The following is a 56,446-nucleotide window of genomic DNA, read 5'->3' as shown; positions in this document are numbered from 1 at the left end:
GATGGGCAAACGAAAACCGCTGTGGCGGCATCCTCACAGGAGATCGAATAGCTCTGGATCAACTGAATGAAGCATGGACGGAAATGTATGAAATCGTGCACGCGCCATGGTCACCTACTGGGTCGCGCGCGACACTCCTCGCTGAATTCCGCCCCATGATCCAGAAAGAACTGGATCGGTCCCGAAGCGTATTCGTCGTCAGGAATGACCGGATTGCTGCGGCGTGCTTTGTCTTCGGTACTGACCGGGATCCGGAAGTGGAGGCAATATGCGAATCCCTGGACCAGGCCAACCGCTTGGCGCGTCTCGACGTCGCCGCATGCATGGCAGAAGTTCTGGTGAGCGCCGGCGGTACGCCAGTCCTGTTTGACGGACACATCACCGACCCACACTTCTTTCCGATTCTCCAACTAATTCCGGGTGTTTCGGGCCGGGCACTGGAACTCCTCGAAATTCCAAGGAATCGGGTCTCGCCGCAGGAGTCGATTCGTGCTGTGATGTCTGCCAAGAGTTCCACGGGCTAGCTCATTTACGGAGATGCGGAGGAGGGGTCGTGGAGGAAACGCCCCGGCCCGGCCGGCGTCCGATGTGGCCCTGGGTGTGTGCCATCCTGTTAGTGATCGCCGTCGACGCCTTGCTTCTCGGCTTTCGGACAGGCGAGTGCATCGACTACACGGCGGAATCCGGCGCCGCCAGCACCTGCACGAGCGGCCCGGCCCTTGGATCCGCGGGCACGTGGCTCCTCGCCGCAGCCAGCGTCCTCGTCATCTGCTACCTTGCCCGCCGCCTCGCGCGCGCCGCCCGGCACCGGTGACCGCAGTTAATAGATTCTGGACCATGACCACTCCGGACATCAGTGTCAGGGCAGCAACCGTGCACGACGCCGCACGGCTGGCCGAGATCCACATCGCGGCCTGGCGGGCCACTTACCGCGGCGTCATGACCGATGAGTACCTGGACGGTCTCGACGTCGACCGCGCGGCATCCGCCTGGCGCCGAAACATCCTTGAACCCAGGCAAGGGACCATTCACCTCGTCGTCCAAAGCGCCGATGCGGTTGCCGGGTTCGCCATCCTCGGCCCTGCTGCCGGCGACCCGGACCCGGGAACCGGTCAGCTCCACGCGATCAACGTGCATCCGGACTGCTGGGCGCAGGGCGTAGGTTCCGTCCTGTTCGCGGCCGCGGAACAACAGCTGATCGAACTCGGCTATGACCGGGCATTTCTCTGGGTTGAGAAAGGCAACGATCGGGCTATCAGCTTCTACACCAACCGCCGTTGGCTCGACGACGGAGGGACCCTGGAAGATACGAGATTCGATCCGGCTGTGGCCGAGAAGCGCCACAGCCGGGTCCTCCCGCCCGGAACGGTCCCGTCTGCCACGCAGTGAGCTCTTCGGCTCCCGGGCGGCTGCCCGCAGCGGTGACTGCCGCCATCATGCGAAGAGACCTTCGCCGATGAAGCCTCCCGCCCGGATGCCCGGCGGAACCGCGAACAGGCCCGAGCCGGTGTGCTTGAGGTATTCCAGGGCCAGTGCGTCCTCCTTCGCCATGGCCAGCTGCATGGGCACATAGTGGGTCCTGGGGTCCGTGACGAACGCGATGAAGAACAGTCCGGCGTCGAGGTGCCCCAGGCCGTCCGAGCCGTCGGTGTAGTTGTAGCCGCGCCGGAGCATCTTGACGCCGTCGTTCTGGCTCGAGTGCGCGAGCCTGACGTGGGCGTCCAGCGGGATCAGTGGTTCCCCGCCGCGCCCCTGGAGCTCGAAGTCGGGGGCGGTGAATTCCTCGCCGCCGGAGAGCGGGGCCCCGGCGCCCTTGGTGCGCCCGATCAGCGCTTCCTGTTCCCGCAGCGACGTGCGGTCCCAGATTTCGATGTGCATCCGGATCCGGCGCGCCACGAGGTACGTGCCGCCGGCCATCCAGCCCTCTTCCGGGCGCGTTCCCTGGCCTGCCCACACGTGCTCCCCAAGCAGGGCGGTGTCCTCGGCTTTGAGGTTGTTGGTGCCGTCCTTGAAGCCGAAGAGGTTCCGCGGGGTGGCCTGTGACCTCGACGTGGAGGACGTCCGCCCGAAGCCGAGTTGGGACCAGCGGACGCGCGACTGCCCGAAGCCGATGCGGGCAAGGTTGTGGATCGCGTGGACGGCCACCTGGGGGTCGTCGGCGCAGGCCTGCACCACGATGTCGCCGCCGGTGCGTCCCGGCTGGAGGTCGTCGCCTGGGAAGTGCGGCAGGTCGATCAGTGCGTCCGGGCGGCGCCCCTCGAGTCCGAAGCGGGCCTTGCCGTCCTTCTCGAACAGGCCGGGGCCGAACCCGAAGGTGAGGGTGAGTCTGCCGGCGCCGAGGTCCAGGGCCTCACCCGTGTCCTCGGGCGGGGCGTCGTAGGGGCCATCGACGGCCCCGCTGCTGCCCGTGCTGCGCCCCTCGGTCATCGCCACGGCGGCGGCCGTCCAGTTTTTCAGAAGCCGGATGAGCTCTGCACGGTCCTCCGTGACGAGGTCGAAGGCTGCAATGTGAAGGCGGTCCTGGGCCGGCGTGACGATGCCGGCCTGCCGGTCACCGTGGAAGGCGATGATGTCGCCGGGCTCTGCCACGGGGGCGGCCGCGGCCTCGACGGCGTCGTGACTGAGGAAGCCAACCGCCAGGCCGGCGACGGCGCCCGCGCCGCCGGCTCCTGCCAGGGACAGGAGCCCGCGGCGGGACAGCCGGCCCTTTCCCGAACCGGGGGCTGCGGGCGGCGCGGGCATGGCGGCGGCTCCCGGTGGCTTGGCTGGTTCCGGTGCGCTAGCTGATTCGGAGGCGCCGCCGTCGGGGGTCTGGCGGGGGCTGCCGCCGAAGGGGCAGCCGGTCACGGGGCTATTGCCGAAGCGAGCTTGGCCAGGGGCTCGCCCAGGGCATCAACCAGGGAGGCGAGTTGCTGCACCTGGGCCTGGCTGAGGTCGTTGTAGTAGACGAAGCCTGCGCCGGTGGAATGCTGCTTGAGCCCGGCCTGCAAGGCGGCGAACTTGGCCTCGAGCGCTTCGGCCAGGGCCGGGTCCTTCTGCTGCAGCGCAGGCAACAGGCTCTCGAAAGCGGTCCGGGCTCCGTCAACGTTGGCCTGGAAGTCCCAGAGATCGGTGTGGGACCAGATTTCTTCCTCCCCGGTAACTTTGCCGGTGGCCACCTCGTCCAGGAGTTCCTTGGCGCCGTTGCCGATCTTGTCCGCGGAGAGTTCCACGGTGCGGGTCCGCTGGGCCAGGTCCTCGGTGTCGGCAACAAGCTGCGTGGCGATGGCGGCACGCTCCGCCGGTGCGAGGGGAGTGTAGCCGGCCGGCGGGAACAAGTCCTTCTCGGCCCGGTGCCAGCCGGTCCATTCCTGGCCGGGTGCGAGGTCGGCTTCACGGGCATCGAGCTTGGGGTCCAGGTCCCCGAACGACTCGGCGACCGGCTCGATACGCTCCCAGTGCATGCGCGTGGCGGCATAGAGTCCGCGGGCCTTCGTCGCATCCCCGGCGGCGTAAGCCGCCGCGAATGACCTCGTGCCGGTAACCAGCTGATCGGTCTGATCCACGACGAAAGCGGAGTATTGCCGGGTGCCGGTGTCCAACAGGCCCTGAAGATGGGCGTCGACGCCGGTACTGCTCGTGACCTGGATGGGTCCGGCGGCGCCCGGGTCCTTTGGGTTGCCCATACAGCCGGCCAGGGCCAACGGAACTGCGGTTGCCGCGGCCAACAGGGCAAGCGTCTTCCGGAACCGGGGGGCATTTTTGGGCAGGGGGATGCTGGGCATGGTGTTTCCTTGGATCGGTGGGGTGGAGCAGTGCGGTGCGGTGCGGTGCGGGGGAGTGGAGGCAGGGGTACGGGACCGAGTGGGCTTCCCCGGCAACATTGCCGATGCAATCCCGACTTAGGTACACCTAAGTAAGGAGGATACCGATTCGCGGCGATTACGCAAACCTTTCGTACCCTAATTTGGATTAGGTAAGCCTAATCTAATAACATCGTCCGGGTGACCACGCAGCTTGACTTCATGCGGGTGCCCTTTGCCGCCGATCTTGCGAGCTACGGGGACAGCCCAGCCATCCTTACCGACACCCTGGCAATGACGTACCGGGAGCTGGCGGAGCGGGTCGATGCCTTCGCCCTCCGGCTTGGCACCACACGGCGCCTCGTGGCGCTCGCCGCAGCCAACGACCTCGACTCTCTGGTGGTCTATCTGGCGGCCCTGGCCGGCGGCCACCCGCTGATCCTCCTGCCGGAGGACAAGCCGGCCGCCCTGGAATCCCTCGTCGCGGCCTACGACCCCGACGTCGTTGTCCAACCCGGCAACGGGCAGCTCCTGCTGGACGAACGCCGGACCGGCACCCGCCACGAGCTTCACCCGGACCTCGCGCTCCTGCTCAGCACCTCCGGATCCACCGGCTCGCCCAAGCTCGTGCGGCTCTCGCATGCGAACCTGCAGTCCAACGCCGAGTCGATTTCCGAGTACCTGAACATCGGGCCCGACGACCGCGCGGCCACGACGCTGCCCATGTCCTACTGCTACGGGCTGTCCGTGATCAACAGCCACCTGCTCCGCGGCGCCGGACTGGTCCTGACCGATCTTTCCGTGGTCGATCCGTGCTTCTGGGACCTCTTCCGAGGCCGCGGGGCGACGTCTTTCGCGGCCGTTCCGTACACCTTTGAACTGCTGGAACGGGTCGGGTTCGCGGACATGGATCTGCCCGGCCTGCGCTACGTCACCCAGGCCGGGGGCCGACTGGGGCCGGACTCGGTGCGGAACTACGCCGAACTTGGCCGCAGCAGCGGCTGGGAATTTTTCGTGATGTACGGCCAGACCGAGGCGACGGCCCGGATGGCATACCTGCCTCCTGAACTGGCGGCCGAGGTGCCGGGCGCGGTGGGCGTCCCGGTGCCCGGCGGCTCGTTCCGGATCGACCCCGTGCCGGGGCTGGAACACGGCGAACTGGTCTACAGCGGCGCCAACGTCATGCTTGGCTACGCCGAATGCCCGGCGGATCTCGCCGCGGGCCGGACCGTTGCGGAGCTCCGCACCGGCGACCTCGCCAGGCTGCACCCGGCGGGCGTCTACGAAGTGGTGGGCCGGCGCAGCCGGTTCGTCAAGATCGTGGGGCTGCGCGTTGACCTGGGGCAGGTGGAGCGGCTCCTGGCTGACCTCGGTGTGCAGGCGGCCAGCGCCGGGACGGACGACGGCGTCGTCGTCGCCGTCGAAGGCGACCACGACGCGCACCTGCTGGGCAAGGTCCTCGCCCAGGGCATGGGGCTGCCGCGAGCCGCCCTAGAGGTCCACGCCGTCGACCATCTCCCGCGCCTGGCAACGGGCAAGCTCGACTACAGGGGCGTCCTGGCCCTGTCCGGGCCGAAACCCGGGCCGGCACCCGCCCCTGCAGCGGAAACCGGCGCGCCGGACAACAATGCTCCGGACAGCGTCCGGAAGATTTTCCAGGACGTGCTGGAGTGCGCCGACATCGCGGACAGCGACACGTTCGTGTCCCTGGGCGGGGACTCATTGTCCTATGTGGCCGCGTCGGTGCGGCTGGAACAGGCGCTGGGCCATCTCCCGCGGGACTGGCACGTGACGCCGGTCCGGGATCTGGAGCCCCGGCCGCGCACTGCACCGGGCCGTAAGCGGAGGAGATTCTTTGCGCCGGTGGAAACGAGCATCGTGCTGCGGGCCGTCGGGATCGTCCTGATCGTCAGCACGCACGTTGGGCTGTTTAGCTGGCAGGGTGCGGCCCACGTGCTCATGGCGGTGGCAGGCTACAACTTCGCACGCTTCCAGCTCTCCGGGAAGCGGATCCCGCGGCTGCGGAGGCAGCTGTCCAGCTCGGCACGAATCATCGTGCCGAGCATGGCGTTCATCGCGGTGGCGTACCTGATCACCGACAACTACTCACCCGCCAATATCGTGCTGCTCAATGCCGTCCTCGGGCCGGAGGGGGTGAGCACCCAGTGGCATTTCTGGTTCATCGAAGTTCTTGTTTACCTGCTTGTGGGGTCCGTGGCTCTGCTTGCCGTTCCGTGGGCGGACCGCGCCGAGCGGCGCTTCCCCCTGCTCTTTCCGCTGGCGCTGACCGGCGTGGGGCTCCTGACCCGGTATGAGCTGGTCAACCCGGGAGTGCCGCACACGGCGCCTGCGCTCTGGCTCTTCGCGCTGGGTTGGGCTATCGCACGGTCCCGGACCGTCGCCCAGCGTTGCCTGGTCTCGGTCATTGCAGCAGTGACCGTTCCGGGATTCTTCGAGAATCCGGGTCGGGAGGCCACGCTGCTCGCCGGGATCCTGCTGCTCATCTGGCTGCCCAGCATTCCGGTGCCGCAGGTCCTCCGCCGCCTCATGGTGGTACTCGCCAGCGCCTCCCTCTACGCATACCTTGTCCACTGGGTGGTCTATCCGCCGCTGGCCGGGATCAGCCCCGCCTTGGCCGTGGCAGGCTCGCTGGCCGCGGGGGTAGCCTACTGGGCGCTCTGCCTGCGCTTGATGGGGGCGGTCAACCGCCGGCGGGCAGGCGCAGGCAACGATCCGGGTACGAATTCAGCACAACAGTAGGCGCCGACTGCTGTACCAGCGACACTGACGGCATGGTTCTCTGTCTGAAAGACAGCGGGCGGCGCTCCGCGATCCGTGCCACGGTTGGCGCATTGGTGCTGGCTGCCTCGGTCTCGGGGTGCTCGTCCTCCACCGGTGGGGAACCGCCGTGTTTCCCGCCCGCCTATTCGCTGACCCCGTCGGAAGCCAAACCGGGGCAGAGCGTGACGGTGGCAGCGCCGGACGCTGACTGCAATCCCCGCTACGGCAAGAACGCCCGTATCCAGGTGAGCGTCACCGACGCCACAGGCGTGGAGGTCGTCAACACCACCACCGCCATGAACGACGCCGGGGGGTTCACCTATACGTTTGTCGTTCCCGCCCGGACAGCTGTGGGGGATGCCGCCGTAACCGCGGTGCCCTACAACATTGACTGGTGCGATGACACCGGCAGGAACAACCGCGTGGCGGGCCCTGGCGACCTACGACTGGAACGGGTGTCCTGTGTGTTGCCCATGAAACCTCTAACCGTCACCCGCTGAAGTGCATTTTCCGGGCGACTGCCGGCAAGGGCTTACCCGGGGCGAGGACGCCGTCGATGTCTACCGGGAGGTGGGACGGGCCGCGCAGGAACGGGCTCGGCCGGTACGGCGGTGGGTCCGAGACCAGCCGCGGGTTCTCCAGCCTGGTGGCGAATTCAGTGAGCGCGATCTGCGCTTCCAGCCGGGCCAGGGGCGCCCCGAAGCAAAGATGAACCCCGCCCCCAAAACCGAGGTGCTGGTTGTTGGCCCGGTCAGGGATGAAGAGCCCGGGGTCAGCCACGTGGGCGGGGTCGCGGTTGCCCGCAGCAAGGACCAGGGTGAGGGAGGCGCCGGCCGGGATGGTGGTGCCGGCGATGTCGATGTCGTCGAGAGCGGTGCGGAACGGGACGAAATGCACGGGCGGCTCGTAGCGGAGCAGCTCCTCGACCATCGGGATGGCCAGGCCGGGGTCAGCGCGCAGCCTCTGGAGCTCGGCCGGGTGGCGGAGCAACGTCAGTACGCCGTTGGAGATGAGGTTCACGGTGGTTTCATGTCCGGCGATGAGCAGGAGAAGCCCGGTGCTCACCAGTTGTTCGTCCGGCATGCGGCCCTCCGGGCCATCATCGGTGGCCATCGCTGAAAGCAGGTCATTCCCCGGGGCCAGCCGGTGGGCGTCGACCAGCTCTTGCATGAACGCGCGCAGTTCCGTGCCGGCCTCAATCCTCTTCTTTTGCTGGGTTTCGGGATCGAGTCCGGGATCGGTCGATTGCAGGGCCAGGTCCACCCAGACCCGGAAGCGCTGTTCATCTCCCGGGGGCACACCGAGAAGTTCGCAGATCACCGTGACGGGCAGGGGATACGCCAGATCATCGACGACGTCGATCCGGCCGCGGTCCGCCATATTGTCGACCAGATCGGTGACAATTTCCGCCATCCGCGCCTCCATCCCGGCCACCCTGCCAGGCGTCGTGGGCGGCCCGAAATGCCGCATGGTGATCCGCCGGAACTTGTCGTGATCAGGGGGATCCATGCTGAGGAAAGTCGGCGTCATGCCGGCGCCGTCCCCGTCCCCGTCCTCACCGACGGCGGCGCCCGCCGCGGCGGCAGCCGGGTTGCGGGTTATGTCGGAGCTGACCCGTGGATCGTGCAACAGGGCGGCGATCTCCGCGTAGGTGCTCACGAGATAGCTGCCGTCCGGAAGTCGTCTCACGGGGGTTTTGCGGAGTTCGTCGTAGAACGGGTAGGGGTTAGCCCGGTTGGTGTAGTCGAGGATCTGCTCCCAGGTGCTGGGCTCGGCCATGGCGAAGGCTCCTTGGGTCGTGGGCCGGTGGCTGCCGGTCTCCGGTGCGGCGCATTACGGGAGGCGGCGGTCAGTCAATCTGGCGCGCCGCTCATTGGGATAGTGACCGGTCACGACGACGGTCGCATCCTGGGTGGGGCTGGCGGCGGGCTGGAACCCGGCCGGCACGGGCTGCGCATCCTCGGGCTCGTCAATATGGTGGAACGACGGCGGGAAGGGCGCCGCCTGGTCAATCAGCGGTTCATAGAAGTCAAGCCATTTGTTCTGGTTGAACGCCACTGCAGCCACGATCCGGCCCTTGTAGCCGTAAACGGCCAGGAACCGCCGAGATCCGACCGATCCTTGCACGATGGCGACCTCATCGGCGACCGAGGGCACGCCCACGCTCTTGATTTCGGTGCCGAACTGGACGGACCAGAATTTGGGCACAGCCAGGTGCGGCCACCGTTCGGTTTCGCCGCTGACCATATTGTGCGCTGCAACCTCGGCCTGGGAGATTGCGTTGCCCCAGTGTTCGACGGCGAGGAACTGGTAGCCGAACATCGGCTGAGGGGCGCGGGATACGTCGCCGGCGACGAAGACGTCATCGGTGACCAGCCCGTTGACGTCGAAAGCCCGGCAGCCGGCGTCGCACGCGACACCCCACACGCCGCTCGCCAATCCGGAGCCTGCGAGCCAATCACCGTTACGAACGGTCCCCAGCGCGGCGACCGCGATGTCCACGTCAAGTGTTGTGCCATCGGAGAGGCGGGCGCGGCGCAGCTGTCCGCCGGCATCGCCTTCCAGTGCAACGACCCTGACGCCGCAGCGCAGATCCACGCCGTTCTCGATCTGAAGCTCTCCGGCAATTGCACCGATCACGCTGCCGAGCGCCGCGCCGAGCGGTGCCGGGCCCGCCTCGGCCACGGTGACCGGCAGGCCTAGTTCGCGGCACACCGAAGCGACTTCGCAGCCGATGAACCCGGCGCCAATGACCAGGACCCGGCGAGGGCGCGCGGCCAGGAGCTGCCGAAGCGTTGCCGCGTCTTCCCGGGTCCGCAAGGTCAGCACGCCTGCCAGCGCCGCCTCCGCCGCGTTTGGCCAGGACCGGGCCCGCACGCCAGTGGCGATCAACAACTTGTCGAATCCGATCCGGCCACCGTCGGCGAGATGCACCTGCCTGGCGGCGAGATCCAGACCCGTGGCCGCGACGCCCAGACGCCAGTCGGCGTCGATTGCCCGGCGGCGCGGCAGCGACGTGTCATCGGACGGCACCGACCCGGCCAGGACCTGTTTCGACAGCGGCGGCCGGTCATACGGCTCGTGCGTTTCCTCACCAATGAGAGTCAGCGAGCCCGTGAACCCTTCCTCGCGCAGCCGCTCCGCCGCGCGCAGCCCGGTCAGTGACGTGCCCACGATGACAATCCTGCCAGATCGAAGGAACGCGCCCCCGTTGCCCCTTGCGGCAGCGGCCGTTCCCGGGGCTTCTTCGGGAGGCCGCGGCCTGTGCGGCTCCTCAAGCTGGTCGAGCCGGATGGCCTGGACGGGGCAGGCCGCGGCTGCCCGCCGGATCCTCGTGCGCTGCGCCTCGTCAGGGTCCGGGTCGTAGGTAAGTGCCTCGTCCCCCTGGATCGTGAAGACCTCCGGGGCGAGGAAGGCGCATTGTGCGTAACCCTGACACTTAGTGAGATCGACGACGAGCCTCATGCCGAACTTCTCTCTGTTTGCTCAAGCCAATCGAGTCTAAGCCTCGCGGGCTGGCCGCGGAAGGGGCCTGCGGCCGGGTACGACGAGGCTGCGGAGGCCCTCCAGAGCGGGGCGTGGGGGATCTTGCGGCGGAGGCGGACCTTCGCCACGTGGCCGCGCTGGGGGCGGCGGCAGGAGTGCAGGTGACACTTAGCCATCGCTCCGGCCGGGTTGCCCTCGGTGAGGGAACTTGAGCACCGGGTGTCCTATGTCCTGTATCCGGCGTCCGGCGTGGCTGTAGGGTGGACGCCGATGACTCTTTCTGAAGACCTTCTTGTGGCGTACGACCAGCAACTCCGGACAGCTGCAGAGACGCCCGGTGCCAGCGGCGTGGAACGGCTGGGTCCGCTGCGGCTGGTGACCTTCGCAGGCGGCAGGGGCTTCGTGACCTATCAGAACCTCGATGGGGCCAACGCCCTGACGATCGCGCAGTGGGTAGCCGAAGCGCTCGCGTTTTACCGCAGCGATCCCGCAATCGTGCGGGTCGAGTGGAAAACCCGTGGTCACGATCATGCGCCCGGACTCCACGGGGCACTGCTCGACAACGGATTCGAGCCTGATGAGACCGAGTCGATCATGATCGGACCGGCAAACGCCTTGACGGTGGACGTCCAGCTCCCGCCCGGCGTCAGCCTGCGGCCGGTGAGCGCAGAACGGGACATCCGCGCCATGAGCGCGATGCAGGACGAGGTTTTCGGCGTTGACGTTTCCGACGGCAACGCCGACGCAATCCTGAAACGCATGGCGCGCGACGACGGCATGGAACTGTGGGTAGCCGAACACGAAGGACTGATCGTGAGCGCTGGCCGCCTCGAGCCGGTGCCGGATTCGGAATTCGGAATTCGCGGGCATCTGGGGCGGGGCGACGCGACCAGAATGGCGTGGTCAGGGTATCTACCGGGCCCTCACCGCCGCCCGGGCCCGGGCCGCGCTGGCGCTCGGCAAGAGACTCATCCACAGTGACTCGACTGAATATTCGCGACCGATCCTGGAACGCTATGGATTGCTGCGAGTCTCAACGACCACCCCGTACCGCTGGCGGCGCTGAGGGCCCAAGCGCACTGGCGCGGTACGTCCTAGCCCCCGGGATGGAAGGCCGCCGGCGGTCAGGGGAACGGTCCGCCCATGCCCTCAGAGCCGTCTCCGGTGCCGCTGCCGAGGAGGCTTCGGGTGAGCGCGGCGCTGTCGGCCATCAGGTCATCCACAGCCTTCTGAAGATGATGGTCCGCCACCGGCACGCCGTCCAATGCGCCGGCAACGACCGCACGGCGGACGAGTTCGCGTGCGAACGAAGCGGTGGTTCCTTCGGTGCGGGCGGCGGCGTCTTCAATCGAGTTCGGACTGAGGGGAATACCGCGGGCATACAGTTTGATCAGTGCAACCCGCTCCGCCTGGGCAGGCATGGGAATTTCCACGGCCAGGTCCACACGGCCGGGACGCTGCGCCAGGGCGCGTTCCAGCATGTCCACGCGGTTGGTGGTGAGGACGAACGCCACGTCGGCGTCGCTGGCCAAACCGTCCATGGCGTCCAGCACCTCGAATAGCAGCGGCTGGGGTCCGTGCCCGAAGCTGCGGTCCTCGGCGATGAGGTCACAGTCCTCAAGGACCACGATGGAGGGCTGCAGCGCCCTGGCCATGGTGGCGGCTTCTGAGATCCTGGCGAGCGATCCTCCCGAAAGAAGGATTGCTGTGACACCTTCGCTCCGGCTCAACAAATACCGCACCGTATGGGTCTTGCCCGTCCCCGGCCTGCCGTAGAGCAGGACGCCGCGTTTGAGGTGCTGGCCGTACCTGATCAGAGACTCGCGGTGCTCGGCGATACCTAAGGCGTGGTCCGACACTTTCTCCAGCAGGCCATCCGGCAGGATGACATCCGACGCGGCAAGGACTGGCCGTGCATGGAACGTCACCCCGGCCGCGCTGGGACCATACTCACCCATCACCAGGGAAATGACCTGTCCCTTGAGCACGCTGCGGTGCTGCATCCGACGGCGGAACTCCGAGAGGAAGCGTGCGGCCTTATCTGTAGCGCCGGCCAAAACCTCAAGGGACGCTGACTGCCGGCCGTACCGGGGGTTGGCGTCCCGCTGCAGCACGGCGACGGGACTGCCTCCATGGCTGAACAGCCAGAGCCCCAGTGCCACGGCCTGCCGTTGTTCGTCCGGCCCGACAGCTAAGTTGGCGTAGTCCGGCTGGGACAGGGGGAACTGCGGATATAGCTGGGACTGCTGCAGCATGTCGCTCAGCGAGTGATGGTGGCGTTGGTCGCCGCCGCCGATGCCCACCAGCCGGAACTCAGGATCCTCGGCGGCGAGCTCTTCCATGAGGATGTCTGCGTCCACGAATCGGTGCGGCGGAATCTCCTCAACCACTACCGACACTGATTCGGCCCGGACCGCCAAATGCTCGGTGAGCGTAGTCAGCAGCTGGGTTCCCGGTTGCCCCCGACGCTGCCCGGACTGCGCGAGCTCCACGAGCCGCGCGAAATCGTCGATGAACTTCCCCAAAATTTCATCCATGGGCTGACCCTACCAGCGCCGCCAATCGGTGTGGCGCTCATGCTCTCCAGCAAGCGTCAGTCGGTGGTTGCGCTGACCGCGATGGTGCCGCCCTGGGGGTCCCTGATCACGGCGCTGCGAAATCCCGGAGTGTCCATGGGCGCCATCAAGATGCTGCCACCCAGTGTTACGACCTGCCGGGCAATGACGTCCGCGTCGCGGACGGCGAAATTGACGCTCCAATGCGGGGGGACCGCGACGCCGTCCGTGGCTGCCACCACCGCCACTACCCGGCCGGAGCGGAGCCACCGCGAGAAGGGGGCGTCCGGGACGGGTTCGAGTTCCCAGTCGAACATTGCACCGTAGAACGCCTGGGCCCGCCCGACATCTGTGGTGTGCAGCGAGCTCATGGCCCAGGAATTCGGCTCATTGGCCAGCTGGGCGCCGTCGTTCCCTCCTGCCTGCCGCAGGCAGAACGGGACGCCGGTGGCATCGGCGAGCACAGCAATGCGGTCATCCGGGCCGGCACCAAACGGCGCCAGGCGCTTGCCCCCCGCCCGCACGGCACGAGCCAAGGCTTCCCCGACGTTTACGACACGCACGTGGGTTATCCACCCCGGCGGCGATTGCGGCGGCGCCTGTCCGATTCCGGCAACCAGCTGACCGCGGAGGCGGGCGGCGTAGTAGAAGCCGTCGAGCCCGGGCGGCATCGGAATGGGGTCGTCGAAAGTCCAGCAGAAGAGCGGACCGTAGAAGTCCTTGGCCGCCTGGGGGTCGGGCTGCCAGGTGTCGACCCAGCACGGAGCGCCGACTGAGGAGGTATCCCGCGCTGTCATTGAAACCCTTTCTCCGGGGCCCGTTACGCCGCGAACATTGTTTCCCAAGACCGCGAGTGGATCAAGACCCAACTGCGATTCCGGCGAGGCAAACTGCCGAATCCTCCATGACCGAGGGGAAAACACCGTCGCTCGGGAAACCTGGCACCTGTGCGGTAGGCTCGCCAACATATTTCTGGCCAATTGGGGGAACCATGAATAAAGGAATGAAAACTGGAATTGCAGCCGTGGCGCTCACGCCACTTCTCGCGCTGGGGCTGCCCGCCGCATTCGGAGCTTTGAAATCCGGTCCTGCTGGCACGGCAGTTGATGCCTCGGATCATCCCGAGTGCTACAACGAGGCCAGGCTGAACGATCCGAATGACTTCTGCTACCGAACGATGGGACCGTGGAACAGCACCCGGTCCTCGGACGAGGAAGTCCGGAGCATGATGTCCGTTGAGCGAATGGTGAGGGCCGGCAAGACCGTTCAAGAGATCCAGCGTTACTACCCGGAATACGCCCCGTCCACGAAATGACGGCCAGCGCATCGGCCGGTTGACCTCATCCGCATCCCACATCTTTCCGGACTGTAGAGACGGTGAGCCGCGGATTACGGGGATGCCGGCCCAAAAAGCCGCAGGTTAATTGTTACTCTCTTTTCCTTTTGTGCGGCAAATGCAATTGATATTCTGATTTTGGTCATGCAGAGGCTGCTAACTTCGTTGCGGGAGTTCCTATCTCATGGCCATCAAAGTCGTTGTCGCCGGCAGTGCCGCCGCCCCGTTCACGGCGTTCGCCTTGAGATCGGACACGACATCCGGCCGGCCCGGTTCCTTGCGCGCCCCCGCTTTGCTGTCTGAGCTGGCCGGGGCGCGATTACGCCGCCGGCACGCGGAACCAGAGCCGGAACCCGGGCTTCCCTAGACCAGCGCGGATGCGGCCCTGTGAAAACCAATCGGGGGTGGCCGCATCCGCGCTCACCCGCACCCATGGTGCAATGCGGGTCTTCTGGTTTAGAACCTTGACCCGGGCGGCCGGTGCCGTCAGGTGCGCGCAGCGAGGATCTGCTCGCGCAGAATATCCGCGTGGCCGCAGTGCTGGGCGAGTTCCCTGAGCATGTGCAGGTAGACCAACCGCAGCGGTAGCGGGCCGCGCCGGTTGCCTCTGACAAGGTCGTCAAGGCCGAGCGAAGCGGCCCGACGCCGTGAGTCCCCGCAGGCCTGGAGATAAGCGGCCTGGAGGCCCGCGATGGTGTCGTCGTCCGCCAGGATGAACGATTCGTCGGGGGTGGCCGGAATGCCGATCACCGCCCGGGGCCGGCACGTGATGGCCTCGTCAAACCAGACCTTCTCCACGAAGGCGGCGTGCTTGACCAGCCCCAGAAGGGTGGTCCGCGACGGCACCAGCGAGGCCCGGGCCTCCTCTTCGGTGAGCCCGTCCAGGCAGGCGTGCAGGTCCGCACGATGCTCGTCGAGGAATGCATCGAACTGGGTACGCAGGTCCGCGGCCAGTGTTGCCGGATCCATGCTGGGGTGAGAGCTCATGGCCCCACATCCTATGGCGGAAAAGCCCGGTCCGGAAGCAGTGGACCGGGCCTTTCCGCGGACGCGGTCAGTGGCCGCGGGCGATCCATTCCTCAAGGTGCGGCGCTTCGGCGCCGATCGTTGTGGGTTCCCCGTGGCCGGTCCGGACCGTCGTGTCGGCCGGGAGCGGCAGGAGCCGGGTCCGGATGGACTCGATGATGGTCGGGAAATCGCTGAAGGATCGGCCCGTCGCCCCGGGGCCACCCTGGAACAGCGTGTCCCCGCTGAACACTGTTTTTTCGCTAAGCAAGGTGCCTTCGCTTTCGAGAAGGAAGCACACGGACCCGGGCGAGTGGCCGGGGGTGTGCCGTGCCACGAGTCTTGCCCCTGCGACGTCGAACGTGTCGCCGTCGGCAATGGCGTGGTCCGGCTTGGTGCCGGGGAACACCCGCTCCCACAGCATCCAGTCGTCCCGGTGCAGGTACACCGGCGCGTTCACGAGAGTCCGGACCTCGCCCACGGCGCTGATGTGGTCATCGTGGCCGTGCGTGAGCAGGATTGCGGTGACCTTCCGGCCCGAGACGGCCGCGGCCACGGCAGCGGGATCGTGGGCCGGGTCGATGATGACGCATTCGGCGTCGTCCCCGAGGATCCAGACGTTGTTCTCAACATCCCAGGTGCCGCCGTCGAGGGAAAACGTCCCGGAGGTGACCAGCCGGTCGATCCGGATGCTCACAGGGCCGGCGTTCACAGCTCCACCACCGAGCGCAGCACAGCGCCGGCATGCATCTTCGTGAAGGCCTCCTCGATCTGGTCGATCGTGATCCGCTCCGTCACGAAGGCGTCCAGGTCCAGCTTGCCCTGCCGGTAGAGGCTGATGAGTGTGGGGAAGTCGCGCGAAGGCAGGCAGTCGCCGTACCAGGAGGACTTCAGGGAGCCGCCGCGCCCGAACACATCCAGCAGCGGCAGTTCCAGGGTCATCTCGGGGCTCGGCACACCCACCAGGACCACCGTGCCGGCGAGGTCCCGGGCGTAGAAGGCCTGCTTGTATGTTTCCGGGCGGCCGACGGCGTCGATCACCACATCGGCGCCGAAACCACCGGTCAGTTCGCGGATTGCTTCGACGGGGTCGACGGCGGAGGAGTCCACCGTGTGGGTGGCGCCGAGGTCCTTGGCGCGCTGGAGCTTTTTGGCGTCGATGTCGACGGCGATCACGGTGGTGGCGCCGGCGAGCGCCGCGCCGGCGACGGCCGCCGTGCCGACTCCGCCGCAGCCGATCACGGCGACCGAATCGCCGCGCTGGACGTTTCCGGTGTTGATCGCCGCGCCGATGCCTGCCATGACGCCGCAGCCGAGCAGGCCGACGGCGGCGGGATCGGCGTCGTCGTCCACCTTGGTGCACTGGCCGGCCGCTACGAGGGTCTTTTCGGCGAAGGCACCGATGCCCAGCGCGGCCGTCAGCTCGGTGCCGTCCTCCAGCGTCATTTTCTGGGTGGCGTTGTGGGTATTGAAGCAGTACTGCGGCTGGCCCCGGCGGCAGGCGCGGCACTCGCCGCAGACTGCCCGCCAGTTCAGCACCACGCGGTCCCCGGGGGCGACCTCGGTGACGTCCGGTCCCACGGCACTGACAACGCCGGTGGCCTCGTGGCCGAGCAGGAAGGGGAAGTCGTCGTTGATGGCGCCCTGCTTGTAGTGCAGATCGGTGTGGCAGACACCGCAGGTGAGGATGTCCACGAGGGCCTCGCCGGGGCCCGGGTCCGGCACCAGGATCGTCTCCAGGGTGACGTCGGCATTCTTGGAACGGACAACTGCGGCTTTGACTTTATGGACCATGAAACAAGCTCCTCTGTTCTGGAACGCGGATTGCTGGCACAACTTACTGGTTACTGGCACAACGGGCGGCGGCGCGGCCCTTGGGAGGCCGCGCCGTCGTGGTTTGGTGGTGTCCTGGGATGCAGGAAGGGCCTAGGCGGCGAGCCGGCTCTTGACCTCAGCTGCGGAGGGGTTGGTGGCGGCGGTGCCGTCGGGGAACAGCACGGTGGGGACGGTGCGGTTGCCTCCGTTGAGCTGCTCGACGAGATCGGCCGTGCCTTCGACTTCCTCGATGTTGATCTCGGTGTACCCGATGCCCTGTGCGTCCAGCTGCTTCTTCAGCCGGTTGCAGTAGCCGCACCACGTGGTCGAAAACATAGTGATGGTGCCGGATTCGGGGGTGAAGTCCACGAAGTTCTCCTCAAGTAAGTGGATGGGGCCGGCGTATCAGGCCGGGCGCCCACTGAAGTCGTACGTCACTGCCAACAACCGTACCCTGCAGCCCGCTATTCCCGCAGAGAGCGCTGCCCCCTACGCCGTCCGACGCGACTTCGCGGTAAAGATGCGAAATCGCCGGAAAGTTCCGGCGACTTCGCACGTTTCCGGCGACCTCGGCGGGCTCAGGCGGCTCGGCGGATGACATGGGATGGGTGCGGTGGCATGCTGATGCCATGTGTGGACGCTACGTGATGGCCCGGGCCGTCGGAGACCTGCTGGCCGAATTCGATGCCGGGCTGGAGGATGAGATCGCGATTCCGCCGTCGTGGAACGTGGCCCCGACGGCTGATGTGCCGATCCTGCTCGAACGGCTTGTGGAGGGAGAACCGGTCCGCCAACTGCACATTGCGCGCTGGGGCCTGGTGCCGTCCTGGGCCAAGGACCCGGGCATCGGGTCCAAGATGATCAATGCCCGCAGCGAGACCGTGCTGGAGAAGCCCGCCTTCCGGAAAGCGACCCGCGCCCGTCGCTGCGCCGTCCCGGCGGATGGCTACTACGAGTGGAAGGGCGAGGGCCGCACCAAGCAGCCCTACTACGTCCATCCCAAGGACGGACGCCCCATTGTCTTCGCGGGACTCTATGAATGGTGGCGGGACCCGTCCAAGGCAGAGGGTGACCCGGAGCGCTGGATGCTCTCGACCTCGATCATGACCACCGACTCGCCGCCGGAGGGCTACGCCGGGGGAATGCTGGCCGAGCTGACCGCGCTGCATGACAGGGTTCCGCTGCCCATGAACCGCGAGACCATGCAGACGTGGCTGGACCCGCAGGCCGATGATGCGGCCGGGCTCGTGGATCTGGTCCGGGCCGGGGCGCACGACGTCGCGGAAGGCTGGACGATCGACGCCGTCGGCACCGCCGTCGGGAACGTCAGGAATGACTCACCGGAACTCATCCAGCCGGTGGGGAGCCTGTTCTAGCGGTACGCCGGCCTGTCTGGCGGCTGCCCGGCGGCTGCCAAGGCACGGGGCGGCACTGGTTACCTGAGTCAGAGCGTTACTTTGCCGCCGCCGTCGACCGACCAGTCGGGGTTGAAGGCGACCTCCCAGCGGTAGCCGTCGGGATCGGCGAAGTAGCCGGTGTAGCCGCCCCAGGGCTGGGTCTTCGGTGCCGCAACGATGCGGGCTCCCGCGGTCCCGGCTTCGGCCATCACCCGGTCGACGTCCACCGTGCCGGCCAGGTTGTGGCTGAGCGTGATGCACGCAATGCCGGCAGGGGGATCGGTGGCCGCCTCGGACTGCATTTGACCCGCGTCCCAGAGCGAAAGGATGAGGCCGTGGTTGACCTGGATGAAGAGCACCTCCCCGGGGACTTCCCGGTGGACCGGCCATCCGAGGCCATCGACGTAGAAGCGGCGTGAGGCGTCAACACTGCGGACACCTAGCGATATGAAGTCGACTCGTGGCTGCATCTTTCGATACTGTCATGCACATGCCCACAAATCACGCAGACGACAAGGCCGCCCAGGCCGACCGCGAACAGCTCGCCGCCGTGCGGGTGGCTGTTGACGAGGTGGACGAGCAGATCGTGTCCTTGATCGGGCGCCGGGAACGGCTGATCCGGATCGCCGGGACCCTCAAGGCGGACAGCGCCGAGGTCCGTGCGCCCGGGCGTGTGGAGCGGGTCATCGAACACGTCCGCGCCACGGCGGAAAAGAAGGACATCGACGTCGAACTTGTCGAGAAGACCTACCGGGCGATGATCGATGCCTTCATCACGCTCGAGCTGGAAGTGTACAAGTCCAGCTCCTAGAAGATGCCTAGAGGGCTTCTTCGACAGGCACGTTGGCCTGGTAGTCCCGGCCGTCACAATCGCTGAAGGCCGTCATGAGATGGCCCTTGGGCAGGCCAAGCACAGTCGTAAGCGGGAAATGGCCGGTAATGGTGTTGCCCGAGTGTTCGACCCCCTTGAGGTCGAAATTTTCCTCGGTGCCGTCGTGGCTGAAGCAGTAGAAGGACACGGCTTCGCCGTTCATGAACTCGATCCCCATCCTGCGCTGGTGGGAATAGTCCGGGGTGGCTGCCAAGAGCCCCACCACGTAGGCGCCCTGGCCGGGGATGTTTCCGTCTATATCAAAAGTCGCCACCAAGGTTGGATCCTTGGCGGCGATGCTTACGTGCTTCAGGAGTGCGTTATGGGAGCTCATGGCTCAATCCTGCTACCTGTACCTGCGTGAGTCCACCCCCGATCTGGGTTTTGTCGCCTCTCCGACGTAGACTGATTTTATTCGAAGATATGTTCGAATAAATTCATGGGGCCTGGAACTGGGGGCGCCGGAAGCGGAATGGACGTAGGAAGTCGAAGCGGGGACTGGGCCGGCTCCAGCCCGGACTGGGTCGGGAGGCAACGTGGGTATTTTCAGCGAGTCCGTGGATGTCGTCTGCACGCCCTCGGGCCAGCCCCTGCGCCTCGACTGGGCCGGCCGGCGCTACACGGTCTGCGCGGACCCCGTCCGCTGGTACGAACGCCGCCAATGGTGGGCCGAGGAACGCCGGGCGCCACTCGGAAGCGGGCCGGGCCTGGTGGACCATGAGATCTGGCGGGTCCAGGTGCGTGCGGCCGGGGATCACGCCGCGGATTCCACCCTCACCCTTGACCTGACCCGGCATGTCGGCAGCGGCCGGTGGCGGCTCCTGAAGATCCACGACGCCCTGCAGCCCCTCCGGAAGCCCGAATCAGCATGAGTTTCACCCATCTGCACGTCTCCACCGCGTTCAGCGCCCACTATGGCGTCTCCTGGCCGGAGGAACTTGCCGCCGCGGCCGCCGCTGACGGCGCCACCGCGCTGGCCTGCACGGACCGCGACGGCCTGTACGGAACCGTCAAGCACCTGAAGGCGTGCATGGCAGCCGGGCTGGATGCAATCGTCGGGGTGGACCTTGCAGTCTTTGACGACGACGGCGACCACCGTACCCAGCTCGGGGGACGCGTCGTCGTGCTGGCGCACGGACACAACAACGGTGCCGGCTACCGGGCGCTGTGCCGGCTGATCTCCGACGCCCACGCCCGCACCACGGGCAAGGCCGGGGGAATAGTGCCGGTGGCCGTCACCCGGGCGGAACTGGCCTCCCGCACCCTGCACCCGGAAACCCTGAAGCCGGTCCTGACAGTGCTGATCGGCCCGGACTCCGACGTCGGCCGGGCCATGGGCGGCCGGCGCTACCTGCGGCCCCGCACCCTGTTCAAACGATGGCTGGACGCCATGCCCCCCGGAACGTTGGCGGCAGAGGTTGTGTCCCAGCTCAGCCCGCCCGGGGAACCGCTGAGCACCGCCCACGCGGTGCGCATGCTCAAACTCGCCGCAGAACACGGGGTGCCCGCCGTGCTGAGCAACGCTGTGCGGTACGTGGCTGAGGACGGCGCGGCCACCGCCGATGTGCTGGACTCGGCCCGGACACTGAAATCCCTCCCCGAGCTCTCGGCTGCCCCGCTGCTGCAGCCCAACGGGCAGGGCTGGCTCAAATCGGCGGCCCGGATGCTGCAGCTGGGCAAGGAGATCATCCACGCCGCCGGCTACGGCACGGCGGACCTCAAGCGGCTCCTGGCCCAGACCGAGGCGCTCGCGGACCGCTGCCGCATGGATCCGGAAGCCGACATGGGCTGGAAACGGCCCGTGGTCCCGGAGGCATCCGTGATCGGGATCGACGGCGACGCGCTCGCCGAACTGACCCTGCGGTGTGAGGCCGGCATCGGCCGCCGCTTCCCGGGCATTTCCGGGCAGCGGGAAAAGCAGCTGCGGGCCAGGCTGGAGCATGAGCTTCGGATCATCGACTCGCTGGGTTTCGCCTCGTACTTCCTGACCGTCGCAGAGGTCTCCCGGATGATCCTGGCCCTGGGCATCCGGGCGGCCGCGCGCGGTTCGGGCGCCTCCAGCCTGGTCAACTACCTGATCGACATCAGCCAGGTGAACCCGCTCGAGCACGACCTCATCTTTGAACGCTTCCTCTCCCGCGACCGTGCCACGCTGCCGGACATAGACATCGACGTCGAAAGCGCCGAACGGCACAACGTCTACCGGAAGATCTTTGAGCGCTTCGGCGCCGAACGCGTCACGCTGATGAGCATGCAGAACGGGTACCGCGCTCGCGGTGCCGTGCGCGATGCCGGCCTGGCCCTGGGCATGGACGACGGCGAGGTCGGGGAAATCGCCAAGCAGCTGTGGCGGTTCTCGGCCCGGCACTTCCGCGAAGCCCTCGTGGAGAAACCCGAGCTGAAGGAATTCGCGGACCGGGTGGAGCAGCGAGGCTTCTCCGAGAACCAGCAGCTGGACCTGCTGGTGGACCTCACGGAGCGGCTGGACCGGCTGCCCCGCCACATCTCCATGCACCCGTGCGGCGTCATCCTCGGCGATGCCACCCTGCTGGACCGCACCCCCGTCCAGCCCAGCGGCCTGGGCCTGCCCATGAGCCAGTTCGACAAGCACGACATGGACCCCATGGGCATGCTGAAACTCGATGTACTTGGCGTCCGGATGCAGAGCGCCATGGCCTTCGCCGTCCGGGAAGTGATCCGGCTCCACCCGTCCAAGGCCGAGGTGGTGGCCGCCGGCGCGCATCCGGCCGGGCCGGACGGGGCGGGCCCGGACTACATCGCCGAGGACGGGCGCATCGACCTCAACGCCGTCCCGCTCGATGACGAGCCAACCTTTGAACTGATCCGCAGCACCCACACCCTGGGCTGCTTCCAGATCGAGTCCCCTGGCCAGCGCGAACTGATCGGCAAGTTGGCCCCCCGGGAGTTCAACGATCTCATTATCGACATTTCCCTGTTCCGCCCGGGTCCGATGAAATCCGACATGGTCCGGCCCTTCCTGGAGCACCGGCATGGATTCGCCCCCGAGGTCTACCCGCACCCGGACCTCAAACCTGTCCTGAAAGAGACCCACGGGGTCACGGTCTTCCACGAGCAGATCCTCAAGACCTTCGACGTCATGACCGGGTGCGGGCTGGCGCGGGCCGACGAGTTCCGCCGTGCGCTGGGCAACGACGTGTTGGAAGCCAGGGTGGAGGAGTTTTTCCGGAAGGAGGCGCGGGCCCGGAACTACAGTCCCGAGGTGGTGGACAAGGTCTGGGGCACGCTGAAGGCCTTTGGCAGCTTCGGGTTCTGCAAGGCCCACGGAGCCGCCTTCGCAGTGCCCACCTATCAGTCGGCCTGGCTTAAGGCACACCACCCGGAGGCGTTCCTCGCCGGGCTCTGGGAACACGACCCCGGAATGTACCCCAAACGCCTGCTCGTGGCCGAGGCCCGCCGGCTGGGGATCCCCATCCTTCCCCTCGACATCAACCGGAGCCAGGCCGAGTACCGGGTGGAGCGGGTGCAAACCGGGCCGGACCGGGGCAGGCTGGGCATCCGGCTGAGCCTGAACGGTATCTTCGGGCTCTCCGGCGCCGAGCTGAAACGGATTGTGGCCGGCCAGCCCTACGACTCCCTGGCGGACCTGCGGGCCAGGTCGCGGCTCAGCCGGCCCAGCATCCAGCGACTGGCCCAGCTGGGCGCCTTCGATTCGCTGCACCGGGCGTCCGGGGGAGAAGCCAACCGGGCGGATCTGGTCCAGCACCTGCAAAAACTCCAGGCCCGCCCCCTCCGGAAGGGCGTGGAAGTCATTGAGGGCCAGCTGGCGTTGCCGCTGGGGGACGTGGAGTTGACGAACCTGGTGGCGGCACTGCCCGCACCCAGCATGGTGGATAACGTCCGAGCGGAACTGGACCTGATGGCTGTGGACGTCAGCGAGCACCTCATGACCAGCCACCGCCCGCTGCTGGACCGGCTGGGCGTCACCACCGCGGACAAGCTGCTGGGACTGCGCAACGGCACGGAGGTGCTGGTGGCCGGGGTCCGGGTGGCCACCCAGACCCCGCCCATGAGGGGCGGCCGGCGTGTGGTGTTCATCAGCGTCGACGACGGCACGGGCTGTGTGGATTCGGTGTTCTTCCACGAGGCGCAGGAGCAGTCCGGACCCTTGCTGTTCGGCACCCGCCTGCTCCTGATCCGCGGCACCACCCGCCGGACCGGGCCGCGGGGGATCAGCATCAGCGCCTCCATGGCCTGGGACCTCAGCCGCCCGGAGACCCTCCCGTTCCCGGCATCGGCTCCCGGCGCCGCCGGCCGGCAGGAGCCTTACCTGTCCGGCCCCCTGTCCAGCCCCCTGGACGGGATCAGCAGGAACCTCGCCATCACCGGGCTGGGCGGCTGACCGGCCGGCGGTGCGGCTCGCTCGTGGCGCGTTGGTTGGCCTCTGGAGAAACCGATAGCATGGACGAGGCTGGCTGTGGTCCCCGTACGCCACAAGCTACGAAGCCTTAACTTTGAATAGGAGACACCCGTGTCAGATGCCCAGCAGATCACCCTTCTCGTCGACGGCGAAGAGACCAAGGTGACTACCGGGACCACCGGCGCGGAACTCTTCTTTGAGCGCCGCGACGTCGTTGTGGCCCGCGTTAACGGCGAGTTGAAGGACCTGGACCAGCCCCTTCCCGAGGACGCCGCCGTCGAGGCCGTCACCATTGATTCCCCGGACGGGCTCAACGTCCTGCGCCACTCCACGGCCCACGTCATGGCCCAGGCCGTGCAGCAGCTGCGCCCCGACGCAAAGCTCGGCATCGGCCCCTACATCACGGACGGCTTCTACTTCGACTTCGACGTCGCGGAACCGTTCACCCCGGAAGACCTCCGCCAGCTCGAAAAGATGATGCAGAAGATCATCAACCAGAACCAGAAGTTCGTGCGCCGCGTGGTGTCCGAGGACGAGGCCCGCGAGGCGATGAAGGACGAGCCCTACAAGCTCGAACTCCTGGGCAGGAAGAATGACGCCGCCGAGGCCGGAGAGGGCGTCAACGTCGAGGTCGGCGCCGGCGACATCACCATCTACGACAACGTGGACCGCAAGAGCGGGGACAGCATCTGGTGCGATCTGTGCCGCGGCCCGCACCTGCCGAACACCAAACTCATCTCCAACGCCTTCGCACTGACCCGGTCCTCGGCCGCCTACTGGCTGGGAAACCAGAGCAACCAGCAGCTGCAGCGCATCTACGGCACCGCCTGGCCCACCAAGGACGCGCTCAAGGCCTACCAGGAGCGCATTGCCGAGGCAGAGCGCCGCGACCACCGCAAACTCGGCGCGGAGCTGGACCTGTTCTCCTTCCCGGATGAGCTCGGCTCAGGCCTGCCGGTCTTCCACCCCAAGGGCGGCATTATCCGCAAGGCCATGGAGGACTACTCCCGCCAGCGTCACGTCGATGCCGGCTACGATTTCGTCTACACCCCGCACATCACCAAGGGCCACCTCTACGAAGTCTCAGGCCACCTGGACTGGTACAAGGAGGGCATGTTCCCGGCGATGCACATCGACGCGGAGCTGAACGAGGACGGCACGGTCCGCAAGCCCGGCCAGGACTACTACCTCAAGCCGATGAACTGCCCCATGCACAACCTGATCTTCCGGTCCCGCGGCCGCTCCTACCGCGAACTGCCGCTGCGGCTCTTCGAGTTCGGCTCGGTTTACCGCTACGAGAAGTCCGGCGTGGTGCACGGCCTGACCCGCGTCCGGGGCATGACCCAGGACGACGCCCACATCTACTGCACCCGCGAGCAGATGAAGGACGAGCTCACCACCACGCTGAACTTCGTCCTCGGCCTGCTCAAGGACTACGGCCTGGACGACTTCTACCTCGAGCTCTCCACCAAAAACGAAGACAAGTTCGTGGGCGACGACGCTACCTGGGACGAAGCCACCCGCACCCTCGCCGAAGTAGCCGAAGCCTCCGGGCTCGAGCTCATCCCGGATCCGGGCGGAGCCGCGTTCTACGGCCCCAAGATTTCCGTCCAGACCAAGGACGCGCTCGGCCGCACCTGGCAGATGTCCACCATCCAGCTGGACTTCAACCTGCCCGAACGCTTCGAGCTTGAGTTCCAGGCCGCCGACGGCACCCGGCAGCGGCCCGTGATGATCCACCGTGCCTTGTTCGGCTCGGTGGAGCGCTTCATGGGCGTGCTTACCGAGCACTACGCCGGTGCCTTCCCCGCCTGGCTGGCACCGGTGCAGGTGGTGGGCATCCCGGTGGCGGAAGCCTTCAACGACTACATGTTCGACGTCGTGGACCAGCTCAAGGCGGCCGGCATCCGCGCCGAGGTGGACATCTCCTCGGACCGTTTCCCGAAGAAGATCCGCACGGCCAGCAAGGACAAGATCCCGTTCGTGCTGATCGCCGGCGGGGACGATGCCGAGGCGGGTGCCGTGTCCTTCCGCTTCCGCGACGGCAGCCAGGACAACGGCGTGCCCGTGTCCGAGGCCGTACAGCGGATCGTCGACGCTGTCCGAAACCGGACCAGCTAGGCAGACGGAAGGGCAGCGCGTGCAGGAAACCACAGGGGCCGGGCCGGAGTATCCGGGCGACCACGCCGTGACGGACGACTTCAGCCTGGCCGGGGTCCCGGACGCTTTCCAGCGCCTGTGGACCCCGCACCGGATGGCGTACATCAAGGGCGGCCAGCATCAGTTCAAGAACCCGGACGACTGCCCGTTCTGCGCCGCGCCCGAGCGTGGCGATGAGGACTCCCTGATCGTCTACCGGGGAAGGACGAGCTACGTGGTGCTGAATCTCTTTCCGTACAACCCGGGCCACCTGCTGGTCTGCCCCTACCGGCACATCCCGGACTACACGGACCTCACGGTCGAGGAAACGGCGGAATTCGCCGAACTGACCCAGACGGCCATGCGGGTGCTGCGCAAAGTCGCCAACCCTTCCGGTTTCAACCTGGGCATGAACCAGGGCGTCACCGGCGGGGCGGGCATCGCCGGCCATCTGCACCAGCACGTGGTGCCGCGCTGGGGCGGTGACGGAAATTTCTTCCCCATCATTGCCCAGACAAAGGCGGTCACGCAGACCCTCGGTGAGGTCCGTCAGCAGGTCGCCGACGCATGGCCGCAGGAAATGCCCGCGCCGCAGGACACAGCGGGGGAGAAGGATGCTTAACAGGCACGCCCGGGGCTTCTTCACCGCCCTGTTTTCCCCGGTTGCCCGCTGGCTGCTGAGGATCGGGGTCTCTCCCGACGCCGTGACCGTGGTCGGCACGCTCGGCGTCGTGATCGGCGCTCTCGTGTTCTACCCGCTCGGGCAGCTCTTCTGGGGGACCGTGTTCATCACGGCGTTCATTTTCTCCGACGTTATTGACGGCATCATGGCCCGGATGCAGCACCGCGGCGGCCGGTGGGGCAATTTCCTGGACTCCACCCTTGACCGCGTGGCCGACGGCGCCCTGTTCGCCGGCGTCGCCGTCTGGTTCTTCACCGGCGGCGCCAACCCGGCCGTCGCCGTCGCCGCGATTCTCTGCCTGGTGCTCGGCATGGTGGTCTCCTATGCGCGGGCCAAAGCCGAGGCCCTGGGCTTCCACGCCAACGTGGGCATCGCCGAGCGCGCCGAGCGCCTCGTGTCCGTGCTGGTGGTCACAGGGCTCACCGGACTGGGCCTGACCCCGGTGGTGCTCTTCGTGACGCTGTGCCTTCTCGCTACAGCGAGCCTGGTGACGGTGATCCAGCGCATCGTGACAGTGCACCGCCAGTCGCTGGCGGAACCCGAAGGTACCGCCACGGAACGTCCCGCCTGACAGCGCCAGGCGGCACCCCGGCGGCCGCGCCGAATCCCTGTCCCCGCGCGAGATTCGACTGCTGTAACCCGAATTCTGCCGCGCCCCGGCCGGGGGATAGTATTAGCTTTACCGGCCAATGGATCCGGTAATCCGGTGTGTGCGAGACACGGCATGAACGTGCCGTCCGCGCCCCGGCGAGGTCATCTATCTACCCATAGGGGTTTTTGTGTCTACACCTGATGTAAGCAGCGAAGCCGGCGCGTCCGCGAAGAACGTCACGGGCAGCAGCCGCGTCAAGCGCGGCATGGCTGAGATGCTCAAGGGCGGCGTCATCATGGACGTCGTCAACGCCGAGCAGGCCCGCATCGCCGAAGACGCCGGTGCCGTGGCCGTGATGGCGCTGGAACGTGTTCCGGCCGATATCCGCGCCCAGGGCGGCGTGTCCCGCATGTCCGATCCCGACATGATCGACAAGATCATTGCGGCCGTGTCCGTGCCCGTTATGGCCAAGGCCCGGATCGGGCACTTCGTCGAGGCGCAGGTGCTGCAGTCCCTCGGCGTGGACTACATTGACGAGTCCGAGGTCCTGACCCCGGCGGACTACACCAACCACATCGACAAGTGGAACTTCACCGTTCCGTTCGTCTGCGGTGCGACCAACCTGGGCGAGGCCCTGCGCCGGATCAACGAGGGCGCGGCGATGATCCGGTCCAAGGGCGAGGCCGGCACCGGGGACGTCTCCAACGCCACCACGCACATGCGCCAGATCCGTGCCGAGATCAAGAAGCTCGCCGGCATGGCCGAGGACGAGCTCTACGTCGCGGCCAAGGAGCTGCAGGCCCCATACGAACTGGTCAAGGAAGTTGCCGCGACCGGCAAGCTCCCGGTGGTGCTGTTCACCGCCGGCGGCATCGCCACCCCGGCCGACGCCGCGATGATGATGCAGCTCGGCGCCGACGGCGTGTTTGTCGGCTCCGGCATCTTCAAGTCCGGCAACCCGGCCCAGCGGGCCGCCGCCGTCGTGAAGGCCACCACGTTCTACGACGACCCGGACGAGATCGCCAAGGCCTCCCGCGGCCTGGGCGAGGCCATGGTCGGCATCAACGTCGACGAGATCCCGCAGCCGCACCGCCTCGCCGAGCGCGGCTGGTAACGTTCGCGCCTTTGGCGGCGCCGGACGGCGCTGATCCTCTGCGTGCTATTCCCCGCGCCCTGTTGGCAGCTGAGCGGTTGCCCGGGGCGCGGGGCCCCTTTTACGCACGCTGCCGGATCACGCCGCCCTTCGCCTTGCGCTTCTGATTGAACGACGACGCCGGGCGGTCACCTTCTTAGGTGACCGCCCGGCGTCGTTTGCGTTCTGCGGGGGTTAGTCGAGGCCGCGGCGCTTCAGCAGCGGCCCGAGATCCGAGTCCCGGCCGCGGAAGGCGCGGAAGGACTCCAGCGGGTCCCGGCTGTTGCCGCGGGAAAGCAGTTCGGCGCGGAAGAAATTGCCGTTCGCGCGGCTGAGTCCGCCGTTTTCCTTGAACCATTCCACGGTGTCAGCGTCCAGGACCTCGCTCCAGATGTAGGAGTAGTAGCCGGCGGCATACCAGCCTCCCGCGAAGATGTGCTGGAAGTAGCCGGTCCGGTAGCGCGGCGGGATCAGGCTGTGCGCCACGCCGGCCGCGGCCAGCGCCTTCGCTTCAAACTCGACGGCGTCATCCGGGATGTCGGAGCCATCCAGGACATGCCACGCCAGGTCCAGCAGGGCAGCGCCGAGGTATTCCGTGGTGCCGAAGCCTTCGCCCCAGAGCTGGGCGGCGTTGAGCTTGTCCACGGTCTCCTGCGGCAGGGGTTCGCCGGTGGCGTGGTGCCGGGCATAGTTGGCCAGGACTTCGGGCCACATGATCCACATTTCGTTGACCTGCGAAGGGTATTCCACGAAGTCCCGCGGCACGTTCGTGCCGGAGAACCGGGGATAGGTGACGGCGGAAAACAGGCCGTGCAGGGCGTGGCCGAACTCGTGGAAGGTGGTGCGGAGCTCGTCCAGCGTCAGCAGGGTGGGCTCGCCGGCCGGCGGCTTGGAGATGTTGAGGTTGTTGATCACCACAGGTCGGGTGTTCAAGAGCCCTGACTGCTCCACGAGGGAATTCATCCACGCGCCCCCGCGCTTCGTCTCCCGCGTGTAGTAGTCGCCCAGGAAAAGGCCCAGGTCCGTGCCGTCGGAATTCTTAACCTCCCAGACGCGCACGTCCGGGTGGTAGCCGGCGAGGTCGGCGCGTTCGTTGAAGGTGACGCCGTACAGGGCGTTTGCCGCGAAGAACACGCCATCATTCAAAACCCGGTCCAGCTCGAAGTAGGGGCGCAGGGCCTGTTCGTCCACGGCATACCGCTCCCGCTTGACCTTGGCAGAGTAATACGCCCAGTCCCAGGCCTCGAGGGGGTGGCCGGCGGTCCCGGCCAGCGCCTCGGCCTCTGCGTCGGCATTGCGGACGGCTGCGGGGGCCAGCCGGCTCATCATTGCCTGGACGGCCTGGAAGTCCGGTGCCGTCTGCCGGTCCACGCTGAGTTCGGCGAAGTTCGCGAACCCGAGAAGGCTGCCCTTCTCGGCGCGGAGCCGGACCATGTCCTTGACCAGGTCGAGCACATCGAAGCTTCCGCCGTCGCTGCCGCGGCCGATGGAGGCCTCGTAGAGGCGACGGCGGATTTCCCGGTTCGCCAGCGCGGCCATGGCAGGCTGGTTGCTCGGCTGGATCAGGGTCAGCAGGAACTTTCCCTCGTGCCCGGCGGTCCGGGCGGCCTCGGCGGCGCTGGCGACGTCGTCGGCGGGCAGGCCCGCGAGGTCGGCGGCGTCATCCAGCAGCAGGGCAGCGGACTTCATGCCCTCCTTGACGCGCTGCCCGAACTCGGTGCCGAGCCGGGAAAGCTCGGCGTTGACGTCCCTGAGGCGCTCCTGGCCGGCGTCGTCGAGCTGGATGCCGGAGGCCCGGAACTCCTTGAGGTATTCCTCCACGAGCCGGGCGGACTCCGCGTCCAGGACCGTTGCGTCCAGCGCCGCGAAGCGCTCGTAGAGCCCGCGGTTGAGGTAGACGGCGTCCTGGTGGGCGGCGAAGAGCGGGGACAGGCGGGTCTCGAGGTCGCGGATGGTGTCCGAGGCGTCTGCGGACACCAGCGTGAAGAAGGACGCGGCGGCCCGGTCCAGGAGCCGGCCGGAGCGTTCCATGGCGAGGGCCGTGTTTTCGAAGGTCGGGGCCGCCGGGGTGTCCACGATGGCCTGGATTTCGGCAAGGTGCTCGGCCAGGCCGGCCTCGACGGCCTCGGCGTAGTGCGCGTCGTCGATATCCGCAAACGGCGGCAGTCCATAGGGCAGGGTGCTGGGGCTCAGGAGGGGATTGGTCATGAAATGACTCTTTCATGCAGGCGGCCGCTTCTCAACGATCGGCTCCGTGTGTTGTGATGCCGCCCACCATAGGATGAGCGGCATGGAGAACACGACCGCGAGGCCGCGGGGCCGGATCCTGACCGCAGCAACGGCCGTTGTTCTCGGGTCGATGCTGGCATCCTGCGGACTCCTCGCCGGGCCGGATAAGCCCCCGGGTCCCACGGCCGGCGGTACCGGGGGAACGTCCGACGTTACCCAGCCGCCGTCGGGCACCCCGACTCCGACTCCGACCCCGACTCCGACCCCGACGCCGACGCCGACGCCGACGCCCGGGAAGGGGCCAGGCTGTGCGGCCGCCCGGTGCGCCTCCGTCCTCGTCACCGGGGACATGCTGGTCCACCCCCAGCTCTGGCAGCAGGCCCGCGAGGACGCCCGCGCCGCCGGCGCGACGGGGCTGGACTTCGGGCCGCTGCTGGAGGGCCAGCGGCGCTACATCGAGCAGAGCGACGTGGCGATTTGCCATCTGGAGACCCCGGTGGCCGGCCCGGACGGACCATTCTCCGGGTATCCCTCCTTCAACGTTCCGCCGCAGATCATCACCGCCGTGCGCGGCGTGGGCTATCAGGCCTGCACGACCGCCAGCAATCACACCGTTGACCGCGGCACCGCGGGACTCGTCCGTACCCTGGACGCCCTCGACGCCGCCGGACTCCGGCACACGGGCTCGTACCGGACCGAGGCAGAGTCCCAGGGCATCCAGATCCTGCAGACCGCCGCGGCCAAAATCGCCGTCATTGATGCCGCATATGGCCTCAACGGGCTGCGCGCCGAGCAGCCCTGGCAGGTCGACCTGCTCGATCCCGACGCCATGATTTCCAAAGCACGCAAGGCCAGGGCTTTGGGCGCGGACATTGTGCTGGGGGTCATGCACGCCGGGGAGGAGTACTCAGCCGAGCCCAACACCCAGCAGCGCGACGTCGCCCATGCGCTCGTGGACAGCGGCCTGTTCAGCCTGATCTACGGCCACCACAGCCATTCGGTGCTGCCGATCGAAAAGTACAAGGGAACCTGGATTGTGTATGGGCTCGGCAACGGCATCACCGAGCTCTCGCCGTCGTTCGTGGTCAACAACGAGGGCCTGTTGGTCCGGGTGCAGTTCAGCCAGGACGCGTCCGGGTCCTGGGCCGCCTCGGACCTGGCCTGGGCACCGTCGGTGATGGTCCGCGGACCCTACCGCTGGTGTTCGGTGGCGGCCGACGCGCCGCAGGGCCGTTGCGCCGGAACGGCGGCGGACGCAGCCACGCGCCGGCGCACCGCGGCCGTGCTGGAGTCGATGGGCGCCGCGGCGGCGGGCGCCCATGAGCTTATTCTCACCCCGGGGTCCTAAGCTTGGGCAGCATGGAGATGATCAACGAACGGCGGAGCACCGTCGCGTCCAGCGGGGCTGAGCTTGCAGTGTTCGAGTATGGCAGGGAGCCGGGACCGGAAGTGCCGACGCTGCTGCTGGTACACGGCTATCCGGACGATCATCAGGTCTTCCTGCCGGCCATCCGTGATCTGGCCCGAAGCCACCACGTGGTCGCCTACGACACCCGGAACGCGGGCGCGTCCGCCGTCGTCGGCCTCCCCGGGGACTTCACCCTGAAGACGCTCGTGGATGACATGTTCGCCGTGCTGGCCGCCGTCGGCGCCACGGACGTCCATCTTGTGGGCCATGACTGGGGCTCGATCCAGGGCTGGGCCGCCGTCCAGGACCCCAGGGCCGCGGGCCTGATCGGCCGGTACACGTCCATCTCGGGCCCGGACCTGCGGCACTTCGCCCGCTGGGTGCGGAGCCGGTATGCACGTCCCCGGGCGTGGCCGCAGCTGGCCGGACAATTGGCCCGCAGCTGGTACATCGCCGCGTTCCTTGTGCCGAAGCTGCCGGAGGCCGCCTGGCGCCTCTTCCTCACCAAACGCTACGGGCAGATGGCCAAGCGCGACGTCGGCGATGATCCCATCCGCGGCCTGGCTCTTTACCGCGCAAATTTCTTCTCGGCGGTGAACTGGCCGGCCGGCGGCCGCGTGACGCTGCCCGTCCAGGTGGTGGTGCCGCTGAAGGATTCCTTCCTGTCGCCGGACCTCGTGGAGGGACTGGATTCCTGGGTGGATGACCTCACGGTGATCCGGGTGGACAGCGGCCACTGGTGGCCGGCATCCCGGCCGGCGGAGTTCGCGGAGCTGCTGCGGCAGCCGCAGCCGACGACGCCGATAACACCGTAGGCCGGCGCCATGGCCCGGGCAAACCGGCGGGATCGGGAATCCCGGAGCGGGACGTTCAGCAACGGGATGGAATACCTGACGTGGGGCCGGGGCCCGAAGACGCTCTTGTTCGTCCAGGGCGGACCGGGGAGCTTCGTGCCCCAGGGGGTGCTGCGCGGACTGTTCCGGCGGGAGTTTGCCGCCTATCAGGAGGCCGGGTACGCCATCTGGATTGTCACCCGCCGGCGGAACATGCCGGCGTCGCACACCAGCGCCGACATGGCGGACGACTACGCCCAGCTGATCGCCGAGGAGTTCGGCGGCCGGGTCGGCCTGGTGGTGGCCGAGTCATTCGGCGGGATGATCGGGCAGTACCTGGCCGCCCGCCATCCCGAGTCCTTCGGGCACATCGCGATGGTGGTCACGGCGGCCGAACTGAGCGCCTGGGGCAAAGACGTGGACGAGCGGATGGCCGCCGCCGTCGCTGCCGGAGACCCAGGCCGCGCCGGGACGGTCCTGGCCGAGTACCTCTTACCGGGGCCGCGGACCCGCTGGCTGCGGGAACTGCTGGGACCTGTCGTCGGCCGGCGCGTGCTGGACCCCTCCGGATGCCCCGCCGCGGACGTCCTGACGGAGGCGCGGGCCGAGTTCGCGTTTGATGCGCGGGCGGTACTGCCGCTCATTCGTCCGCCCGTCCTGCTGCTCTGCGGCGGCCGGGACGCGTTCTTCCCGAGGACGGTTGCGGAGGAGACCGCGCAATTGATTCCAGACTGCACCCTGATCGTCTACGAGCGATGGGGCCATATCCGGGCAGGATCGAGCCGGCGGGTGCCGCGCGATGTCCTGGCTTTCGTCCGGAGCCGATGACGGCAGGCGGGGCCCATGGAAGGCTGCCGGGCAGCTACCCGGCGTCCAGGAGCAGGGACATGAAGACGCTGTTGGGGTCGGCTTCGTAGCCGGCAAACGGCGGGCAGTTCGTGAAGCCGTGCCGCTCGTACAGCCGCCGCGCGGGGGCGAAGAACTCCTGGCTCCCCGTCTCCAGGAACAAGCGTTCGTAGCCGCTGTGCCGGGCCTCGGCCAGGAGGTGGCGGAGCAGCGCCGACGCAACGCCGCGCCCGCGGGCTGCATTCGCGGTGCGCATTGACTTGATCTCGGCGTCGCCGGGAGCCAGGTGTTTCAGTGCCGCGCAGCCCAGGAGCCGGGAGTCCTGCCGGGCGGTCCAGAAGCTGATGCCGGGTCCGGCCAGGGCGGCAGGATCAAGGGCGTGGACGCTTTCCGGCGGGGAGGTCGCGTACATGTCGGCGAGGTGTTCGCCCAGGAGCCGCAGGACGTCCTCGCGTTCCGGGGTGTCGCGCCCAATCCGGACCGTGCCGCCCTCGGCGCCTGCCACCTGGGTCAGCGGGGCCGGCGGGCGGCGTGTTCCCGCGCCAGCACCGCGTAGGAGTCATCCGGCGTGCCTGGGGTGAAGCTGCCGTATTTGCGTTCGACGGCGGTCCGGATCAGGAAATCCGCGAGAGCCGGGTTCTTGGGCAGCAGCGAGCCGTGCAGGTAGCTCGCCACGATGTTGCGGTAGCGGGCTCCCTCCTGGCCGTCCGTGCTGTTGTTGCCGGTACCTTTGGCCGTCGTCCCGAGCGGTTCGACGCCCGGTCCCAGTGTGGTCTGGCCGCTGTGGTTTTCGTAGCCGAGGATGTTGCCGAATTCGGGGGAGGAGACCGTGACGTTGCCGATCAGGCGCTCGTCGGTGCCGTGGGTTTCCACGTCCAGGATGCCGATGCCCGGAAGGACCGACCCGAGCCGGGTCTTGAAGAATTTCCCGAAGAGCTGGTACAGCCCGCAGATCACGAGCATCGGGGTGCCCTCGTCGGCCATCTGCTTCAGGGTGGACTCGCGCGAGAGGAGGTCGTCCTGGATGACGAGCTGTCCGCTGTCCTGTCCGCCGCCACCGACAATCAGGTCCACATCTGCCGGGAACGGGTCACCAACGTTGTACTCGAGCAGTTCCGGCGTGTAGCCGTGCCAGCGCAGGCGCTGCGCGAGGACCAGGGCGTTGCCCCAGTCGCCGTAAATGTTCATGTCCCGCGGGTAGAGCTGCAGGACCCGGATGGTTCCCTTGCTGGGGGCCGCGGAATCTTCGGGCGGAAGTTCGTGCCCGAAGGACAGCTCGTGCGGCGTTTCGGGGGACCCGGGGGTCATGAGACCACCTCCACTGTGGTGATTTTGGACAGCTCGCGGCGGATGGCCAGCATGGCCGTGTAGGTGCAGAAGATCCTCTTCGGCTTGCCCTCGCCGCCGCGGATGAACGCTGCCAGTGCCGGCGCAATGTCCGTGTCGACGGCGCCGATCGCGACGTCGTCGTACTGCAGCCGCAGCGCCATGTCATACGCGCGGGAGCCCGTGAGCTGGTCCACGCCGCCGTCGCGGAGCGTGTCGAATTCGACGTCCCACAGCCAGGACATGTCCCGGCCGTCGGCGTAGTTGTCGTTGATCGCGATCATCGTGGCGTACCCGGCGGCGGGGAACGATTTGAGGCCGAGCCGGAAACCGCTGGGGTTCTTGACCAGGACCAGTTCCAGCGGCAGGCCATCGACCACGAGGCTTTCGCCGCGGCCGAACGCCGGCGCCACCTTGGACAGCGCCGTGAGCAGGCCGGCCTGGTCGGTCCCGGTGCCGCGGGCGCCGGAGACGCCGCGGGCCAGGGTCAGCGCGGCGGCGGCATTGAAGATGTTGTAGACGCCGCGCAGTTTCATCCCCGTGGTGACCGTCGCGCCGTCGTACTCGAAATCGGCGTCGTCGGCGCCCACGCGGCGCAACACGACGTCGGCGGCGGGCCGGGCGGGGGCGGCCGGCACCGGGCTGCCCGGGGCGGCGCGCATGTCGTCGTCGTTGGGGAAGGTGCTCAGCAGCGAATCGTCGAGCCCGAAGTAGAGCACCTCCGGCCCGTCCAGGGTCTGGGCGATCCGGGCGACGCGCGGGTCTTCCCGGTTCAGGACCACGGTCCCGGTGGTCTTGGACGCGATGTGCTGGAGCAGTTCGGCGGTCTTGTCGATCTCGCCGAACCGGTCCAGCTGGTCGCGGAGGACATTGAGCAGGAGGCTGTACTGCGGCGGGACCTTGTTGACGAAGTGGACGGCATGCGCCTCATCCAGTTCCAGGACCGCGACGTCGGCATCGAGCCGGCCCCGCCAGTCGACCTCGCCCAGGAGGGCCGCGGCCACGCCGCGGGTGAAGTTGCTGCCGGTGCGGTTGGTGAAGACTTTCAGTCCCTGGCTTTCGAGCAGTTCCACGACCATCTTGGTGGTGGTGGTCTTCCCGTTCGTGCCACTGACGACGGCGACCCCCAGCGGCAGCGTGGACAGCGTCCGCCGCATGAAATCGGGGTCGATTTTTTCGACCACAAGCCCGGGGAGGGCCGAGCCTCCGCCCCTGAGCCGGGAGACCCGGCGGACGAACTTGCCGAGCGGAACGCTGAAGTAAAGCATGCTCTGTAATATATCCCAGCAGCGGCATGGAACCCGGACGCCCGGTGCCGTTGCATGCGTCTTCCATGCGTGCCGTGCAGGCGCAGAGCATTATGCTGTGGGGATGACCACCCCCTCTTTTTCCCCTGAATCCCGCGTGGGAACGGGGCTCCGGATCGGCGTCCTGGCGCTGCAGGGCGATTTCCGGGAGCATCTGCATGCCGTGGAAGCCGCCGGCGCCGCCGGCGTCGGGATCCGGCGTCCCGCCGAACTCGACGGCCTGGACGGGCTCATCATCCCCGGCGGCGAATCGACCACGATCGACAAGCTCTCCCGGATCTTCGGGCTCCGGGATCCGCTGCGCGAACGCATCCAGGCCGGCCTGCCCGTTTACGGCTCGTGCGCCGGGATGATCCTGCTGGCGGACGAAATCGCCGACCCGGCCAAGGACCTGGCCGGAAACCCGCAGCAGACGTTCGGCGGACTCGACATCACCGTGCGCCGCAACGCCTTCGGCCGGCAGCGCGAGTCCTTCGAGACGGACCTGGACTTCATGGGGTTAGGGTTCAGCGCCGCGGGCGGGGCAGTGGCCCCGGTCCACGCCGTCTTTATCCGCGGGCCCTGGGTGGAGCGCGTCGGCGACGGCGTCGAAGTCCTTGCTCAGGTGGAACCGTCCAAAGCCGGCCACCCCGAATCCCTGGACGGGACGGCTAGAATTGTTGCAGTGCGTTCCGGCAAGCTGCTGGCCACCTCCTTCCACCCGGAAGTGACGGGGGAGAAGCGCGTGCATGAACTGTTTATTCGAATGATCAGAGGAGAAGCGTAAAGCATGTCAGGCCACTCCAAATGGGCGACGACCAAGCATAAGAAGGCCATCCTTGACAGCCGCCGGGCCAAGTCGTTCGCCAAGCTGATCAAGAACATCGAAGTCGCCGCGCGCATGGGCGGCCCCGACCTCTCCGGCAACCCCAGCTTGGAACTGGCCGTCACCAAGGCGAAAAAGACGTCGGTGCCCGCTGACAATATCGACCGCGCCATCAAGCGCGGCGCCGGGCTCACCGGCGAGGTCGTCGATTACACCGAAATCATGTACGAGTGCCGCGGCCCGCAGGGTTCCGCGCTGCTGATCGAGTGCCTCACGGACAACAAGAACCGTGCCGCCTCCGAGGTCCGGCTCGCCATCTCCCGCAACGGCGGCACGATCGCCGATCCCGGCTCCGTCAGCTACCTCTTCTCCCGCAAGGGCGTCGTCTCGCTGCCGAAGAACGGCCTGGCCGAGGACGACGTCCTGATGGCCGTGCTGGATGCCGGGGCCGAGGAAGTCAAGGACAACGGCGACAGCTTCGAGATCCACTCCGAGCCGACCGACCTCCAGGCCATCCGCGATGCCCTCACGGAAGCCGGCATTGAGTACGACACCGACGAGGCCGAGTTTGTGCCGTCCATGCAGGTGCCGCTGGACCTTGATGCCGCCAAGAAGTTCATGAAGCTGGTGGACGCCCTGGAAGAGCTCGACGACGTCCAGAACGTGTACAGCAACGCCGACCTCAGCGACGAAGTGCAGGCCGCACTGGAAGCCGAGTGACCCGCTCACCCAAACGTGACTTTTGGGGCCCGGTCTTGACGGCCCAACCGTGACGCTGCGCGTGTTGGGGGTCGACCCGGGCCTCACCCGTTGCGGGATCGGCGTTGTCGACGTCGAGCGGAACCGGCGGGCCACTTTGGTGGCCTTCGGCGTTGTGGGCACCTCACCCGAGGAGAGCCTGGACCAGCGGCTGCTGGTCATCGCCACGTCCATCGACGAGTGGCTGGACCGCTACGAACCCCAGGTCCTCGCCGTGGAGCGGGTCTTTTCCCAGCTCAACGTCAGCACGGTCATGGGGGTGGCGCAGGCCTCCGGTGTGGTCATTGCGGCCGCCGCGCGCCGTGGCATCCCGGTGGCTCTGCACACCCCGTCCGAGGTCAAGGCAGCCGTGACGGGAAGCGGGACCTCGAACAAGGATGCGGTCACCAAGCTGGTGACCAAGATCCTCCGGCTGGACGCGCCTCCGCGCCCTGCCGACGCCGCCGACGCCCTTGCGTTGGCCATCACCCACGCTTGGCGGGCCGGCAGCGGGGCCGCCGTAGCCACGACTGGGCCGGGCAGCCAGTCCCTCACTCCGGCGCAGCGGGCGTGGGCGGACGCGGAGGCAAAAGCGCGCCGTGCGCGCTGAATGTCCGGCTGTGACGCCGCGGGGCTTGGTAGGGTATTCGTAGATATGTTCGGATAGCCGGCGTGCCCGGCTGTACGTTCTTTCATCACCCAGTTGTAGACGCCAGTTAGACCAGGAGCCCGGCCTTGATCAGTTTTCTTCGTGGAACCGTTGCGCATGTTGGCCTGTCCTCCGCCGTGATCGACCTCAACGGCGCCGGCATGAGCGTCAACGCCACACCGCAGACCCTCAGCGGCCTCCGGGTGGGTGAGGAGGGAAAGCTATTCACGTCCCTGATCGTGCGGGAAGACTCGCTGACCCTGTTCGGCTTCGCCAGCGATGACGAACGCGAGGTGTTTGATGTGCTCCTCAGCGTCAGCGGAGTCGGTCCCCGCCTCGCACTGGCGGTGCTGGCCGTCCACGAGCCCGAAGCCATCCGGGTGGCCGCCCACTCCGGCGACGGCAAGGCCTTCACGAAGGTCCCCGGCATCGGACCGAAGGTGGCCGGCCGGATCGTGCTCGAACTAGCCGGCAAGCTTGTGCCGCACGGCACCGCCGGCGCGCCTGTCGCGGCCGTGTCCGCCGAATCCGTCTGGAAGCCGCAGGTGGTGGCCGCGATGACCAGCCTGGGCTGGTCCGAAAAGGATGCCACGGCCAGCATCGACAAGTCCCTTGCCGATTCCCCGGACCTCGCGGCGAACGGCAATGTGGCGGAGATTCTCCGCGCGACGCTGCGCTGGCTGGGCCAGGACGGCGCCCGCGCCGGGAACCGGGTAGGCGCGCGTGGCTGAGCCGTCGATCGTCGCCGGGGGAGAGGAACCGGAGGAGCGGGTCATCGAAGCCGCCCTGCGGCCCAAGAACCTGCACGACTTCGTGGGCCAGCACCGGGTCCGCAAGCAGCTCTCCCTCGTGTTGGAGGCCTCGCGCATGCGTGGGCGCAGCGCGGACCACGTGCTGCTCTCGGGCCCTCCCGGCCTGGGCAAGACCACACTGTCCATGATCATCGCCGCCGAAATGAACGTTCCGCTGCGGATCAGCAGCGGCCCGGCCATCCAACACGCGGGCGACCTTGCGGCCATCCTGTCCTCACTCTCTGAGGGCGAGGTCCTGTTCCTGGATGAAATCCACCGCATGTCCCGGCCGGCCGAGGAAATGCTGTACATGGCGATGGAAGATTTCCGCGTCGATATCGTCGTCGGCAAGGGCGCCGGCGCCACGGCCATTCCGCTGGAGCTGCCGCCCTTCACGCTCGTCGGCGCCACCACGCGGGCCGGCCTCCTTCCCGGCCCGCTGCGGGACCGGTTCGGTTTCACCGGCCACCTCGAGTTTTACTCCGTCGAGGAGCTGGAACTGGTCCTGCGCCGCTCCGCCGGCCTGCTGGACCTGAAGGTCAACTCCGCCGGATTCAGCGAGATTGCCGGCCGGTCCCGGGGCACGCCGCGCATCGCCAACCGGCTCCTGCGCCGGGTCCGGGACTGGGCACTCGTGCACGGCATCGAGCAAATCGACGCGCGGGCGGCCTCCGCGGCCCTGGACATGTATGAGGTGGACAAGCGGGGCCTGGACCGGCTGGACCGTGCCGTTCTCGAGGCCCTCATCACCAAGTTCGGCGGCGGCCCGGTAGGCCTGTCCACGCTCGCGATCGCCGTCGGCGAGGAAACGGAGACCGTGGAAACGGTCGCCGAGCCCTATCTGGTGCGCGAAGGACTCCTGGGCCGGACGCCGCGCGGCCGGATAGCCCTGGCGCCGGCATGGACGCACCTGGGCTTCGCCATTCCGGCCGGCGCCTTCGGCCAGGACCCGCTGGAACTGTTCCAGGCCGACGAGCCGGGCGAGAGCCCGATCGGCGGGTCCGGTGGGGATCTCGGCGAAGAAACCGATCCTCAGTGGATCCGAAACAGCCGCTAGCACCGTTCTTTCAGCTTTTCCCTTTAGACTGGTATGACGCTCGGCACGTCCGGGTTTTGTTTCCGTGGGCGGAGAGCAGGTAGCCGCCGGCGGTCTGGGGGACGGTCTCGCGGCCAGTTTGCTGCGCAGACCCCTGCCCGCGCCGTCAGGAGCAAACGGACGTTGCTGAAAAACAGCTATGCAAGTACAGAACGGAACTTTCCCCTTGGATCTAATGACAATTCTCCTGTTCGTGATGCTTGGCGTGTTCGTCTTCATGATGTTCCGCCGCAACAAGAAAACGCAGCAGCAGCAGGCGCAGCTCCAGTCGAAGTTCGGCCCGGGCGTCGAGGTCATGACGAGTTTCGGGCTGTTCGGCCGGATCGTCGACATTGACGAAGCGGAGAACAAGGTCACGCTTGAGCTTTCCCCGGGCAACACGGCCACGGTGCACCGCCAGGCCGTCACCAAAATTGTGGAGCCGGTTGTCGCCGCCGAGGAGCCCACGGTCGTTCCCGACGACGCGTCCTCGCTGACCACCGAGAAGCTGGGTGCTGAGGGGACCGACGCCAGCGCCCCCGTCCACGACGCGCCGCGCACCGAAACGCCCGAGGAAACCCTGCGCCGCCTCAACGACGAAGGCAAAAAAGACAGCTAGTCTGCCTACCTGAGCTATCCCGCGAAGCAACGGTTGCGGGCATCCGTCGGCGGGGCCCAGAGCCCGCGCCGGCGGATCCGCCGTAAATAATAGAAAGATCGACAATGGCACGAACTGGCCCCAAAAACTCAGCCATCAGGATGCTGGTCTGGCTTGGCGTAATCATCGCCGCCATGACGGCTGTCCTGGCGGGCGGCACGATGGCCGGCCAGGCGGGCTGGGCTCCAAAGCTCGCACTGGACCTTGAAGGTGGCACCCAGATGATCCTGGCGCCCAAGGTTGAGGGCGGTTCGGGTATCACCGAAGACCAGCTCAACCAGGCCGTGGCGATCATTCGCCAGCGCGTGGACGGCTCGGGCGTCGCGGAAGCGGAAATCAGCACGCAGTCCGGCCGCAACGTCGTCGTCAGCCTCCCGGGAACCCCTGCCAAGGAAACCCGTGCGCTGATCCAGGCTTCCGCCGACATGAACTTCCGCCCGGTCATCCAGACCGGCCCCGGCGCAGCGGTCCCCGCCGCCTCCAGGACCCCGGATGCCCAGCTGCCGAAGCCGACAGCCGCGCCCGCCAACAGCAGCGACGAGAACTGGATTACCCCCGAGGTCTACAAGCAGTTCGAGGCCCTCGACTGCGACAACCCCTCCCAGGACAAGCAGCAGCGCTCCGACCCGACCAAGCCGCTGGTGACCTGCGAGCCGGCCTCGGCCAAGTCGCCGGCCATCAAGTACATCCTCGGTCCGGTGGAGGTGAAGGGCTCGAACATCAAGTCCTCCTCGTTCCAGCTGCAGCGCGGCGCCCAGGGTGCCGTGACCAATGAATGGGCCGTCAACATCCAGTTCGATGACGCGGGCACCACCAAGTTCAAGGAAATCACCGAGCGCCTGTACCAGTTCTACGCCGCCGGCGGCGGCCAGACCGGCTCGGATCCGAAATCCCAGTTCGCAATCGTCCTGGACGACCAGGTCATCTCCGCCCCGCGCTCCCTCGCCGTCATCACCGACGGCCGGCCGCAGATCACCGGCGGATTCACCGAGGAGTCGGCCAAGGCCCTCTCCGACCAGCTCCGTTTCGGTGCCCTGCCGATCAGCTTCGAAATCCAGAGCGAACAGCAGATCTCGGCAACCCTCGGCGGTGAGCAGCTCCGCATGGGTATGCTCGCCGGCGTGATCGGCCTCCTGTTGGTGTTTGTCTACTCGCTGTTCCAGTACCGGGCCCTTGGCCTCGTGACCGTGGCATCCCTCGTGATCGCCGGGGTGCTGACGTTCCTGGCCATCGCCATCCTCGGCTGGACCGAAAACTACCGGCTTTCGCTCGCCGGCGTCGCGGGCCTGATCGTGGCCATCGGCCAGACAGCCGACTCGTTCATCGTCTACTTCGAACGCATCCGCGATGAGCTCCGCGAAGGCCGCGGCCTGGTCTCGGCCGTCGAAAACGGCTGGAAGCGGGCCAAGCGCACCATCCTCGCGTCCAAGGCCGTGAACCTTCTCGCCGCCGTCGTGCTGTTCTTCGTGGCAGTGGGCAACGTCCGCGGCTTCGCGTTCACCCTCGGCCTCACCGCGATCGCCGACCTCATCGTCGTCTTCATGTTCACCCACCCCACCCTGCAGCTGCTGGCGCGGACCAAGTTCTTCGGCGAAGGCCACCGGTTCTCGGGCCTGGACCCGAAGCGCCTCGGCGCCGTCCCGCTGTACCGCGGTGCCGGCCGGGTCCGTACCCCGGAGGACAAGCCCGTGGCAGTGGTGCGCGCGAAGAACACCGGCGCCGCCGCCGAGGCAGAACGCCGGATGACCATTGCAGAACGCCGCCTCGCCGAAAAGCAGGATCAGGCACAACAGGCACAGCTCGCCGGTACCTCCAAGAGCGCGTCCAAGGAGGGCAAGTAAATGGTCAACTTCTCAACATTCGGCAATGAGCTGTACACGGGCAAGCGCTCGTACGACTTCGTCGGCTACAGGAAGCTGTGGTTCCTGATTGCCGGGATCGCCGTCGCCCTCTCCATCCTGATCCCGGTCGCCAAGGGTGGGTTCAACCTCGGCATCGAGTTCCGCGGCGGCTCCGAGTTCACGGTCTCCAACGTCAAGACCACCGAGGCCTCCCTCGGCGAGAAGGCCGTCAAGGACGTCGTGTCGGGATCCGTGCCGCGCGTGGCTAACGTCGCGGGTACCACCATGCGCATCCAGACGGACAAGCTCTCCGACGACGAGACGCTGCAGATTAAGGAAGGCCTCACCAAGGCCTACGGCGTGACCGATAACGAAGTCACCTCGACCTTCGTCGGCCCCACCTGGGGTGCGGACGTCACGAAGCAGGCGCTGATGGGCCTGGCAATCTTTGTGGGCCTGGCCGCCGTCCTGATGGCGCTCTACTTCCGGACCTGGAAGATGTCGCTCTCGGCACTTGTCGGCATGGCGGTCACGATGTTCGTGACCGCCGGTGTTTACGGCCTCAGCGACTTCGAAGTAACGCCGTCGGCCATCATCGGCTTCCTCACGGTGCTCAGCTACTCGCTGTACGACACCGTGGTGGTGTTCGACAAGATCCGGGAGAACACCTCGGACATGCAGGCCTCCACCCGGCGGACCTTCGCCGAAGAGGTCAACCTCGCCATCAACCAGACCCTGGTCCGGTCCATCAACACCATGGTGGTGGCCATCCTGCCGGTCGGTGCGATCCTCTTCATCGGGGCCGGGCTGCTCGGTGCCGGAACGCTGCGGGACCTGTCCCTGGCGCTGTTCGTGGGCATCCTAGTGGGCACTGCCGCCACGATCTTCATCGCGGCTCCGCTTTACGCCGCGCTGCGGCAGGGCGAACCCGACCTGGTCAAGCAGGCCAAACGGGTGGAACAGAGGCGTGCTGACGCGGCAGCCAAGGCCGAGTCGCCGGCGTCGCCCGCCACGGCCTGAACCGTCCCCAGCGGCCACAAACGGGCCGGAGACCGTCGTTTTCGACGGCCTCCGGCCCGTCGCCGTATCCCCGCCGGTTATCGAAGTATCCTGCTGCGGGAATACACTTGAATAATTAACCGGTCGCGAGAGGTGCTCCATTGGAAGAACGTTCGACGCCGGTGCCGGAGGCACCTGCGGACAAGGGCCAAGGCCAGGGTTCACAGACTGGCCTGGTGGTTCCCGGACGCCCCGATGTTCCCGTGCCGGTGGACAACTCCGGTGCCCGGCCCACTTTTCCCGGCCGGCGCGAGCGCACGAGGTCCCGCCTTGCCCGGCTGACGGGCCGTGGCACTCCGGCCTACTCGCCGATTTTGGAGCCGTTGCTGCGCACTGTGCGCGCCAACAACCCCAAAGAGGATTTCGATCTCATCCAGCGTGCCTTCGTGGTCGCCGAGCGCTGCCACCGGGGCCAGAAGCGCAAGAGCGGCGACCCGTACATCACCCACCCCGTCGCGGTGGCCACCATCCTCGCCGAACTCGGCCTCAGCGGCACCACGCTGGCCGCGGCCCTGCTGCACGACACCGTCGAAGACACGTCCTACACCCTCGCCGACCTCAAGACCGAGTTCGGTCCGGAAGTGGCCATGCTGGTGGACGGCGTCACGAAGCTGGACAAGGTCAGCTTCGGTGAGGCGGCCCAGTCCGAGACCGTGCGCAAGATGGTCGTCGCGATGGCCAAGGACATCCGCGTCCTGATGATCAAACTCGCCGACCGGCTCCACAATGCCCGCACGTGGCGTTTTGTCTCGGCTGAGTCCTCGGCCCGCAAGGCCCGGGAAACGCTGGAAATCTTCGCGCCGCTGGCCCACCGGCTTGGCATGAACACCATCAAGTGGGAGCTGGAGGATCTGTCCTTCGCTGCCCTCTATCCCAAGGTGTACGAGGAAATCGTGCGCATGGTGGGGGACCGGACCCCGGAACGCGAAAAGAACCTGGCGGTCATCCGCAACCAAATCACCGAGGACCTCAGGGCCGCGAAGATCAAGGCCACGATCACCGGGCGGCCAAAGCACTACTACTCGATCTATCAGAAGATGATCGTCCGCGACAAAGACTTCGACGACATCAACGACCTCATGGGCGTGCGCGTCCTGGTCGATTCTGTCCGGGACTGTTACGCGGCCCTGGGCGCGATGCACTCGCGCTGGAACCCCCTGCCCGGGCGGTTCAAGGACTACATCGCGATGCCCAAGTTCAACATGTACCAGTCGCTGCACACCACGGTGATCGGTCCCGGCGGCAAGCCGGTGGAAATCCAGATCCGCACCCACGAGATGCACCGGCGGGCCGAGTACGGCGTCGCCGCGCACTGGAAGTACAAGGACCAGCCGAACCGGACGGCGGCCGGCCCCGGCAGCCCGCGCGACGGCGACATGGGCTGGCTGCGTTCCCTCGTGGACTGGCAGCAGGAAACGTCGGACCCCGGCGAATTCCTTGACTCCCTGCGCTTTGAAATCAACGCCCGGGAAGTGTTCGTCTTCACCCCCAAGGGCGAGGTCATGGCACTCCCCGCCGGGTCCACGCCCGTCGACTTCGCGTACGCCGTGCACACCGAGGTGGGCCACCGGACTATCGGCGCACGCGTCAACGGCAAGCTCGTTCCGCTCAACAGCGAACTGAACCACGGCGACTGGGTCGAGATCTTCACCTCGAAGGCCGAAGGCGCCGGCCCCAGCCAGGACTGGCAGCACTTCGTCAAGAGTGCCCGGGCCCGGAACAAGATCAGGCAATGGTTCAGCAAGGAACGCCGCGAGGAAGCGATTGACCGCGGCAAGGACCTCCTGACCAAAGCGATGCGGAAGCAAAACCTTCCACTGCAGCGGCTCATGACCCACGACGCCCTCGCTGCGATCGCAGAGGACTTCAAATACGCTGACATCTCCGGGCTCTACGCCGGCGTGGGCGACGGCCATACCTCCGCCCAGTCCGTGATGGAACGCCTGGTGGAGAGCCTGGGCGGGAATGAGCACCCGGACGATGCCCTCACCGAGGTCTCCATCCCCACCCAGGTCAGCAAGGCCCGGTTCTCCGATTCCGGCGTCGTTGTCCGCGGCGTGGACGACGTCTGGGTCAAGCTCGCCCGGTGCTGCACGCCGGTCCCGCCGGATCCGATCCTGGGCTTCGTCACCCGTGGCTCCGGGGTCTCCGTGCACCGGACCGACTGCACCAACGTGAGCGGCCTGATGGACCAGCCGGACAGGATCGTGGAGGTGGACTGGGCCCCCACACAGTCCAGCGTGTTCCTGGTGGAGATCCAGGTCGAGGCGCTGGACCGCAAATCGTTGCTCTCCGACGTCACCCGGGTGCTCTCGGAAAACCACGTCAACATCCTGGCGGCGAGCGTGCACACGTCCACGGACCGGGTGGCAATCTCCAAGTTTGCCTTCGAGATGGGCGACCCGAAGTACCTTAGCCACGTGCTCAGCGCGGTCCGCAGGATCGACGGCGTCTTCGACGTGTACCGCACCACCGGAAACCGCCGCCGCAGCTGACCCGGCAGTTCAGGCCTCGGTCCAGGCTTACTGGACGGGATCTTCTGGCGCCTCCGGCTCTGCCGCGAGGGCGGCGAGCTTCGCCAGGGCCGCCCGCTTATGCGGAACGCGCGGACTCGCCTCCACGGCGAGCCTGAGCAGCCGCAGGCGGACGCCCAGCTCGGCACGAGCCAACAGCGCCCTGAGGGCCGGCACGGCCCGCTCCGCGTCCACGTGCATCGCCACGTCCACCGCCGTGCGCAGCGGGCTGGACACCATCAGGCCTCCCATGCTCACGACGTCGAACGGCCCCAGCCGAACTTCGTGGAAGGTGCAGCCGCGCACGGACCGCAGACTGGAAATCCGCCGGTTGGCGTCAACCAGCAGCGCCAGGCGGTCCGGTTCCGTGGCACACCCATAGATCCATGCCGCGGTCATCCGGCCAGCCACGACCCGCTGCCGGATCGCCGGCGCCACTACCAGGGCCGCGGCCCGCGCGCGAAGCTGGGGACTGGCATGGGATCCGGGCGGCAGGTAGCCGCGCTGATACAGCTGCGTCAGCACGCCGTCGGCGGCCATGGCCTGCAGCTCCGGCCAGGAGAACAGCGCGCCGGGGGAGTAGAGCTCGCAGTGTTCCGGCCCCGGACGTGGACTTGGAGTCCCCGGCACCGGAGCTCCCGGCACCAGGGCATGCCGTCCCGGAACCGGCGGAGCGGTGGGAGCGCGGGGCATGATTACCATTCCGCCATCGTTCCCGGTTCCCCGGACATAGAACAGGCCCCGTACCGGTCATGTGGATAACCGAAACGGGGCCTGGACTGACCTGCTGGTGTACTTCGTACCGGGGTGCCGTGTGCCTAGGAGAGTTCGCTCGCTGAGCGTTCAAGCTGCTCCAGCCAGGCCTGGCGTGCCTCGAGGGCTTCCCGGGCGGCCTTGATCTTGCGCTCGTCGCCGGCCTTCTCCGCCTTGGCCAGATCTTCCTTGAGGCCGGCAATAGCGGCCTCGAGCTGGGTGAGGGCGCTGTTGGTGCGCGCCTTCGTCTCCGGGTTGGAACGCTTCCAGTTTTCGTCCTCGGCGTGGCGGACAGCGTCCTCCACCTTCCGCAGACCGGCTTCGATGCGGCCCATGTCGGCGCGCGGCACCTTGCCGGCCTCTTCCCAGCGGTCCCGGATGGACTGCAGCGCCTTCTTGGCTGCCGCGAGATCCTTGATCGGCAGGAGCTCGTTGGCTTCCACCAGGAGCGCTTCCTTTACTACCAGGTTCGCACCGTACTCCTGGTCGATCTCGTCGTTGGCTGCCTGGCGGTTGGTGAAGAAGACGTCCTGGGCGGCGCGGAAGCGGGCCCACAGCGCGTCGTCGTCCTTGCGGCTGGCGCGGGGTGAGGCTTTCCACTCATCCATCAGGCGGCGGTACTCGCCGGCGGCAAAACCCCAGTCGGTCGAGGAAGAAAGGGCCTCGGCCTCGGTGATCAGCTTCTCCTTTGCGGCCTTGGCCGCCGAATTGTTGCTGTCCAGCTGGGAGAAGTACGCGCGGCGGTGCCGGTCAAACACCGTGCGGGCGGCGCGGAACCGCTTCCACAGTGCGTCCTCGTTGCTGCGGCCGAGCCGGACGCCGCTCTTCTGGGCGGTCTTCCAGCTCTCGAAGAGTTCGTTCATCCGCGCGCTGGAGGTCTTCCACTGGATCTGCGCGGGATCGTGGCCGGCAATTTCCTCGGCCTCGGCCACGATGGCCTCGCGGGCGGCAAGCTCAGCGGCGCGGACAGCGTCGTGCTCGGCCTTCTCAGCCTTTTCCAGCTCGCCGATCTGTGTCACCAGAGCGTCCAGCCGGGTCTCGGCGGAGCGGATGTCGCCCACCATGTTCCGCTCGGCGAGCTGCTCGCGCAGGTGCGTGACGGTCTTCTGCATGTCCGCGGTGGGCGCCTTAGAGCTCACCCGCTGTTCCAGCAGGACGATCTGGGCCACGACGTCCTCGAACTTCCGGGCGAAGTAGCCCAGGGCCTCGTCCTCGCTGACCCCCGGGTACTGGCCTACGGGGTATTCCGTGCCGTCAACGGTCAGGAAGACGTGGCCGTCGCCTTCAACACGGCCCCAGCGGGCCGCTTCGGCCAGTGAGGCTGCGGAGGACACGGCCGCCGGGGCCGGAGCCGGTGCGGCCGCGGACGGCTTGGCCTTCGGCCGGCCGGCAAACGCTGCCGGGCTCGGCGCGGGACGCGCGGCCGGCGCGGGACCCGGCGTCGGAACCGGGGCGGCGGTGGCTTCAGCTTGGTCAACAGGCTCGGCCGTCTCCGCCGGCTCGGCAGGTTCTGCCGGAACGGGCGGCACAGTGGGYTCGGCAGGTTCTGCCGGAACGGCGGGCACAGTGGCCTCGGGTGCCTCGGCGGGTGCCTCGGCGGGTTCCTCGCTGGTCGCGGCTGGGGCCTCGGGTGCCGCAGTCTCGCCGTCGGAGTCTACGGCAGCGCCTGCACTCTCGGCGGGGGTCGCCTCGGTTTCGGTTTCGTTGGCAGCTGCTGTTGCCAATGTTTCGTCGGATTTCTGACTGTCTGTCACCGCTAGAAGTCTTTCGCTTGGAGGGAAATACCGGGACCAGGGCTTTGGGGGCCGCGGCTGGTTACTTCAGTGAGAACGAGTCTATCGTGACTGGTTCCGCAGGTGCGCCGTCGGTGGCGTTGTCGCCGGGCTTCAGTCCGGCAGCGGCAATACCGCCCACCACGTCGAGTCCAGAGGTCACCTTGCCCACCACCGTATAGCCCCCGGCGGCATCCGCTGGAATGACGGTGTCCTTGTACACAATGAAGAATTGGGTGCCGTTACCGTTGGCGTTCCCGCCGGTCCGGGCCACTGCGATGGTTCCGGCGGGGTACTTGTTGTCCGTCGGGGTGTTTTCCAGCGGGCCCCAGGTGTAGCTCGGATCGCTGCTGCCGTCACCTGCCTTGGAACCGCACTGGAGTACGCCGAAGTTCTCCGCCGTCGTCAGCCGGTGGCAGCTGACGCCGTCGTAGAACTTTTGGTCGGCAAGGGATTTGAAGACCGCCGCGGCCTGGGGGGCCTTCGTGCCGTCGAGTTCGACGCCGAGCGTGCCGCGGTTCAGCTTGAGCTCGCCCGTGAACGTCTTGCCCGCGGCAGTCTCCGGCTTGGGGATGTTCGCACCGTTCGTCGGGGCCGCTGTGGGTGAGGCGGACGCCGACGGGCTGTTCAGTCCCTCCTGCGCGGCCGCGAATTCCTCTTCGGTTGGGTTTGAGGCGAAGGCGGTCAGCTGAAGCACCAAGGCCAGGCCAATTGCGGCCGTGCCGGCGCTGATGGCGAAGACGTTGTCGCGCTTGCGGCGCTTGTCCTGGTCCCGGCGCAGGCCGCGCCTGGCCTCCATCTGCTGGACGCGCCGCTTCGCCTCGCGTGCGCTGCGTGAACTGGCCGCCAAAGGTCCTCCTGGTTGTATGGCCGCCACCATGACGGGGCCGTAGGCGCCGTCGCGGTAGCAGCAGCAAGCTGCCGGCAGTCCCGCAGGGTCCGGCTCCGTTGGAAGAAGCGGGCGCCGAACGCATAAACTGACTGCCGCACACAGTTTATGCACGACTGGCCGGTCTGCCGCTTATCTTCGTTACGTTTCGACAGAGAGAATGCCGCCTGACGCCCGCGCCCGAAGATACTGCAGTAGCAACGCGATACCGCAGTGGTAACCAGAGGAGAAAATTTCACCATGGCACGCACAGCCTCCCTGTCAGGATTCCCCGAGTGGCTTCCCGAGGAGCGGCTGGTGGAACTCCATGTGCTGGACACGCTGCGCCGGACCTTCGAGCTCCATGGTTTCTCCTCGATCGAGACCCGCGCCGTGGAGACGGTGGGCCAGTTGCTGCGCAAGGGGGAAATCGATAAAGAGGTCTACGGCCTGAGCCGGCTCCAGGACGATGAGGACTCCGCGGCCAAGGTTGACCCGCATGCCCTTGCCCTGCACTTCGACCTCACCGTGCCCTTCGCCCGGTATGTCGTGGAAAACGCCGGCTACCTGGCGTTCCCGTTCCGCCGTTACCAGATCCAGAAGGTCTGGCGCGGCGAACGTCCCCAGGAGGGACGGGCCCGCGAGTTCACCCAGGCGGACATCGACGTCGTCGGCGACGGCGAACTGCCGTTCCGGTACGACGTTGAAATCGCGCTGGTGATTGCCGAGGCGCTCAACGCGCTGCCCATCCCCGACTTCCTGCTGCGGATCAACAACCGCAAGCTGGCCGAGGGCTTCTACACCGGGATCGGCCTCACGGACACCGCGGGCGTCCTGCGCAGCATCGACAAACTCGAGAAGGTCGGGCCGGCGAAGGTGGCCGAGTTGCTCAAGGAGGAACTCGGCGCCACTGACGATCAGGCGCAGGCTGCCCTGAAGCTCGCGGGCATCCGCACCACGGACACGTCCTTTGTGGAGCAGGTCCGGGCGCTCGGCGTCACCAACGAGCTGTTGGAGGAAGGCCTGAACGAGCTGGAGCAGGTCATTGCGGCCGCCGTCCAGCACGCGCCGGGACGGGTCGTCGCCGATCTCAGCATCGCCCGCGGCCTCGATTACTACACCGGCACCGTTGTGGAAACCGTCCTGGTGGGGCACGAGCAGCTGGGCTCGATCTGCTCCGGCGGCCGCTACGACGCCCTGGCGAGCAAGGGCAACCGCAAGTTCCCCGGCGTCGGCCTCTCGATCGGCGTGACCCGGCTGGTGTCGCGGATCCTGAGCCAGGACCTGGCCAAAGCCACCCGCTCCGTGCCGACCGCCGTGCTGGTGACGCTCAACAACGACGACAGCTGGGCCGCCGCACAGGATGTCGCCGCGCAGCTGCGCAGCCGGGGCATCGCCACGGAGGTCGCCGCGAAGGCCGAGAAGTTCGGCAAGCAGATCAAGTTCGCCGACCGTCGCGGCATTCCGTTTGTCTGGTTCACTGACGACGACGGCAAGCACCAGGTCAAAGACATCCGCACGGGCGAGCAGTACGACGCCGACCCGGACTCGTGGACGCCCTCCGAGGAGGACCTGCACGTGCGCGTAATCGCCGCGGGCTAGGACTTCCGGGCAGGCCCGTTAGTGTCCCGCGTCCTGCGCACCAGCAGGACGAGGAACCGCCCGGCCACCCCTGCCGCCAGCACCGCCGCCATGAACAGCACGGAGGCCGGCGGCAGGGTGACGGCCAGGACCAGGCAGCCGAGGAAACCCAGCACATTGAGCCAGCGCGGCGCATGCCAGGGGCGGCCGGCCAGCGTGAAAGCCGCGGCGTTGGTCACGGCGTAATAGACCAGCACGCCGAAGCTGGAAAAGCCGACCACGGTCATCACGTCGGTGCTCAGCAGCAGGACCACGACGGCGGCGGCGACGGCCAGTTCCGCGGTTAACGGGACGGTGCGGGCGCGGCCCACCCTGGCCAGCGGGGCGGGCAGGTCCCGTTCCCGCGCCATCGCCAACGTGGTCCGGCCGACCCCGGTGATCAGGGCCAGCAGCGCGCCGAGGCAGGCCGCCGCCGCTCCGGCCTGGACGAACGGGACGCCGGCGCCGAGGCGGGAGACCGCCACCGCGTCCAGCAGCGGCGCCGTCGAACCCGCCAGCTGCTGCGGGGGCAGGTGCCACTGCAGCAGCGCGGCCAGGCCAAGGTAGATCACGAAGGCCCCGGCCAGTGCGGCCAGGATGGCCCGCGGGATGGTACGGGCGGGATCCTTGACCTCCTCGCCGAGGGTGGCGATCCGCGCATAACCCGCGAAGGCGAAGAACATCAGCCCCGCCGCGGGAAGGACGCCCCAGCCGCCGGAGGGCGGCGCGGGATAGGCCGGCGCCGCCGACACCGCGGGGGCGCCCGCCGGGTGCGGACCGAGCAGGGAGGCCACGGCGACGAAGACGAGCGTGGCCAACACGACGGCCAGCAGGATCCTGGTCAGCAGTGCGGTCCGCGTGATGCCGAGCAGATTAACTCCCGTGAGGACGACGACGCCGGCGACCGCCAGCGGCGTGGCATAGGCCGGCGCCACGTAGTGCCCGAACGTCAGCGCCATCGCCGCGCAGGACGCCGTCTTACCCGTAATGAAACCCCAGCCCGCAATGAAGCCCGGCCACTGGCCGAGCTGCCGGCGCCCGTACACGTAAGTTCCCCCGCTGTCGGGGTACCTCGCCGCCAACTGCGCCGACGCGACGGCATTGCAGTAGGCGATGACGCCGGCCACGGCCACGGCAAGTGTCAGCAGCGGCCCGGCCAGGGCTGCGGCGGGGGAGAACACGACGAACACGCCGGCGCCCAGCATCGAACCCAGGCCGATTGCCGTGGAATCGAACACGCCGAGGCGGCGCTGCAGCCGCTGGGGTGGCCGCTGCGGACCAGGCCGGCCGCCGGGCTGAGCGCGGTGCTGACCGAGGGGCTGGTCACCGGGCTGGGTTCCGTTGCGCCGGGTTGCCATGGCAAAAGGGGCCTTTCCAACGGGTAAACTCGAACGGGATCGTTCCCGTAGCGATCATATTAGAACGTCATTGTTTTGTTATCGCTTTTGATTTTCCCTCTGTCTTCTTCAGAAAGGCGTGCTGTGCTGCGCACACATGACCTCGGATCACTTCGCTCCGAGCACATTGGACAAACCGTAACCCTCGCCGGCTGGGTCGGCCGGCGTCGTGACCACGGTGGTGTCGCATTCGTTGACCTGCGCGACGCGTCCGGCGTCGCCCAGGTTGTGGTCCGTGAAGAAGAGGTCTTCCACGGACTGCGCAACGAGTATGTGCTGCAGATCGTCGGCACCGTCTCCCAGCGTCCCGACGGCAACGAGAACCCGGCGCTTCCCACCGGCGAGATCGAGGTCATGGCCGAGAAGGTCACGATCCTCAACACCTCGGATCCGCTGCCGTTCCAGATCGACGAACACGTTGAGGTGGGCGAGGAAGCACGCCTGAAGCACCGCTACCTGGACCTGCGCCGCCCCGGCCCCGCCCGTAACCTGCGCCTGCGTTCGGAAGCCAACCGGGTGGCCCGCGAACTGCTCCACCAGGACGGCTACGTGGAGATCGAAACCCCCACGCTGACCCGTTCGACGCCGGAAGGCGCCCGCGACTTTGTGGTTCCCGCCCGCCTCGCGCCGGGTTCCTGGTACGCGCTGCCGCAGTCCCCGCAGCTGTTCAAGCAGCTCCTTCAGGTGGGCGGCTTCGAAAAGTACTACCAGATCGCCCGTTGCTACCGCGATGAAGACTTCCGAGCGGACCGCCAGCCGGAATTCACCCAGCTGGACATCGAGGCCAGCTTCGTGGAGCAGGACGACATCATCCGTCTGGGCGAGAACATCGTCAAGGCCCTGTGGAAGCTGATCGACGTCGAGATCCCGACGCCGATCCAGCGCATCACCTACCACGACGCCATGGCCCGCTACGGCTCGGACAAGCCGGACCTGCGCTTCGGCCAGGAACTCACCGAGCTGACCGAATTCTTCAAGGAAACCAACTTTGGTGTCTTCAAGGCGCCCTACGTCGGCGCCGTCGTCATGCCCGGCGGCGCCTCCCAGGCCCGCCGGGCCCTCGACGCCTGGCAGGAGTGGGCCAAGCAGCGCGGCGCCAAGGGCCTGGCGTACGTCCTGTACAAGGAGGATGGCGAACTCGCCGGTCCCGTCGCCAAGAACCTCACCGAGACCGAGCGGGCGGGTCTCGCCGACGCCGTCGGCGCCAAGCCCGGTGACTGCATCTTCTTCGCAGCCGGCGAGAAGACACCGTCCCGCGCGCTCCTCGGCGCTGCCCGCGTCGAGATCGGCCACCGCACCGGGCTCATCAACCCTGCTGACTGGGCCTTCTGCTGGGTCGTGGACGCACCGATGTTCGAGCCGGCCGCCGCTGCGGTCGCCTCCGGCGACGTCGCCGTCGGCGCAGGCAAGTGGACCGCCGTCCACCACGCCTTCACCTCGCCCAAGCCCGAGTTCATGGACTCCTTCGACGCCGATCCCGAATCGGCGCTGTCCTACGCCTACGACATCGTCTGCAACGGCAACGAAATTGGCGGCGGCTCGATCCGTATCCACGAGCGCGACGTCCAGGAACGCGTCTTCGAGCTCATGGGCCTGGACAAGGAAGACGCCCAGACCAAGTTCGGCTTCCTGCTGGAGGGCTTCAAGTTCGGAGCCCCTCCGCACGGCGGCATCGCCTTCGGCTGGGACCGCGTGGTTGCCCTGTTGGCCGGTGTGGAGTCCATCCGCGACGTCATCGCGTTCCCGAAGTCCGGCGGCGGCTTCGACCCGCTGACCCAGGCTCCCGCTCCCATCACGGCGCAGCAGCGCAAGGAAGCCGGCGTCGACTTCAAGCCGCAGCCCAAGAAGCCTGAGGACGGCAGGGACTAGCCTTCGAGCTTCAGCGGCAGGGGCTCCCCGGGCAACCGGGGAGTCCCTGCCGTCTGTCATTAGTTGCCCGCATTCGTCCCGGACGGAGTAGCCCGATGAACCTGGACCCGCGCCCCGGGATGATTCCTGGATCCATCCCCGGGCTGGAGACGCTGATGGATGCAGCGTGGCCTGCCGCGGAGCGCGAGGAATCCGGCGGGTGGGTGCTGCGGGCGGCGTCAGGGGTGACCCAGCGGGCGAACTCGGTCTGGCCGAGGGATCCCGGCGAGGATCCGCACCGGCAGCTCGCCGCAGTCCGTGACGCCCGGCTTTGGTACCGCAGCCGGCGGCTTCCGCTCATCCTCCAAATTTTTGACGGCCCACGCCACGCGGCGCTCAACGCGGTGCTCGACGCCGAAGGGTTCACCCGGCAGTCCGAAACCTTGGTGCTGGTCCATGTTCCCGGTGCTGAGTCCGGCGTGGAGTCCGGCGTCGGGCCCGGCGCCCCCGAACCTGCCGTGGAAATTTCGGCCGGGCCGTCGGCGGAATGGCTGGAGCTGTGGTGGAGCGTCGACGGCCGCGGGGGAGCGGACGAGCTCGCCGTGGCCCGCGGCATTCTCGAAGGGTGCCCCTCGCTGTACGCTCTGGTGCGGGACGACGGCGGCGCGCCGGCCGCCGTCGCACGCCTCGCCTTGCCCAACACAGGCCCGTCCGGGCCTGGGTGGGGCGGGCTGTACTGCATGGCAACGCGTCCGGATGCACGGCGTCGGGGCTATGGCGGCCGGGTGGTCCGGGCGCTGCTGCACGAGGGCGGGGCCCGCGGCCTGGCGGGATACTGGCTGCTGGTCATGGCCTCCAACGCCGGTGCCCGTGAGCTGTACGCCCGCGCCGGCTTCCGTGAAGCCGGCCGCTACCTCTACCGTCAGGACAGGCCCAAGCGGCACCTGACCGGCTGCTAAGGATTCCAGCTCCCGCGTTCAGCGCTCTCCGGTGTCGCGGGATGTCCCTCGGCTCAATGCTCACGCTCGAGGACAGCCTATGTCGCTATTTCTGTCGGTGCCTCCTGAGATGATCTGAGTGTGGATAGCAGGACAGCGTTGAGCGCGGAGAGCGGTGCGGCGATAGAAGCCGTCGCCGCCTCGGTTGCCGCGCTTGCCGCCTTGGCCGGATCGGCCGCTGGGGCTGACCATGCCGATGCGCCTGCTGCCTGCCCACAGGGAGACGGCGATCCGCTGCGGCAACTGGCGGAGGGTTGCCTGGACGGACTTGCCGAGGTCGCGCGGCTGGAGGCCCGGACGGCCGCGTTGAGGGTGCGGCTGACCGCCGACTACGCGCAGGCAGCCAGGTTCCTGGCGCCGCCGGCGCCGTCCGCGCGGGACCGCGCCGTACAGGAGATGGCCGTGGTGGCCGAGGTCGCGTGTGTCCTGACCGTCAGCGAACGCGCCGCCGCGGCCCTCCTCGCCGAATCCCATGCCCTGATGTCGGCGCTGCCGCAGACCCTGGCCGCCCTGCAGGCCGGCACGATCTCCTGGGCCCACGCACGGATCCTCGTGGACGAAACCGCGTCCCTGGATACGGCCGGGGCGGCCGGGCTCGAAGCGCACTTCCTGGACCCGGCCGCACCGAACCCGGCCCGCGGCTGCCCGGCGGGGGAGCTCGTTCCGTCCCGGTTCCGGGCCAAGGCACGCGCCTGGCGCGAACGCCACCACCCGGCCGGCATCGAGGAACGCCACGCCACGAGCGCCGCGGACCGGCGGGTCGAGTACACCCCGGACCGGGACGGCATGGCCTGGCTCTCGGCCTATTTCCCCGCCGACACCGCGGCCGGGATCTGGGACCGGGCCACCGCTGCGGCCCGCGCCCTCCAGGGCCCGGACGAGCCCCGGACCCTGACCCAGCTCCGCGCCGACATCACCGCCACCTGGCTCCTCACCACCGGCACCGGCACGGGTGCTGGATCGGACGACGGCGGCAACGGCACCGGCACGGGGGCGGAAGCTCGTGCGGGGGCGGGTGGGCTTGTTCCGGTCCCGCGGGCGCAGGTCCTGGTCACCGTCCCGGTCCTGGCCCTGCTCGGCGCCACCGACGAACCGGCCGTCCTGGACGGGCACGGGCCGATCCCGCCCTCGATGGCCCGG

51 protein-coding genes (1 of these 51 cut by a window edge) are annotated in these 56,446 nt (G+C 67.6%); 31 read left to right on the top strand and 20 right to left on the bottom strand.

What is annotated here, in order from left to right; translation table 11 throughout:
* The 3 genes in view from AC1DGD_RS11230 to AC1DGD_RS11220 are tightly spaced (at most 29 nt apart) and all read left to right on the top strand, a layout consistent with a single transcriptional unit that may run on beyond the window.
* Window positions 1-524 carry the 3' portion of a GNAT family N-acetyltransferase gene (locus tag AC1DGD_RS11230; RefSeq protein WP_476856827.1) on the top strand. 403 nt of this gene lie to the left of the window's left edge, so 524 of the gene's 927 nt are visible here — the last part of the coding sequence; its start codon lies beyond the left edge, outside the window; its stop codon occupies window positions 522-524.
* A gap of 29 nt (window positions 525-553) precedes the next feature.
* The gene (locus AC1DGD_RS11225) at window positions 554-814 is read left to right on the top strand and encodes a hypothetical protein (protein WP_476856826.1); all 261 of its coding nucleotides are present in this window, start codon (window positions 554-556) and stop codon (window positions 812-814) included.
* Window positions 815-837: 23 nt separating this feature from the next.
* A complete protein-coding gene (locus AC1DGD_RS11220) occupies window positions 838-1,389 on the top strand; it encodes an N-acetyltransferase family protein (RefSeq protein ID WP_476850019.1) in 552 nt (183 codons plus the stop codon).
* 45 nt (window positions 1,390-1,434) lie between these two features.
* On the opposite strand, the gene efeB is transcribed toward AC1DGD_RS11220, so the two are convergent.
* On the bottom strand, window positions 1,435-2,847 hold the full coding sequence (gene efeB / locus AC1DGD_RS11215; protein ID WP_476856825.1) for an iron uptake transporter deferrochelatase/peroxidase subunit: 1,413 nt from the start codon (window positions 2,845-2,847) through the stop codon (window positions 1,435-1,437).
* On the bottom strand, window positions 2,844-3,764 hold the full coding sequence (gene efeO, locus AC1DGD_RS11210) for an iron uptake system protein EfeO (protein ID WP_476850017.1): 921 nt from the start codon (window positions 3,762-3,764) through the stop codon (window positions 2,844-2,846). Before efeO ends, efeB begins: the two co-directional genes overlap by 4 nt.
* Before the next feature lie 219 nt (window positions 3,765-3,983).
* Between efeO and AC1DGD_RS11205 the strand changes: the two genes are divergently transcribed.
* The gene (locus tag AC1DGD_RS11205) at window positions 3,984-6,542 is read left to right on the top strand and encodes an AMP-binding protein (protein ID WP_476856824.1); all 2,559 of its coding nucleotides are present in this window, start codon (window positions 3,984-3,986) and stop codon (window positions 6,540-6,542) included.
* A 32-nt stretch (window positions 6,543-6,574) separates the two neighbouring features.
* A complete protein-coding gene (locus tag AC1DGD_RS11200; protein WP_476856823.1) occupies window positions 6,575-7,063 on the top strand; it encodes a hypothetical protein in 489 nt (162 codons plus the stop codon).
* Here AC1DGD_RS11200 and AC1DGD_RS11195 read toward each other — a convergent pair.
* Entirely contained in the window at window positions 7,053-8,342 is a 1,290-nt protein-coding gene (locus AC1DGD_RS11195) for a cytochrome P450 (protein ID WP_476856822.1), read from the bottom strand. The two genes, AC1DGD_RS11200 and AC1DGD_RS11195, sit on opposite strands and share 11 nt — an antisense overlap.
* Window positions 8,343-8,396: 54 nt before the next feature.
* Window positions 8,397-10,028, bottom strand: coding sequence for an FAD-dependent oxidoreductase (locus AC1DGD_RS11190; RefSeq protein WP_476856821.1), 1,632 nt, complete (start codon window positions 10,026-10,028; stop codon window positions 8,397-8,399).
* A gap of 291 nt (window positions 10,029-10,319) precedes the next feature.
* On the opposite strand from AC1DGD_RS11190, the gene AC1DGD_RS11185 reads away from it, so the two are divergent.
* On the top strand, window positions 10,320-11,030 hold the full coding sequence (locus tag AC1DGD_RS11185; protein ID WP_476856820.1) for a GNAT family N-acetyltransferase: 711 nt from the start codon (window positions 10,320-10,322) through the stop codon (window positions 11,028-11,030).
* 143 nt (window positions 11,031-11,173) lie between these two features.
* Here the strand turns inward: AC1DGD_RS11185 and AC1DGD_RS11180 are convergent, their stop codons facing one another.
* A complete protein-coding gene (locus AC1DGD_RS11180; protein ID WP_476856819.1) occupies window positions 11,174-12,586 on the bottom strand; it encodes an AAA family ATPase in 1,413 nt (470 codons plus the stop codon).
* Window positions 12,587-12,642: 56 nt separating this feature from the next.
* A complete protein-coding gene (locus AC1DGD_RS11175; RefSeq protein WP_476856818.1) occupies window positions 12,643-13,401 on the bottom strand; it encodes a VOC family protein in 759 nt (252 codons plus the stop codon).
* A gap of 206 nt (window positions 13,402-13,607) precedes the next feature.
* On the opposite strand from AC1DGD_RS11175, the gene AC1DGD_RS11170 reads away from it, so the two are divergent.
* Window positions 13,608-13,919 carry a hypothetical protein gene (locus AC1DGD_RS11170; protein WP_476856817.1) on the top strand — a complete coding sequence of 104 codons (312 nt, stop codon included), beginning with the start codon at window positions 13,608-13,610 and terminating at the stop codon, window positions 13,917-13,919.
* A gap of 507 nt (window positions 13,920-14,426) precedes the next feature.
* On the opposite strand, the gene AC1DGD_RS11165 is transcribed toward AC1DGD_RS11170, so the two are convergent.
* From AC1DGD_RS11165 to AC1DGD_RS11150, 4 genes are all read right to left on the bottom strand, one after another.
* Complete coding sequence (locus AC1DGD_RS11165) at window positions 14,427-14,927, bottom strand: DinB family protein (protein WP_476856816.1); 501 nt, start codon at window positions 14,925-14,927, stop codon at window positions 14,427-14,429.
* Window positions 14,928-14,994: 67 nt separating this feature from the next.
* Window positions 14,995-15,657: an MBL fold metallo-hydrolase gene (locus tag AC1DGD_RS11160; RefSeq protein ID WP_476856815.1), complete on the bottom strand. Its 663-nt coding sequence runs from the start codon at window positions 15,655-15,657 to the stop codon at window positions 14,995-14,997.
* Window positions 15,654-16,739: an S-(hydroxymethyl)mycothiol dehydrogenase gene (locus AC1DGD_RS11155; protein WP_476849334.1), complete on the bottom strand. Its 1,086-nt coding sequence runs from the start codon at window positions 16,737-16,739 to the stop codon at window positions 15,654-15,656. Before AC1DGD_RS11155 ends, AC1DGD_RS11160 begins: the two co-directional genes overlap by 4 nt.
* Window positions 16,740-16,871: 132 nt before the next feature.
* The gene (locus tag AC1DGD_RS11150) at window positions 16,872-17,129 is read right to left on the bottom strand and encodes a mycoredoxin (protein ID WP_011692168.1); all 258 of its coding nucleotides are present in this window, start codon (window positions 17,127-17,129) and stop codon (window positions 16,872-16,874) included.
* A gap of 260 nt (window positions 17,130-17,389) precedes the next feature.
* Here AC1DGD_RS11150 and AC1DGD_RS11145 point away from each other — a divergent pair, with 260 nt between their 5' ends.
* Entirely contained in the window at window positions 17,390-18,136 is a 747-nt protein-coding gene (locus AC1DGD_RS11145; RefSeq protein WP_476849333.1) for an SOS response-associated peptidase, read from the top strand.
* Between the two features lie 68 nt (window positions 18,137-18,204).
* Here the strand turns inward: AC1DGD_RS11145 and AC1DGD_RS11140 are convergent, their stop codons facing one another.
* The gene (locus AC1DGD_RS11140) at window positions 18,205-18,627 is read right to left on the bottom strand and encodes a VOC family protein (RefSeq protein ID WP_476856814.1); all 423 of its coding nucleotides are present in this window, start codon (window positions 18,625-18,627) and stop codon (window positions 18,205-18,207) included.
* A gap of 14 nt (window positions 18,628-18,641) precedes the next feature.
* Here AC1DGD_RS11140 and AC1DGD_RS11135 point away from each other — a divergent pair, with 14 nt between their 5' ends.
* Complete coding sequence (locus AC1DGD_RS11135; RefSeq protein WP_028277548.1) at window positions 18,642-18,968, top strand: chorismate mutase; 327 nt, start codon at window positions 18,642-18,644, stop codon at window positions 18,966-18,968.
* Between the two features lie 7 nt (window positions 18,969-18,975).
* Here the strand turns inward: AC1DGD_RS11135 and AC1DGD_RS11130 are convergent, their stop codons facing one another.
* Window positions 18,976-19,362 carry a hypothetical protein gene (locus AC1DGD_RS11130; protein WP_476849331.1) on the bottom strand — a complete coding sequence of 129 codons (387 nt, stop codon included), beginning with the start codon at window positions 19,360-19,362 and terminating at the stop codon, window positions 18,976-18,978.
* Between the two features lie 202 nt (window positions 19,363-19,564).
* On the opposite strand from AC1DGD_RS11130, the gene AC1DGD_RS11125 reads away from it, so the two are divergent.
* From AC1DGD_RS11125 to pdxS, 6 genes are all read left to right on the top strand, one after another.
* Complete coding sequence (locus tag AC1DGD_RS11125) at window positions 19,565-19,900, top strand: DUF6504 family protein (protein ID WP_476856813.1); 336 nt, start codon at window positions 19,565-19,567, stop codon at window positions 19,898-19,900.
* Entirely contained in the window at window positions 19,897-23,409 is a 3,513-nt protein-coding gene (locus tag AC1DGD_RS11120; RefSeq protein WP_476856812.1) for a DNA polymerase III subunit alpha, read from the top strand. Before AC1DGD_RS11125 ends, AC1DGD_RS11120 begins: the two co-directional genes overlap by 4 nt.
* Window positions 23,410-23,538: 129 nt before the next feature.
* Window positions 23,539-25,548: a threonine--tRNA ligase gene (gene thrS, locus AC1DGD_RS11115; protein ID WP_476856811.1), complete on the top strand. Its 2,010-nt coding sequence runs from the start codon at window positions 23,539-23,541 to the stop codon at window positions 25,546-25,548.
* Between the two features lie 19 nt (window positions 25,549-25,567).
* A complete protein-coding gene (locus AC1DGD_RS11110) occupies window positions 25,568-26,188 on the top strand; it encodes an HIT family protein (RefSeq protein WP_476849327.1) in 621 nt (206 codons plus the stop codon).
* Entirely contained in the window at window positions 26,181-26,819 is a 639-nt protein-coding gene (gene pgsA / locus AC1DGD_RS11105; protein WP_223916731.1) for a phosphatidylinositol phosphate synthase, read from the top strand. Before AC1DGD_RS11110 ends, pgsA begins: the two co-directional genes overlap by 8 nt.
* Before the next feature lie 208 nt (window positions 26,820-27,027).
* Window positions 27,028-27,954 carry a pyridoxal 5'-phosphate synthase lyase subunit PdxS gene (gene pdxS / locus AC1DGD_RS11100; protein ID WP_026266390.1) on the top strand — a complete coding sequence of 309 codons (927 nt, stop codon included), beginning with the start codon at window positions 27,028-27,030 and terminating at the stop codon, window positions 27,952-27,954.
* Window positions 27,955-28,167: 213 nt separating this feature from the next.
* Here pdxS and AC1DGD_RS11095 read toward each other — a convergent pair whose 3' ends face one another.
* The gene (locus AC1DGD_RS11095; RefSeq protein WP_476856810.1) at window positions 28,168-30,180 is read right to left on the bottom strand and encodes a M3 family metallopeptidase; all 2,013 of its coding nucleotides are present in this window, start codon (window positions 30,178-30,180) and stop codon (window positions 28,168-28,170) included.
* An 82-nt stretch (window positions 30,181-30,262) separates the two neighbouring features.
* Between AC1DGD_RS11095 and AC1DGD_RS11090 the strand changes: the two genes are divergently transcribed.
* The 3 genes from AC1DGD_RS11090 to AC1DGD_RS11080 are packed head-to-tail and all read left to right on the top strand — an operon-like array spanning window position 30,263 to window position 33,270.
* Window positions 30,263-31,549 (top strand): CapA family protein, encoded by a 1,287-nt coding sequence (locus AC1DGD_RS11090; RefSeq protein WP_476856809.1) that lies wholly within the window; start codon window positions 30,263-30,265, stop codon window positions 31,547-31,549.
* 11 nt (window positions 31,550-31,560) lie between these two features.
* Entirely contained in the window at window positions 31,561-32,424 is an 864-nt protein-coding gene (locus tag AC1DGD_RS11085) for an alpha/beta fold hydrolase (protein ID WP_230012000.1), read from the top strand.
* Between the two features lie 9 nt (window positions 32,425-32,433).
* A complete protein-coding gene (locus AC1DGD_RS11080) occupies window positions 32,434-33,270 on the top strand; it encodes an alpha/beta fold hydrolase (protein ID WP_476856808.1) in 837 nt (278 codons plus the stop codon).
* Between the two features lie 34 nt (window positions 33,271-33,304).
* Here AC1DGD_RS11080 and AC1DGD_RS11075 read toward each other — a convergent pair whose 3' ends face one another.
* From AC1DGD_RS11075 to AC1DGD_RS11065, 3 genes are read right to left on the bottom strand one after another with little or no spacing between them, the layout of a single operon-like run.
* A complete protein-coding gene (locus AC1DGD_RS11075; RefSeq protein ID WP_476856807.1) occupies window positions 33,305-33,793 on the bottom strand; it encodes a GNAT family N-acetyltransferase in 489 nt (162 codons plus the stop codon).
* Between the two features lie 5 nt (window positions 33,794-33,798).
* Window positions 33,799-34,596 (bottom strand): type 1 glutamine amidotransferase, encoded by a 798-nt coding sequence (locus AC1DGD_RS11070; RefSeq protein WP_476856806.1) that lies wholly within the window; start codon window positions 34,594-34,596, stop codon window positions 33,799-33,801.
* Complete coding sequence (locus tag AC1DGD_RS11065; protein WP_476856805.1) at window positions 34,593-35,882, bottom strand: MurT ligase domain-containing protein; 1,290 nt, start codon at window positions 35,880-35,882, stop codon at window positions 34,593-34,595. Before AC1DGD_RS11065 ends, AC1DGD_RS11070 begins: the two co-directional genes overlap by 4 nt.
* 103 nt (window positions 35,883-35,985) lie before the next feature.
* Here AC1DGD_RS11065 and pdxT point away from each other — a divergent pair, with 103 nt between their 5' ends.
* From pdxT to AC1DGD_RS11020, 9 genes are all read left to right on the top strand, one after another.
* A complete protein-coding gene (gene pdxT / locus AC1DGD_RS11060; protein ID WP_476856804.1) occupies window positions 35,986-36,687 on the top strand; it encodes a pyridoxal 5'-phosphate synthase glutaminase subunit PdxT in 702 nt (233 codons plus the stop codon).
* Window positions 36,688-36,690: 3 nt separating this feature from the next.
* On the top strand, window positions 36,691-37,446 hold the full coding sequence (locus tag AC1DGD_RS11055; RefSeq protein WP_223916716.1) for a YebC/PmpR family DNA-binding transcriptional regulator: 756 nt from the start codon (window positions 36,691-36,693) through the stop codon (window positions 37,444-37,446).
* Between the two features lie 49 nt (window positions 37,447-37,495).
* The gene (gene ruvC / locus AC1DGD_RS11050; RefSeq protein ID WP_079554348.1) at window positions 37,496-38,074 is read left to right on the top strand and encodes a crossover junction endodeoxyribonuclease RuvC; all 579 of its coding nucleotides are present in this window, start codon (window positions 37,496-37,498) and stop codon (window positions 38,072-38,074) included.
* Window positions 38,075-38,199: 125 nt separating this feature from the next.
* The gene (gene ruvA / locus AC1DGD_RS11045; RefSeq protein WP_018773177.1) at window positions 38,200-38,844 is read left to right on the top strand and encodes a Holliday junction branch migration protein RuvA; all 645 of its coding nucleotides are present in this window, start codon (window positions 38,200-38,202) and stop codon (window positions 38,842-38,844) included.
* Window positions 38,837-39,961 carry a Holliday junction branch migration DNA helicase RuvB gene (ruvB, locus tag AC1DGD_RS11040; protein ID WP_476849318.1) on the top strand — a complete coding sequence of 375 codons (1,125 nt, stop codon included), beginning with the start codon at window positions 38,837-38,839 and terminating at the stop codon, window positions 39,959-39,961. The genes ruvA and ruvB overlap by 8 nt, the downstream gene beginning before the upstream one ends.
* Window positions 39,962-40,175: 214 nt before the next feature.
* On the top strand, window positions 40,176-40,598 hold the full coding sequence (gene yajC, locus AC1DGD_RS11035) for a preprotein translocase subunit YajC (protein WP_476849317.1): 423 nt from the start codon (window positions 40,176-40,178) through the stop codon (window positions 40,596-40,598).
* Between the two features lie 104 nt (window positions 40,599-40,702).
* The gene (secD, locus tag AC1DGD_RS11030; protein WP_476849316.1) at window positions 40,703-42,478 is read left to right on the top strand and encodes a protein translocase subunit SecD; all 1,776 of its coding nucleotides are present in this window, start codon (window positions 40,703-40,705) and stop codon (window positions 42,476-42,478) included.
* On the top strand, window positions 42,479-43,498 hold the full coding sequence (gene secF, locus AC1DGD_RS11025) for a protein translocase subunit SecF (RefSeq protein ID WP_230008622.1): 1,020 nt from the start codon (window positions 42,479-42,481) through the stop codon (window positions 43,496-43,498).
* 215 nt (window positions 43,499-43,713) lie between these two features.
* The gene (locus tag AC1DGD_RS11020) at window positions 43,714-46,032 is read left to right on the top strand and encodes a RelA/SpoT family protein (protein WP_476849343.1); all 2,319 of its coding nucleotides are present in this window, start codon (window positions 43,714-43,716) and stop codon (window positions 46,030-46,032) included.
* Between the two features lie 27 nt (window positions 46,033-46,059).
* Here the strand turns inward: AC1DGD_RS11020 and AC1DGD_RS11015 are convergent, their stop codons facing one another.
* The 3 genes from AC1DGD_RS11015 to AC1DGD_RS11005 all read right to left on the bottom strand — a co-directional run bounded on the left by AC1DGD_RS11015 (window position 46,060) and on the right by AC1DGD_RS11005 (window position 49,425).
* A complete protein-coding gene (locus AC1DGD_RS11015) occupies window positions 46,060-46,752 on the bottom strand; it encodes a hypothetical protein (RefSeq protein WP_476856803.1) in 693 nt (230 codons plus the stop codon).
* Between the two features lie 116 nt (window positions 46,753-46,868).
* On the bottom strand, window positions 46,869-48,557 hold the full coding sequence (locus AC1DGD_RS11010; RefSeq protein ID WP_476856802.1) for a DUF349 domain-containing protein: 1,689 nt from the start codon (window positions 48,555-48,557) through the stop codon (window positions 46,869-46,871).
* 61 nt (window positions 48,558-48,618) lie between these two features.
* Entirely contained in the window at window positions 48,619-49,425 is an 807-nt protein-coding gene (locus AC1DGD_RS11005) for a peptidylprolyl isomerase (RefSeq protein ID WP_476849313.1), read from the bottom strand.
* A 279-nt stretch (window positions 49,426-49,704) separates the two neighbouring features.
* Between AC1DGD_RS11005 and hisS the strand changes: the two genes are divergently transcribed.
* Entirely contained in the window at window positions 49,705-51,045 is a 1,341-nt protein-coding gene (hisS, locus tag AC1DGD_RS11000) for a histidine--tRNA ligase (RefSeq protein WP_476856801.1), read from the top strand.
* Here the strand turns inward: hisS and AC1DGD_RS10995 are convergent.
* Window positions 51,042-52,421 carry an APC family permease gene (locus AC1DGD_RS10995; protein ID WP_476856800.1) on the bottom strand — a complete coding sequence of 460 codons (1,380 nt, stop codon included), beginning with the start codon at window positions 52,419-52,421 and terminating at the stop codon, window positions 51,042-51,044. The two genes, hisS and AC1DGD_RS10995, sit on opposite strands and share 4 nt — an antisense overlap.
* A 123-nt stretch (window positions 52,422-52,544) precedes the next feature.
* Here AC1DGD_RS10995 and aspS point away from each other — a divergent pair, with 123 nt between their 5' ends.
* The 3 genes from aspS to AC1DGD_RS10980 all read left to right on the top strand — a co-directional run.
* Entirely contained in the window at window positions 52,545-54,329 is a 1,785-nt protein-coding gene (aspS, locus tag AC1DGD_RS10990) for an aspartate--tRNA ligase (RefSeq protein ID WP_476856799.1), read from the top strand.
* A 95-nt stretch (window positions 54,330-54,424) separates the two neighbouring features.
* The gene (locus AC1DGD_RS10985) at window positions 54,425-55,267 is read left to right on the top strand and encodes a GNAT family N-acetyltransferase (RefSeq protein WP_476856798.1); all 843 of its coding nucleotides are present in this window, start codon (window positions 54,425-54,427) and stop codon (window positions 55,265-55,267) included.
* A 120-nt stretch (window positions 55,268-55,387) separates the two neighbouring features.
* A partial coding sequence (locus tag AC1DGD_RS10980) for a DUF222 domain-containing protein (protein WP_476856797.1) occupies window positions 55,388-56,446 on the top strand: 1,059 nt, incomplete at its 3' end.

This window comes from Arthrobacter sp. 05T45 (assembly GCF_056395875.1).
This window is presented reverse-complemented; position numbering and strand designations above follow the sequence as displayed.

What these genes read in the sequence shown, in the direction of transcription:
- AC1DGD_RS11095 (WP_476856810.1), bottom strand. Translation starts at nt 30,180, where the DNA reads ATGACCAATCCCCTCCTGAGCCCCAGCACCCTGCCCTATGGACTGCCG.
- pgsA (WP_223916731.1), top strand. Translation starts at nt 26,181, where the DNA reads ATGCTTAACAGGCACGCCCGGGGCTTCTTCACCGCCCTGTTTTCCCCG.
- AC1DGD_RS11180 (WP_476856819.1), bottom strand. Translation starts at nt 12,586, where the DNA reads ATGGATGAAATTTTGGGGAAGTTCATCGACGATTTCGCGCGGCTCGTG.
- AC1DGD_RS11090 (WP_476856809.1), top strand. Translation starts at nt 30,263, where the DNA reads ATGGAGAACACGACCGCGAGGCCGCGGGGCCGGATCCTGACCGCAGCA.
- AC1DGD_RS11190 (WP_476856821.1), bottom strand. Translation starts at nt 10,028, where the DNA reads ATGAGGCTCGTCGTCGATCTCACTAAGTGTCAGGGTTACGCACAATGC.
- AC1DGD_RS11080 (WP_476856808.1), top strand. Translation starts at nt 32,434, where the DNA reads ATGGCCCGGGCAAACCGGCGGGATCGGGAATCCCGGAGCGGGACGTTC.
- efeO (WP_476850017.1), bottom strand. Translation starts at nt 3,764, where the DNA reads ATGCCCAGCATCCCCCTGCCCAAAAATGCCCCCCGGTTCCGGAAGACG.
- AC1DGD_RS11175 (WP_476856818.1), bottom strand. Translation starts at nt 13,401, where the DNA reads ATGACAGCGCGGGATACCTCCTCAGTCGGCGCTCCGTGCTGGGTCGAC.
- yajC (WP_476849317.1), top strand. Translation starts at nt 40,176, where the DNA reads ATGACAATTCTCCTGTTCGTGATGCTTGGCGTGTTCGTCTTCATGATG.
- secD (WP_476849316.1), top strand. Translation starts at nt 40,703, where the DNA reads ATGGCACGAACTGGCCCCAAAAACTCAGCCATCAGGATGCTGGTCTGG.
- AC1DGD_RS11195 (WP_476856822.1), bottom strand. Translation starts at nt 8,342, where the DNA reads ATGGCCGAGCCCAGCACCTGGGAGCAGATCCTCGACTACACCAACCGG.
- AC1DGD_RS10995 (WP_476856800.1), bottom strand. Translation starts at nt 52,421, where the DNA reads ATGGCAACCCGGCGCAACGGAACCCAGCCCGGTGACCAGCCCCTCGGT.
- AC1DGD_RS11085 (WP_230012000.1), top strand. Translation starts at nt 31,561, where the DNA reads ATGGAGATGATCAACGAACGGCGGAGCACCGTCGCGTCCAGCGGGGCT.
- AC1DGD_RS11185 (WP_476856820.1), top strand. Translation starts at nt 10,320, where the DNA reads ATGACTCTTTCTGAAGACCTTCTTGTGGCGTACGACCAGCAACTCCGG.
- AC1DGD_RS11130 (WP_476849331.1), bottom strand. Translation starts at nt 19,362, where the DNA reads ATGAGCTCCCATAACGCACTCCTGAAGCACGTAAGCATCGCCGCCAAG.
- AC1DGD_RS10985 (WP_476856798.1), top strand. Translation starts at nt 54,425, where the DNA reads ATGAACCTGGACCCGCGCCCCGGGATGATTCCTGGATCCATCCCCGGG.
- AC1DGD_RS11120 (WP_476856812.1), top strand. Translation starts at nt 19,897, where the DNA reads ATGAGTTTCACCCATCTGCACGTCTCCACCGCGTTCAGCGCCCACTAT.
- AC1DGD_RS11135 (WP_028277548.1), top strand. Translation starts at nt 18,642, where the DNA reads ATGCACATGCCCACAAATCACGCAGACGACAAGGCCGCCCAGGCCGAC.
- secF (WP_230008622.1), top strand. Translation starts at nt 42,479, where the DNA reads ATGGTCAACTTCTCAACATTCGGCAATGAGCTGTACACGGGCAAGCGC.
- hisS (WP_476856801.1), top strand. Translation starts at nt 49,705, where the DNA reads ATGGCACGCACAGCCTCCCTGTCAGGATTCCCCGAGTGGCTTCCCGAG.
- AC1DGD_RS11155 (WP_476849334.1), bottom strand. Translation starts at nt 16,739, where the DNA reads ATGGTCCATAAAGTCAAAGCCGCAGTTGTCCGTTCCAAGAATGCCGAC.
- AC1DGD_RS11165 (WP_476856816.1), bottom strand. Translation starts at nt 14,927, where the DNA reads ATGAGCTCTCACCCCAGCATGGATCCGGCAACACTGGCCGCGGACCTG.
- AC1DGD_RS11145 (WP_476849333.1), top strand. Translation starts at nt 17,390, where the DNA reads ATGTGTGGACGCTACGTGATGGCCCGGGCCGTCGGAGACCTGCTGGCC.
- pdxT (WP_476856804.1), top strand. Translation starts at nt 35,986, where the DNA reads ATGACCACCCCCTCTTTTTCCCCTGAATCCCGCGTGGGAACGGGGCTC.
- AC1DGD_RS11065 (WP_476856805.1), bottom strand. Translation starts at nt 35,882, where the DNA reads ATGCTTTACTTCAGCGTTCCGCTCGGCAAGTTCGTCCGCCGGGTCTCC.
- AC1DGD_RS11200 (WP_476856823.1), top strand. Translation starts at nt 6,575, where the DNA reads ATGGTTCTCTGTCTGAAAGACAGCGGGCGGCGCTCCGCGATCCGTGCC.
- AC1DGD_RS11220 (WP_476850019.1), top strand. Translation starts at nt 838, where the DNA reads ATGACCACTCCGGACATCAGTGTCAGGGCAGCAACCGTGCACGACGCC.
- AC1DGD_RS11140 (WP_476856814.1), bottom strand. Translation starts at nt 18,627, where the DNA reads ATGCAGCCACGAGTCGACTTCATATCGCTAGGTGTCCGCAGTGTTGAC.
- AC1DGD_RS11070 (WP_476856806.1), bottom strand. Translation starts at nt 34,596, where the DNA reads ATGACCCCCGGGTCCCCCGAAACGCCGCACGAGCTGTCCTTCGGGCAC.
- AC1DGD_RS11015 (WP_476856803.1), bottom strand. Translation starts at nt 46,752, where the DNA reads ATGGTAATCATGCCCCGCGCTCCCACCGCTCCGCCGGTTCCGGGACGG.
- AC1DGD_RS11170 (WP_476856817.1), top strand. Translation starts at nt 13,608, where the DNA reads ATGAAAACTGGAATTGCAGCCGTGGCGCTCACGCCACTTCTCGCGCTG.
- AC1DGD_RS11055 (WP_223916716.1), top strand. Translation starts at nt 36,691, where the DNA reads ATGTCAGGCCACTCCAAATGGGCGACGACCAAGCATAAGAAGGCCATC.